The organism is Streptomyces sp. NPDC002536, from assembly GCF_053594995.1.
The window spans coordinates 1-56,925 of sequence record NZ_JBSFWU010000035.1 but is presented as its reverse complement, the minus strand read 5'-3'; the positions used below and the strand labels follow the sequence as shown (position 1 = coordinate 56,925).

50 protein-coding genes and 2 pseudogenes (1 of these 52 only partly in view) are annotated in these 56,925 nt (G+C 70.8%); 28 read left to right on the top strand and 24 right to left on the bottom strand.

The annotated features are described in order from the left end of the window. The 5 genes from ACWD4B_RS15715 to bldG form a co-directional block, all read right to left on the bottom strand. Positions 1-1,350, bottom strand: partial view of a DUF7059 domain-containing protein gene (locus ACWD4B_RS15715; protein WP_451421246.1) — the 5' portion only. Its footprint begins 180 nt before the window's first position; the window shows 1,350 of its 1,530 coding nt (coding positions 1-1,350); the start codon lies at positions 1,348-1,350; the stop codon falls past the left edge of the window. 108 nt (positions 1,351-1,458) lie between these two features. Next, entirely contained in the window at positions 1,459-2,034 is a 576-nt protein-coding gene (locus ACWD4B_RS15710; protein ID WP_451421245.1) for a small secreted protein, read from the bottom strand. 223 nt (positions 2,035-2,257) lie between these two features. Continuing rightward, entirely contained in the window at positions 2,258-4,660 is a 2,403-nt protein-coding gene (locus tag ACWD4B_RS15705; RefSeq protein WP_451421244.1) for a sodium-translocating pyrophosphatase, read from the bottom strand. Between the two features lie 328 nt (positions 4,661-4,988). Then, positions 4,989-5,462 carry an ATP-binding protein gene (locus ACWD4B_RS15700; protein ID WP_451421243.1) on the bottom strand — a complete coding sequence of 158 codons (474 nt, stop codon included), beginning with the start codon at positions 5,460-5,462 and terminating at the stop codon, positions 4,989-4,991. Between the two features lie 173 nt (positions 5,463-5,635). After that, positions 5,636-5,977, bottom strand: a complete 342-nt coding sequence (bldG, locus tag ACWD4B_RS15695) for an anti-sigma factor antagonist BldG (protein WP_030367299.1) — start codon at positions 5,975-5,977, stop codon at positions 5,636-5,638. 55 nt (positions 5,978-6,032) lie between these two features. On the opposite strand from bldG, the gene ACWD4B_RS15690 reads away from it, so the two are divergent. Then, entirely contained in the window at positions 6,033-8,534 is a 2,502-nt protein-coding gene (locus ACWD4B_RS15690) for a DEAD/DEAH box helicase (RefSeq protein ID WP_451421242.1), read from the top strand. Here the strand turns inward: ACWD4B_RS15690 and ACWD4B_RS15685 are convergent. The 3 genes and pseudogenes from ACWD4B_RS15685 to ACWD4B_RS15675 all read right to left on the bottom strand — a co-directional run. Next, positions 8,522-8,860, bottom strand: coding sequence for an Rv3654c family TadE-like protein (locus ACWD4B_RS15685; protein ID WP_451421241.1), 339 nt, complete (start codon positions 8,858-8,860; stop codon positions 8,522-8,524). The two genes, ACWD4B_RS15690 and ACWD4B_RS15685, sit on opposite strands and share 13 nt — an antisense overlap. Positions 8,861-8,867: 7 nt before the next feature. Further along, positions 8,868-9,212, bottom strand: coding sequence for a TadE family type IV pilus minor pilin (locus tag ACWD4B_RS15680; protein ID WP_451421240.1), 345 nt, complete (start codon positions 9,210-9,212; stop codon positions 8,868-8,870). Continuing rightward, positions 9,199-9,330, bottom strand: a pseudogene (locus tag ACWD4B_RS15675) (DUF4244 domain-containing protein); the annotation flags it as partial. The gene ACWD4B_RS15680 and the pseudogene ACWD4B_RS15675, both read right to left, overlap by 14 nt. A gap of 100 nt (positions 9,331-9,430) precedes the next feature. On the opposite strand from ACWD4B_RS15675, the gene ACWD4B_RS15670 reads away from it, so the two are divergent. Genes ACWD4B_RS15670 through ACWD4B_RS15655 form a run of 4 tightly spaced genes read left to right on the top strand, consistent with a single transcriptional unit; the run spans position 9,431 to position 15,331 of the window. Further along, positions 9,431-10,879: a site-specific integrase gene (locus tag ACWD4B_RS15670; RefSeq protein WP_451421239.1), complete on the top strand. Its 1,449-nt coding sequence runs from the start codon at positions 9,431-9,433 to the stop codon at positions 10,877-10,879. Beyond that, positions 10,873-12,618 (top strand): hypothetical protein, encoded by a 1,746-nt coding sequence (locus ACWD4B_RS15665; protein ID WP_451421238.1) that lies wholly within the window; start codon positions 10,873-10,875, stop codon positions 12,616-12,618. The genes ACWD4B_RS15670 and ACWD4B_RS15665 overlap by 7 nt, the downstream gene beginning before the upstream one ends. Further along, positions 12,615-14,831: a hypothetical protein gene (locus tag ACWD4B_RS15660; protein ID WP_451421237.1), complete on the top strand. Its 2,217-nt coding sequence runs from the start codon at positions 12,615-12,617 to the stop codon at positions 14,829-14,831. The genes ACWD4B_RS15665 and ACWD4B_RS15660 overlap by 4 nt, the downstream gene beginning before the upstream one ends. 2 nt (positions 14,832-14,833) lie before the next feature. After that, positions 14,834-15,331, top strand: a complete 498-nt coding sequence (locus tag ACWD4B_RS15655) for a hypothetical protein (RefSeq protein WP_451421236.1) — start codon at positions 14,834-14,836, stop codon at positions 15,329-15,331. 150 nt (positions 15,332-15,481) lie between these two features. On the opposite strand, the gene ACWD4B_RS15650 is transcribed toward ACWD4B_RS15655, so the two are convergent. Continuing rightward, positions 15,482-15,712, bottom strand: a complete 231-nt coding sequence (locus tag ACWD4B_RS15650) for a DUF397 domain-containing protein (RefSeq protein WP_451421235.1) — start codon at positions 15,710-15,712, stop codon at positions 15,482-15,484. Then, positions 15,709-16,572 carry a helix-turn-helix domain-containing protein gene (locus tag ACWD4B_RS15645; protein ID WP_451421234.1) on the bottom strand — a complete coding sequence of 288 codons (864 nt, stop codon included), beginning with the start codon at positions 16,570-16,572 and terminating at the stop codon, positions 15,709-15,711. The genes ACWD4B_RS15650 and ACWD4B_RS15645 overlap by 4 nt, the downstream gene beginning before the upstream one ends. A gap of 264 nt (positions 16,573-16,836) precedes the next feature. On the opposite strand from ACWD4B_RS15645, the gene ACWD4B_RS15640 reads away from it, so the two are divergent. The 11 genes from ACWD4B_RS15640 (at position 16,837) to ACWD4B_RS15590 (ending at position 27,154) form a co-directional block, all read left to right on the top strand. Then, on the top strand, positions 16,837-17,316 hold the full coding sequence (locus ACWD4B_RS15640) for an ATP-binding protein (protein ID WP_451421233.1): 480 nt from the start codon (positions 16,837-16,839) through the stop codon (positions 17,314-17,316). Positions 17,317-17,514: 198 nt separating this feature from the next. Next, entirely contained in the window at positions 17,515-18,831 is a 1,317-nt protein-coding gene (locus ACWD4B_RS15635) for a UDP-N-acetylglucosamine 1-carboxyvinyltransferase (RefSeq protein WP_451421250.1), read from the top strand. After that, a complete protein-coding gene (locus ACWD4B_RS15630) occupies positions 18,828-20,051 on the top strand; it encodes a bifunctional metallophosphatase/5'-nucleotidase (RefSeq protein WP_451421232.1) in 1,224 nt (407 codons plus the stop codon). The genes ACWD4B_RS15635 and ACWD4B_RS15630 overlap by 4 nt, the downstream gene beginning before the upstream one ends. Before the next feature lie 17 nt (positions 20,052-20,068). After that, complete coding sequence (dcd, locus tag ACWD4B_RS15625) at positions 20,069-20,608, top strand: dCTP deaminase (RefSeq protein WP_451421231.1); 540 nt, start codon at positions 20,069-20,071, stop codon at positions 20,606-20,608. Next, positions 20,605-21,141: a dCTP deaminase gene (locus tag ACWD4B_RS15620; RefSeq protein ID WP_451421230.1), complete on the top strand. Its 537-nt coding sequence runs from the start codon at positions 20,605-20,607 to the stop codon at positions 21,139-21,141. The genes dcd and ACWD4B_RS15620 overlap by 4 nt, the downstream gene beginning before the upstream one ends. After that, positions 21,138-22,247 carry a glycosyltransferase family 4 protein gene (locus ACWD4B_RS15615; RefSeq protein ID WP_451421229.1) on the top strand — a complete coding sequence of 370 codons (1,110 nt, stop codon included), beginning with the start codon at positions 21,138-21,140 and terminating at the stop codon, positions 22,245-22,247. The genes ACWD4B_RS15620 and ACWD4B_RS15615 overlap by 4 nt, the downstream gene beginning before the upstream one ends. Before the next feature lie 84 nt (positions 22,248-22,331). Next, entirely contained in the window at positions 22,332-23,375 is a 1,044-nt protein-coding gene (locus tag ACWD4B_RS15610; RefSeq protein ID WP_451421228.1) for a serine hydrolase domain-containing protein, read from the top strand. A 159-nt stretch (positions 23,376-23,534) separates the two neighbouring features. Next, positions 23,535-24,428: a hypothetical protein gene (locus ACWD4B_RS15605; RefSeq protein ID WP_451421227.1), complete on the top strand. Its 894-nt coding sequence runs from the start codon at positions 23,535-23,537 to the stop codon at positions 24,426-24,428. Positions 24,429-24,527: 99 nt separating this feature from the next. Further along, positions 24,528-24,716 carry a hypothetical protein gene (locus ACWD4B_RS15600; protein WP_451421226.1) on the top strand — a complete coding sequence of 63 codons (189 nt, stop codon included), beginning with the start codon at positions 24,528-24,530 and terminating at the stop codon, positions 24,714-24,716. Positions 24,717-24,987: 271 nt separating this feature from the next. Then, positions 24,988-25,938, top strand: coding sequence for a hypothetical protein (locus tag ACWD4B_RS15595; protein WP_451421225.1), 951 nt, complete (start codon positions 24,988-24,990; stop codon positions 25,936-25,938). A gap of 238 nt (positions 25,939-26,176) precedes the next feature. Further along, positions 26,177-27,154, top strand: coding sequence for a restriction endonuclease (locus tag ACWD4B_RS15590; protein WP_451421224.1), 978 nt, complete (start codon positions 26,177-26,179; stop codon positions 27,152-27,154). 402 nt (positions 27,155-27,556) lie between these two features. Here ACWD4B_RS15590 and ACWD4B_RS15585 read toward each other — a convergent pair whose 3' ends face one another. The 4 genes from ACWD4B_RS15585 to ssd all read right to left on the bottom strand — a co-directional run bounded on the left by ACWD4B_RS15585 (position 27,557) and on the right by ssd (position 31,567). Next, a complete protein-coding gene (locus ACWD4B_RS15585; protein WP_451421249.1) occupies positions 27,557-28,297 on the bottom strand; it encodes a type II secretion system F family protein in 741 nt (246 codons plus the stop codon). Between the two features lie 128 nt (positions 28,298-28,425). After that, positions 28,426-29,343 carry a type II secretion system F family protein gene (locus ACWD4B_RS15580; protein WP_451421223.1) on the bottom strand — a complete coding sequence of 306 codons (918 nt, stop codon included), beginning with the start codon at positions 29,341-29,343 and terminating at the stop codon, positions 28,426-28,428. After that, positions 29,340-30,497, bottom strand: coding sequence for a TadA family conjugal transfer-associated ATPase (locus tag ACWD4B_RS15575; protein ID WP_451421222.1), 1,158 nt, complete (start codon positions 30,495-30,497; stop codon positions 29,340-29,342). Before ACWD4B_RS15575 ends, ACWD4B_RS15580 begins: the two co-directional genes overlap by 4 nt. Next, the gene (gene ssd, locus ACWD4B_RS15570; RefSeq protein WP_451421221.1) at positions 30,494-31,567 is read right to left on the bottom strand and encodes a septum site-determining protein Ssd; all 1,074 of its coding nucleotides are present in this window, start codon (positions 31,565-31,567) and stop codon (positions 30,494-30,496) included. The genes ACWD4B_RS15575 and ssd overlap by 4 nt, the downstream gene beginning before the upstream one ends. 486 nt (positions 31,568-32,053) lie before the next feature. Here ssd and ACWD4B_RS15565 point away from each other — a divergent pair, with 486 nt between their 5' ends. Further along, positions 32,054-32,953, top strand: a complete 900-nt coding sequence (locus tag ACWD4B_RS15565; RefSeq protein WP_451421220.1) for an HAD family hydrolase — start codon at positions 32,054-32,056, stop codon at positions 32,951-32,953. Between the two features lie 279 nt (positions 32,954-33,232). Here ACWD4B_RS15565 and ACWD4B_RS15560 read toward each other — a convergent pair whose 3' ends face one another. Beyond that, positions 33,233-34,054, bottom strand: a complete 822-nt coding sequence (locus ACWD4B_RS15560) for an oxidoreductase (protein WP_451421219.1) — start codon at positions 34,052-34,054, stop codon at positions 33,233-33,235. Positions 34,055-34,155: 101 nt separating this feature from the next. Between ACWD4B_RS15560 and ACWD4B_RS15555 the strand changes: the two genes are divergently transcribed. Beyond that, on the top strand, positions 34,156-35,145 hold the full coding sequence (locus ACWD4B_RS15555; protein ID WP_451421218.1) for an ATP-binding protein: 990 nt from the start codon (positions 34,156-34,158) through the stop codon (positions 35,143-35,145). Here ACWD4B_RS15555 and ACWD4B_RS15550 read toward each other — a convergent pair. Beyond that, positions 35,126-36,475, bottom strand: coding sequence for a hypothetical protein (locus ACWD4B_RS15550; protein ID WP_451421217.1), 1,350 nt, complete (start codon positions 36,473-36,475; stop codon positions 35,126-35,128). The genes ACWD4B_RS15555 and ACWD4B_RS15550 overlap by 20 nt on opposite strands. Positions 36,476-36,779: 304 nt before the next feature. On the opposite strand from ACWD4B_RS15550, the gene ACWD4B_RS15545 reads away from it, so the two are divergent. From ACWD4B_RS15545 to ACWD4B_RS15520, 6 genes are all read left to right on the top strand, one after another. Further along, positions 36,780-38,975 carry a carbonic anhydrase gene (locus tag ACWD4B_RS15545; RefSeq protein ID WP_451421216.1) on the top strand — a complete coding sequence of 732 codons (2,196 nt, stop codon included), beginning with the start codon at positions 36,780-36,782 and terminating at the stop codon, positions 38,973-38,975. Between the two features lie 143 nt (positions 38,976-39,118). Next, positions 39,119-41,092, top strand: coding sequence for an acetate--CoA ligase (gene acs / locus ACWD4B_RS15540; RefSeq protein WP_451421215.1), 1,974 nt, complete (start codon positions 39,119-39,121; stop codon positions 41,090-41,092). Positions 41,093-41,327: 235 nt separating this feature from the next. Next, positions 41,328-42,725 carry a Na+/H+ antiporter NhaA gene (gene nhaA, locus ACWD4B_RS15535; RefSeq protein ID WP_451421214.1) on the top strand — a complete coding sequence of 466 codons (1,398 nt, stop codon included), beginning with the start codon at positions 41,328-41,330 and terminating at the stop codon, positions 42,723-42,725. Positions 42,726-42,841: 116 nt separating this feature from the next. Then, the gene (locus ACWD4B_RS15530; protein ID WP_336410605.1) at positions 42,842-43,300 is read left to right on the top strand and encodes a phage holin family protein; all 459 of its coding nucleotides are present in this window, start codon (positions 42,842-42,844) and stop codon (positions 43,298-43,300) included. Further along, the gene (locus tag ACWD4B_RS15525; RefSeq protein WP_451421213.1) at positions 43,297-44,295 is read left to right on the top strand and encodes an alpha/beta fold hydrolase; all 999 of its coding nucleotides are present in this window, start codon (positions 43,297-43,299) and stop codon (positions 44,293-44,295) included. The genes ACWD4B_RS15530 and ACWD4B_RS15525 overlap by 4 nt, the downstream gene beginning before the upstream one ends. Before the next feature lie 149 nt (positions 44,296-44,444). Continuing rightward, on the top strand, positions 44,445-44,645 hold the full coding sequence (locus ACWD4B_RS15520) for a hypothetical protein (RefSeq protein WP_336410603.1): 201 nt from the start codon (positions 44,445-44,447) through the stop codon (positions 44,643-44,645). Positions 44,646-44,732: 87 nt separating this feature from the next. Here ACWD4B_RS15520 and ACWD4B_RS15515 read toward each other — a convergent pair whose 3' ends face one another. The 3 genes from ACWD4B_RS15515 to nth form a co-directional block, all read right to left on the bottom strand. After that, on the bottom strand, positions 44,733-45,932 hold the full coding sequence (locus ACWD4B_RS15515; protein ID WP_451421212.1) for a MarP family serine protease: 1,200 nt from the start codon (positions 45,930-45,932) through the stop codon (positions 44,733-44,735). Between the two features lie 84 nt (positions 45,933-46,016). Next, positions 46,017-46,718, bottom strand: coding sequence for an NUDIX hydrolase (locus tag ACWD4B_RS15510; protein ID WP_451421248.1), 702 nt, complete (start codon positions 46,716-46,718; stop codon positions 46,017-46,019). 13 nt (positions 46,719-46,731) lie between these two features. Further along, positions 46,732-47,529, bottom strand: a complete 798-nt coding sequence (gene nth / locus ACWD4B_RS15505) for an endonuclease III (protein ID WP_451421211.1) — start codon at positions 47,527-47,529, stop codon at positions 46,732-46,734. Positions 47,530-47,815: 286 nt separating this feature from the next. Here nth and ACWD4B_RS15500 point away from each other — a divergent pair, with 286 nt between their 5' ends. Next, positions 47,816-48,490: a Crp/Fnr family transcriptional regulator gene (locus ACWD4B_RS15500; protein ID WP_004939715.1), complete on the top strand. Its 675-nt coding sequence runs from the start codon at positions 47,816-47,818 to the stop codon at positions 48,488-48,490. Positions 48,491-48,568: 78 nt separating this feature from the next. On the opposite strand, the gene ACWD4B_RS15495 is transcribed toward ACWD4B_RS15500, so the two are convergent. The 4 genes from ACWD4B_RS15495 to ACWD4B_RS15480 form a co-directional block, all read right to left on the bottom strand. Next, positions 48,569-49,405: an MBL fold metallo-hydrolase gene (locus ACWD4B_RS15495; protein WP_451421210.1), complete on the bottom strand. Its 837-nt coding sequence runs from the start codon at positions 49,403-49,405 to the stop codon at positions 48,569-48,571. Continuing rightward, positions 49,402-50,325 (bottom strand): NUDIX hydrolase, encoded by a 924-nt coding sequence (locus ACWD4B_RS15490; protein WP_451421209.1) that lies wholly within the window; start codon positions 50,323-50,325, stop codon positions 49,402-49,404. Before ACWD4B_RS15490 ends, ACWD4B_RS15495 begins: the two co-directional genes overlap by 4 nt. A 79-nt stretch (positions 50,326-50,404) precedes the next feature. Beyond that, positions 50,405-50,869 carry a RidA family protein gene (locus ACWD4B_RS15485; protein WP_451421208.1) on the bottom strand — a complete coding sequence of 155 codons (465 nt, stop codon included), beginning with the start codon at positions 50,867-50,869 and terminating at the stop codon, positions 50,405-50,407. Further along, positions 50,866-51,024, bottom strand: coding sequence for a DUF4177 domain-containing protein (locus tag ACWD4B_RS15480; RefSeq protein WP_336410597.1), 159 nt, complete (start codon positions 51,022-51,024; stop codon positions 50,866-50,868). Before ACWD4B_RS15480 ends, ACWD4B_RS15485 begins: the two co-directional genes overlap by 4 nt. A 72-nt stretch (positions 51,025-51,096) precedes the next feature. Here ACWD4B_RS15480 and ACWD4B_RS15475 point away from each other — a divergent pair, with 72 nt between their 5' ends. Together ACWD4B_RS15475 and ACWD4B_RS15470 are read left to right on the top strand one after the other, a co-directional pair. After that, positions 51,097-52,071, top strand: a complete 975-nt coding sequence (locus ACWD4B_RS15475) for an ArsA family ATPase (protein WP_451421207.1) — start codon at positions 51,097-51,099, stop codon at positions 52,069-52,071. Positions 52,072-52,165: 94 nt separating this feature from the next. Next, positions 52,166-53,590, top strand: a pseudogene (locus ACWD4B_RS15470) (ArsA family ATPase); the annotation flags it as partial. A gap of 227 nt (positions 53,591-53,817) precedes the next feature. Here ACWD4B_RS15470 and ACWD4B_RS15465 read toward each other — a convergent pair. Next, positions 53,818-54,153 carry a WhiB family transcriptional regulator gene (locus tag ACWD4B_RS15465; protein WP_336410594.1) on the bottom strand — a complete coding sequence of 112 codons (336 nt, stop codon included), beginning with the start codon at positions 54,151-54,153 and terminating at the stop codon, positions 53,818-53,820. 385 nt (positions 54,154-54,538) lie between these two features. Between ACWD4B_RS15465 and ACWD4B_RS15460 the strand changes: the two genes are divergently transcribed. Then, complete coding sequence (locus ACWD4B_RS15460) at positions 54,539-56,866, top strand: transglycosylase domain-containing protein (RefSeq protein ID WP_451421206.1); 2,328 nt, start codon at positions 54,539-54,541, stop codon at positions 56,864-56,866. Positions 56,867-56,925: the final 59 nt, after the last annotated feature.

Genomic DNA, 56,925 nt, shown 5'->3' with positions numbered 1-56,925 from the left:
GGTGGCCCGTCGCATACCGCGGTTCTGGCGGAGCACCACGTGCTCGGGGTCCTCCGCGCCCGGCAGCCCGACCTGCTCCTGCACGACCTCCGGGGCCAGCCGGAAGCGGGTGGCCAGCAGGGCCGCGTCGTCGTGCGAGCGCAGGAAGTCCTGCCGCTCGAAGTGCGCCCGCACGGTGTCGCCCAGGGGCTGCTCGACGGGGTGCGGCCACTCCTCGGCGATCACGGACGGCTGCTCGGCACCCGTTTTGCGCAACGTGATCCAGCCAAATCCGACGCCCTTGGTCTTCCGGGCCTCGAACTCCTCCAGCCAGGCGTCGTAGCGGGCCGCGTACTCCTGCGGCGCGGTGCGGTGGTCGCCGGCGTCCCGCAGCCACAGCTCGGCGTACTGCGCGACGTCCTGCACCTCGCGCTGGACGATCCACGCGTCGCAGCCGCGCGGCACCCAGGACGCCAGCCGCTCGCGCCAGTCCTCGCCCTCCACGTGCTGCCAGTTGGCGAGCAGCTGGCAGTAACCGCCGTCGTTGAGCCAGTCGGCGGCGTGCTGGACGAGGGTGCGGCACAGGTCGTCCCCGCCCATGCCGCCGTCACGGTAGGTGAGACGGGCGCCGGGGGAGATGACGAACGGCGGGTTGGAGACGATCAGGTCGAACGTCTCGCCGGCGACCGGCTCGAAGAGGGACCCCTGGCGCAGGTCCGCCTCGGGCGCGCCGGACAGCGCCAGCGTGAGCCGCGCGATGTGCAGGGCACGGGGGTTGAGGTCGGTGGCGGTGACCCGGGTGGCGTGCTGGGAGGCGTGCAGCGCCTGGATGCCGGAGCCCGTGCCGAGGTCCAGGGCGCTCGCGACGGGCGTGCGCACCGTGATGCCGGCGAGCGTGGTGGACGCGCCGCCGACCCCGAGGACGAGCTCGGAGCGCTCCACGCCCTCCGGACCCCCGGTGCCTCCGGCGATGCCGCCCGCACCGCCGACCGCGCAGCCGAGGTCGGAGACGATCCACCAGTCCTGCCCCTCGGGGCCGCCGTACGGGCGCACGTCCACCGTCGCCCGCACGAGGTCGCCGTCCTCGCGGACCAGCCAGCCGTCGGCGAGGCAGTCGTCCACGGGGAGGGCCGCGGCGGCCTGCCCGCGGACGACCGCGCGCTGCAGGAGGAAGAGCCGGACCAGCGTCTCCAGCGGGCCGTCCCCGCGGGTGGCGCGCAGGGCGGGGACGGTTTCACTGCGGGCCAGCGCGGCGTAGGCGGGGGCGCCCAGCAGGTCGAGGAGGCCGTCGGCGGTGAAGTCGGCGGCCAGCAGGGCGTCGCGCAGTCGGGCGGTGCGCGTGGTGTCGGCGGTGGGCAGGTGCGTACTCACGGACCCATTGTCGCGGGCACCACCGACAAAAGGCGAAACCCGGGCCGGGGTGGCGGCGGAACGCCCCAACCCCGGCCCGGGAAGCGCTACTTCCCTGTCGCCTCTCGGCTACTTCTTGCTCGCCGACGGCGAGACCGAGGTCTTCTGGCAGCCGGGCTGCTTGGCCATCGCCTTGCCGACGTCGCCGGACAGCAGGGTCTTGAGCGCATCGTCGCTCTTGCCGCTGAGCTTGAGGATGTCCCCGGCGATGTTCTTGAGGCCGTCCGAGAACTTGCTCTGGTCGCCGGTGTCCAGACCGTCTATGCGCTTCTTCAACCCGGCGTACGCACCGGAGAGGTCGTTGAGGGCCTTGACCGCGTTCTTCTGGTTGGTCTCGCCGTCCTTGACGGGCGGAGCGCCGGCGCTCTGCACGGCGTTGGCAAGCGCCTTGTACGCGTCCACGTTCGTCTGGAAGGCAGCCGAATCGGTCTGCTGCATCTTCTTCGGGTCGGTCTCGTTGGCGACCGAGCCGATGGCGGTGTTGGCGTCCTGAATCTTCTTCACCTGGGGCCCCATCTGGCCACAGGCGCTCTTCGCCCAGTCGTCGAGCTTCTTGCCGTTGCCGCCGTTGTCACTGCCGCAACCGGACAGCGCCAGCACGAGTGCCGCCCCGCCGGACAGTGCAGCCGCAAGCTTCTTGTTCACCGGATTGGTCCCTTCGATGGCTCTCGGCCCCGGAACTTACACGTCCCGCTGGAAGGGGCTCCGAGCCGAGGATGCGGTTGGCACCGTTTTGCTGCTATTTGCACCACGATGTTCGTGGTGTTCGCCGCACCGCAACCCCAGAGCGTGCAGACGGGCGGCCGGGGCGCCACAGAGGCGCTCCGCCCGCCCGTATCCGCTGACTCCTGTTGTTCCTGATCCGCCCTTAGGACACCACCGCCGGGTCCACGGGCGTCTTGGCCGGCTCGGCGTTCCCGTCGTCGCCCACGACCACACCGCGCCGCTTGGAGACATACACCGCGCCGACGATGACGACGATGGCCAGCACCGCGACACCGGCCCGCAGCCCCTTGCTGGCGTCGGCCCCGTAGGTGAACTTCACCACCGCGGGGGCGATGAGCAGCGCCACCAGGTTCATCACTTTCAGCAGCGGGTTGATCGCGGGGCCCGCGGTGTCCTTGAACGGGTCACCGACCGTGTCGCCGATGACCGTCGCGGCGTGGGCCTCGCTGCCCTTGCCGCCGTGATGGCCGTCCTCGACCAGCTTCTTGGCGTTGTCCCACGCGCCGCCGGAGTTGGCCAGGAAGACCGCCATCAGGGTGCCCGTGCCGATCGCTCCCGCCAGGTACGCGCCGAGCGCGCCGACCCCGAGCGAGAAGCCGACGGCGATGGGGGCCATGACGGCGAGCAGTCCGGGAGTGGCCAGTTCGCGCAGGGCGTCCTTGGTGCAGATGTCCACCACCCGCCCGTACTCCGGCTTCTCGCTGAAGTTCATGATCCCGGGGTGTTCGCGGAACTGCCGCCGCACCTCGTAGACCACCGAACCGGCCGACCGGGACACGGCGTTGATGGCGAGCCCGGAGAAGAGGAAGACGACGGCCGCGCCGAGCACGAGCCCGACGAGGTTGTTGGGCTGCGAGATGTCCAGGTTCAGCCCCAGCGCACTGGTGTCGGCCCCCACGTCGTCGACGGCCGTCGCGATCGCGTCGCGGTACGAGCCGAACAGCGCCGAAGCGGCCAGCACCGCCGTGGCGATGGCGATGCCCTTGGTGATCGCCTTGGTGGTGTTGCCGACGGCGTCGAGGTCGGTGAGCACCTGCGCGCCCGCGCCCTCGACGTCGCCGGACATCTCGGCGATGCCCTGCGCGTTGTCGGAGACCGGCCCGAAGGTGTCCATGGCGACGATGACGCCGACGGTCGTCAGCAGCCCCGTGCCGGCGAGCGCGACGGCGAACAGCGCCAGCATGACCGACGTGCCGCCCAGCAGGAACGCGCCGTACACGCTCAGCGCGATCAGCACGGCCGAGTAGACCGCCGACTCCAGACCGACGGAGACGCCGGCGAGGACGACCGTGGCGGGACCGGTCAGCGAGGTCCTGCCGATGTCCCGGACCGGACGCCGGCTGGTCTCGGTGAAGTAGCCGGTGAGCTGCTGGATGAGGGCCGCGAGCACGATGCCGATCGCCACCGCGACGAGCGCGAGCACCCGCGGGTCGCCGCTGTGGGTGCGGATGGACTCGTCACCCAGCCCCTCCAAGTCCGCGTAGCTGGACGGGAGATAGGAGTAGACGGCCACGGCGACGAGGGCCAGCGAGATGACGGCCGAGATGAAGAAGCCGCGGTTGATCGCGGTCATCCCGCTGCGGTCGGCACGCCGCGGGGCCACCGCGAAGATGCCGGCCATGGCCGTGAGGACACCGATGGCGGGGACGAGGAGAGGGAAGGCGAGACCGCTGTTGCCGAAGGCGGCCTTGCCGAGGATGAGCGCGGCGACCAGGGTCACGGCGTACGACTCGAAGAGGTCGGCCGCCATGCCCGCGCAGTCGCCCACGTTGTCGCCCACGTTGTCCGCGATGGTGGCGGCGTTGCGCGGGTCGTCCTCGGGGATACCCTGCTCGACCTTGCCGACGAGGTCGGCCCCGACATCCGCGGCCTTGGTGAAGATGCCACCGCCGACGCGCATGAACATGGCCAGCAGCGCCGCGCCGAAGCCGAAGCCCTCCAGCACCTTGGGGGCGTCGGCCGCGTACACCAACACCACGCAGGAGGCCCCCAGCAGGCCCAGGCCGACGGTGCACATCCCGACGACCCCGCCCGTACGGAACGCGATCTTCATGGCGCGGTGGGACACCACCGTGAGGTCCTGCGCGGGCTCGCCCTCGGCAGGCGTCGCCTCACGCGCGGCAGCGGCCACCCTGACATTGCTGCGCACCGCCAGCCACATGCCGATGTAGCCGGTGGCCGCGGAGAACAGCGCGCCGACCAGGAAGAAGGCCGAACGGCCCCAGCGCTGCGTCCAGTTGTCCGCCGGAAGCAGCATGAGCAGGAAGAACACGGCCACGGCGAAGACGCCGAGGGTGCGCAACTGCCGGGCGAGGTAGGCGTTGGCGCCCTCCTGCACCGCCGCGGCGATTCTCTTCATGCTGTCGGTGCCCTCGCCTGCGGCAAGCACCTGCCGCACCAGCACCACCGCCACCACCAGTGCCGCGAGCGCCACTGCGGCGATCACCATCACCAGGGTGCGGTTGCCGCGGGTCAGTTCGACCGCGAGGTTCTGAGCCAGATTCCGATGAAAGTCCACCTGTTCAGGGGTGAAGTGCCCCGCCATTCGTCCTCCTTGACGTTTGGCACATGGGCGCGCAGCCGGACCGCGACCGCGGAACAGCCGCCACGCTCAGGCGTCCTGAGCTCAAGATGCACGGATTGTAGGGAGCATGGCGAGATCAAAACAGAGCGCGGCAAACGGAATGAGCCTGTACAGGACCGCGCCCCGGGGCTGCATCGCAGGACGGGCCGAAGGACGGCGGGGAACCGGGGGAGGGCGAAAATCCGCTCCCCTCCACACCTGTTCTCCCCGGTCAACACCCGGGAAGCCCGAATACGGCGGGGGCAGGACGCAGAACTCCGGCGAAAAAACGAGGCGGGACTACGACAAGCTACGACAGCGCGGGCGCCGGAGTCGTCGGCCAGCTCATCCGGATATGGCCGCCCGTCTCGTCGGCCGTCACCTCGACGTCGTCCACCAGGCCGCTGATCACGGCGAGGCCCATGTCGTCCTCGCCCTCGGCACCGCTCTCCTCCGCGGCGTGGACCGCCGCCCCGGAGCCGGCACCCACGGAACCGGCCCGCGCGGCAGCCGTGGCCTCGACGGCCACCGCATGCGGCGCGTCGTCCGCGACCTCGATCGAGAACTTCTTCTCGTCCTCGATCAGCACCACCCGGACCGGGCTCGCGATCCCATGGCTGATGTGCAGCCCGACCGCGCGCGAGCACGCCTCGCCGACGGCGAGCCGCACCTCGTCCAGCACGGCCTCGTCGACCCCGGCCCGGCGTGCCACCGCGGCCGCCACGAGCCTGGCGGTCCGGACATGCTCGGGAAGGGCACTGAAGAGCAGTTCGACGGTGGCCATGCCATCCCCCTCGGTGGTACGTGCCCTCTTTCCTGCTCCGGGAACAGGGCTGACTCGCAGAGGGACCCGGACCTGCCGGCCCGGAACCCCCGGCGCAACTGGGTCGTCGGGCGGCCGCGGACGGCCGCCCCGGCCGCCGGCGGTCACCGGGCCGCCGGCAGACCGCAGGGTCGTCAGTCGGTCGCCTGCACCGCGTCCTCGACCGAGGTGTGGATCGGGAACACCTTGGTCAGGCCGGTGATACGGAAAATCTTGAGAATGCGCTCCTGGTTGCAGACCAGCCGCAGCGAGCCCTCGTGGGCACGCACCCGCTTCAGGCCGCCGACCAGGACGCCGAGCCCGGTGGAGTCGAGGAAGTCGACACCCTCCATGTCCACGACGAGGTGATAGCTGCCGTCGTTGACCAGCTCGACCAACTGCTCACGCAGCTTGGGCGCGGTGTACACATCAATCTCGCCACCGACCCGGACAACCGTACGGTCGCCTACGGTCTCGGTCGACAGGGACAGGTCCACGGATCCTCCAGCACCTTGCTATCGAGCGGTCGCCCCCCATGGATCGGCAGCCGCGATGGCATTCAATCACTTACCGGCAGGCGTGCACGACGCCTTGGCACCATTGTCCGTCACGCCGGTGACACACTCGGTGTCGATGGCCAACGATCAACTCCCGCCGGAGGCGGGCGTACATCCCGCTCCCCGGACGGTCCTGGACCGCCTCACCGCCGGGGCAGGCCGGGCTGCACGCATCACTCATACGGAGCACTTGCCCCCTCGTCCCGGACGTCATGCGCCCTGGCCCGAGAAGATCCGGCCGGAAGTGACCGAGGCCATCCGGGCCGCCGGAATCGAGCGTCCCTGGGCCCATCAGGCGCGCACGGCCGAGCACGCCCTGCGCGGCGAGTCGGTCGTCGTGGCCACCGGCACCGCCTCCGGCAAGTCCCTCGCCTACCTCGCGCCCGTCCTCAGCACCCTGCTGGACGGCTCGGAGGCCCCCAACGGCCGGGGCACCACCGCGCTCTACCTGGCCCCCACCAAGGCCCTCGCCGCCGACCAGCGCCGCGCCGTGCGCGAGCTCGCCGCACCCCTGGGCAAGGGCGTCCGGGCCGCCGTCTACGACGGGGACACCCCCGTCGAGGAGCGCGAGTGGGTGCGCCAGTACGCCAACTACGCGCTCACCAATCCGGACATGCTCCACCGCTCGATCCTGCCCTCCCACCCCAGGTGGGCCTCCTTCCTGCGCGCCCTGCGCTACGTCGTCGTCGACGAGTGCCACACCTACCGCGGCGTCTTCGGCTCGCACGTGGCCCAGGTGCTCCGCCGGCTGCGGCGCGTCTGCGCCCGCTACGGCTCCGACCCCGTCTTCCTGCTCGCCTCCGCCACCGCCTCCGACCCCGCCACGGCGGCGACCCGGCTCACCGGCATGCCGGTCACCGGAATCACCGAGGACGCCTCACCGCGCGGCGAGCTCGTCTTCGCCCTGTGGGAGCCCCCGCTCACCGAGCTCCACGGCGAACGGGGCGCCCCCGTCCGCCGCACCGCCACCGCCGAGACCGCCGACCTGCTGACCGACCTCGCCGTCCAGGGCGTCCGCACGGTCGCCTTCGTCCGCTCCCGGCGCGGCGCCGAGCTCGTCTCCCTGATCGCCCAGGAACGCCTGGCCGCCGTGGACCGCTCCCTCCCCTCCCGCGTCGCCGCCTACCGCGGCGGCTACCTCCCCGAGGAGCGCCGGGCCATCGAGCGCTCCCTGCACACCGGCGAGCTGCTGGGCCTCTCCGCCACCTCCGCCCTGGAACTGGGCGTCGACGTCGCCGGCCTCGACGCCGTGCTCCTCTGCGGCTACCCCGGCACCCGCGCCTCCCTGTGGCAGCAGGCCGGCCGCGCAGGCCGGACGGGCCGGGGCGCCCTCGCCGTCCTGGTCGCCCGGGACGACCCCCTGGACACCTACCTCGTCCACCACCCGGAGGCGCTCTTCCGGCAGCCCGTGGAATCCACCGTGCTGGACCCGGACAACCCCTACGTCCTGGCCCCGCACCTGTGCGCCGCGGCCGCCGAACTGCCGCTCACCGAGGCCGACCTGTCGCTCTTCGGCCCCGAGACCCACAACCTCCTCTCCCAGCTGGAAGCCCGCAAGCTGCTCCGCCGCCGCGCCGCCGCCTGGCACTGGACGCGCCGCGAACGCGCCGCCGACCTCACCGACATCCGGGGCGAGGGCGGCCGCCCCGTCCAGGTCGTGGAGGAGGGCACAGGACGGCTGCTGGGCACGGTGGATGCGTCGGCCGCCCACACCACCGTCCACGAGGGCGCCGTCCACCTCCACCAGGGCCGCACCTACCTCGTCCGCCACCTCGACCTGGAGGAGTCCGTCGCCCTGGTCGAGCAGGCCGATCCGCCCTACTCGACGACCGCCCGCGACACCACGGCCGTCTCCATCCTGGAGACCACCACCGAGATCCCCTGGGGGGACGCACGGCTGTGCTTCGGCTCCGTCGAAGTCACCAACCAGGTCGTCTCCTTCCTCCGCCGCAAACTCATCACCGGCGAGGTCCTCGGCGAGTCCAAACTGGACCTGCCGCCCCGCACCCTGCGCACCCGCGCCGTGTGGTGGACCGTGACCGAGGACCAGCTCGACGAGGCCCGTATCCACCCCGAGGCCCTCGGCGGGGCCCTGCACGCCGCGGAACACGCCTCCATCGGCATGCTCCCCCTCTTCGCCACCTGCGACCGCTGGGACATCGGCGGCGTCTCCGTCCCCCTCCACCCCGACACGCTCCTGCCGACCGTCTTCGTCTACGACGGCCACCCGGGCGGCGCCGGCTTCGCCGAACGCGCCTTCCGCACCGCCACGCGCTGGCTCACCGCCACCCGCGAGGCGATCGCCTCCTGCGAGTGCGACACCGGCTGCCCGTCCTGCATCCAGTCCCCCAAGTGCGGCAACGGCAACGACCCGTTGGACAAGCGAGCCGCCATCCGGCTGCTCACCCGCCTCCTCGCAGACGCACCGGCGGAGGACGGCGGCGAGGGCACCCCGCCTCCGTCGCCGCCCGCACCGGCACCGGATCAGCCGGTGTAGGCCGCCAGGCCCTCCGCTTCCGGCGGCCCCGCACGGGAGCGGACGCGCACCCTGTACGGCCCCGCCCGGGCCTCGGCCGCCACCTCGGCGATCTCGCCGACGACGGCGCACCGCACCACCGCCGCCTGCTGGGCGGCCGCGACCTTGCGGGCGAGACCGCAGGCCGCGTCCTGGCCGAGCAGGGCGTGGTCCGCCGCCGCCAGCGCGGCCAAGTCCGCTGCACCGCCTGCCCGGTGGCGGGCCACCACGGCCTGGCCCATCGCCAGCACCGCGGCGAAGACCATGCAGAACGCCGTCGCGGCGACCGCCACCCAGACCGAGGCCATGCCCCGGTCACCGAACCGTCTCCTCCGCAAGGGCCACCGCCTCCCCGCTCACCCGGACCGCCAGCGGACCGGGGCCGGCCGCCCGGGCCTCGACCCGGACCCGCACCAGATCACCCCGGCGCTCCACCCCGATGCGGGCCCCCGCCGGTGCGGCCGACCTGGCCGCCGCGACGGCCGCGGACGACGGATCGGACCGGGCCGCGGACCTGGCCCCCGCCCTGGCCGCATCCACACACTGGATCTGTGCGGCGGCAGCCATCAACCCCCAGAGCAGAGCCATGCCGAACAGCACCAGGGTCGGCAGCACCACGGCGGCCTCCGCCGTCACATAGCCGCCGTCAGAACGGCGCATGGAGCGCCTTGCCGATCAGCGACTGCAGGGCGGAGCTGACCGCCCCACTCGTCACCACCTTGTAGAGCACTGCCGCCAGCGCACACGCTGCCAGCGTTCCCACGGCGTACTCGGCCGTAATCCTTGCTTAGTTATCGAGTCTCATTCGGTCAGCCACCCTTCATCGAGTGGCCAAATATCTCTTGCACTTGATCGTGTCTCATACCTAGTGTTCGACCATGCACTTGATCTTCTTCTCCCGGACGGACTGGGAGACATGGGGCATGGCCCAGCGCCCGTTGATCCCCGAGGGCATGCCGATCCTGATCGACGACGACCTCTGCTTCGAAGACCACGGGAGGCCGCGGCCCGCCGCGACTGCGAACCTCTGGCTGCGCGAGCTGCCGGTCAGCGGGGCCCCGTCGCCTCGAACTTGGAAGGCGTACGCGCAGGCCCTGAAGAGCTGGTTCGAGTTCCTGGCTACCGCCGGGATCCATCCCTTCGGACCCAGGGACCAGCTCCGCTCGGCACTCAGCGGCTTCGCCGAGCACCGACTGTCAGGTCCGCTGGCGGACCGGTGGGACGAGAGCACCTGGAACCAGAACATCAACACGACCGCACGCTTCTATGAGTGGGCCGCAGCCGAAGGGCACTGCGACGTGGTCCCGTTCAACTACGCCATGGCCCGGAGGTACACCGAGGCCGGCGTACAGATGACGAAGCGGAACACCGCGACACTGCGGCGAGCGAAACGTCATGTGACGTTGAAGTACTTGGAGCCGGACTTCTCCGACATGTTCGTGAAGGGCCTGGCGGGCCTTCGGCCTGATGGCGACCCCGACGATTTCCGCGGACATCACCTCGGCAGAAATGCGGCCATGGGCAAGCTCGTCATATCCAGCGGCCCCCGCGCGCAGGAGTTCACTCACCTCCTGACGTATGAATTGCCTCCGGTCCCGGCGCGGCCCACTGAGGTTCCGATCCGTTTCCCGTTGTCGGCACAGATCACCAAGGGTAAGAAGCCCCGGGAGACATGGGCGAGCTATGAGGCCCTGACGGAGATCTGGCAGTACATCGAGCTTGACCGAGTGGCGCTGACGGAGGGCCGCACCTACAGGCCCGATCCCCGGCTCGGGGAACCGTTGCTCGTAACCGATCCTGACTGGGAGGGCGGTCGGGTCAATGGCCGCCGTGTGTCCTGGCGGCGGCTGACCCTCAACGAACGACTGCGCCTGGTGACACCGGAGGGCGGCCCCGCGATCGTCGCACTGCAATCGGATGGGACCCCGTTCACCGACTGGACGACGACGTTTCGCAGGACCTCGCAACGGATCCGTCGAGACTTCGAGCCCCGATTTCCGACTGTCACCTCCCATACGCTGCGGCACACAATGGCCATGCAAACGTTGGAAATGCTCGTCAAGGGCCACTATCAGCGAGCCGCTGCCCTGATCTCCGACACCGACGAAGACGCCGCACTCGCCCTGTACCTGACGAAAGCAGAACCTCTGCTCGTCCTGCGCGATTTGCTGGGACATTCGAGTGTGACCACGACGGAAATTTATGTGCAGCGCCTGGACGTACAGCGCATCTACAAGAGCCTGTACACCGAAGTCGGCCAGGAGAGCGGACTGGCTGCTCTCGAAGCAGCTGCCGAGTTCGATGGTGAGCAGGGTGCGGAATGGTAGCTCTCCTCGATCTCGACCCGTTGCAGGTCAGATTCTCATTCCCTGACGGGTCGAATTGGACGGCGGACCTCAGCAAGACGACGAACCCGAGACTTGCCGCCGAGCTCGCGTCCGGCCTCGTGCAACTGGTGCATCCGCTCGGCAACGTGACGCGGCGCAATACCGCCGTCCGATACGCCTCAACGCTGCGCCGGATGGTCGCCAGTCTGACCGAAGCCGGCTTTCAGGGCGGAGTTGCCGACCTACGCAAGAGCCACATGCTGCCGTACTGGCTGTCGGTTGCCGGCGAGAAGGTCATGATGTCCCGGATGCTGCTCAAGGGCTGCGGCGCCATCGTTGACGAGGAACTTCGGGCCTACGTCGATGGGAAGCCCGTCAAGCGGAGGCCGATCACCAAGCCGCTTGAGCCCTACAGCGAGTCCGAGTGGCGGGCCATCGAATCGGGCCTGCGCGCGCTTGTGCAGCAGATGCTCTCCGACCACCGGGAAGCCGTTGCTCTCGCCCAGCTCGGCCCCGAGGATGCTGCGCCACGCGCCCTGAGTCGTAGGACTCTGGCCTGGCTGATGTACGAACACGGGCCGATAACCCGCGTGAAAGCGGCAAGCGTGCTGGGGGCATCGCCGGACGTATTCCGTGGGTGGGGGGCGGAATTCGATGCCATTCGTGACGCGCTGTATCCCCCGGTCTTCGCTGTGCACGCCGTCCGGAGCCTGTTCGGCGTCTACTGCGGCGTGGTCCCGGACGGCATCCGGGACCTCGGCGTGGACGACTTCACCTGGGCCGGGGACCGGACGGTGCTGATGAACTACGTCAAGCGGCGCCGTGGTCCGGAGTCGGTAAGCCTGCCGTCTCGCGCCGTGCGCCTGCTGGACCGGTGGATGGAACTATCGGCCCAGCTACGGCGGTTCACACCGAAGGAGTCGGCAGACGCCTTGTGGGTCTTCCGTGACGTGAAGGGCCACGAAAGCCTGCCTGAAGGACAGCTCGCCGTCCTCTCACCCCTCGATGTGCCTGGCAGCGGCGTCCGGCCCCGGCGGCGTCTGGCCATGACGCTCGGCCTCCGGACCGATGCCGGTGAGCCGCTGCTGCTGCACGCGGGGCGAATACGCACGACCTACCACCACTCGCTCGCGCGCCGGGGATGGACCGGCCGGACGACCATCGACCCCAACCACACCGCCCGCGTTGAGGGCGACCACTACGTATCGGCGGTTACCCCGGCCCAGGCGGACGCGGTGGAGTCGATCATCGAAGACGCTCAGGCGGACGTTCTGCGTCGAGCGCGGCCACCAGTCCTGCTCACCGAGGAGGAAGCCGCCGAGTTCGTGGCACAGCAGCCGCAGGCCGCCGCCCGCCTGGGCCTTGATCACGGAGCGATGGCCGATCTGCTCAGCGGCGAGATGGACGTGTTCACCGCCTCGTGCGCGAACCAGCTGGCCGGACTGCACGGCCCGGCGGGCAAACCCTGCCCCGCCAGACCATGGGTGTGCCTGCTGTGTCCCCTGGCGGTCTTCCTGCCCCGTCACGCGCCGAACCTGCTGCGGCTGAAGGCGTACTTCGCACGCCAGTCCCGGCAGATGACCACCGAGCAGTTCCTCGCGGTCTTCGGCCCGTACGCCGATCGGCTCGACCACGACATCCTGCCCCGCTTCCCCGCCAGCGCCCTGGACCAGGCGGCCAGTGAGGTCGCCGATACCGACGCCGAACTGCCTCTGCGTCCCGAGGAAGGAACCCAGTGAACGCCCCCGCCCGCATCCTGCACACCGCCACAGGACCGATTCCCGCCTCGCTCGCCTCCCGGTCACCGTTCGCCGGCGTGGACGTGTGTGAGGCGGCGGGCTGGGACGTCCTGCCGGGTAGTGTCCGCCCCCGGTTCGACGAGGACCTCTGGGACATGACCGGCTTGGCCAAGGTTCCCAGGACCATGCGGACGAGCAGCAAACGGTGGGACTTCGGCGCCATCACCAACCCGCGGTGGAGACTGACGGCCAAGGAGTACATCTTCGCGCTGGCCGCCCCTCACCACGAGAAGGTCCTCTCCCTGCCCAACGCTCTCCGGGACCCGTTCAAGCCCCAGTCCTGCAACCTGATGGTCTTGGAAGCGAGCCGCTGGCTGAACTTCCTGACAGCTCAGGGCATCGAAAACCTGGCAGAGGTCATGCAGGAGCACTGCGACGCCTACAAAGAGGTCCGTTCGATGCGGACCCGCCACCCGTCGCAGAACACCACACCGCTCACGCCAGGGGCATTGGTGAATGTGATCCGACCGGTCCAGGCAATGGCCCGCTACGGCGAACTGTTCACCGCCGACGCGTACGCGCCCGGCTTCACCCCCTGGGCAGGGCGGACGGCCTCCGAGGTAGCGGCCAAACGCTGGACGGAGGGGAACACCACACCGCCGGTCCCCGACGAGGTGTTCCAGCCCGCTGTGGCCGCCGCGCTCTACATCGTGGAAACGCTCGGGCCCCTCGTGGCCGCTGAGCAAAAGCTCATGTTCGAAGAGCTCCAGAAGTACAGCAAGCCCGTGAGCCAGCTCAAACAGCTCTCGGCGCGTTCCCAGGCCCTCCTGCTGGAGGTCCTGGACTGGCACGTGCGGGAGAACGTGCCCTTCACCCGGCTCGAAGAAAACCACATCAAGAAGCGGATCGGCCGGGGGTGGGACCCGAAGGACCCGCTGCTGGAGGTCAACACCAGTCACGTCAGCCAGCGGGCCTCGTACGGCTTCCTGCTGTCCACTCGCCAGCTTGAGCAGATACGTCCCGAGTGGGAGGCGGCAGTGGCCCAGGTCGGGATCATGGAGGAACTCGGCCGCAGTGCCAGCCTCGTCCCACGTCACGATGACCCCCAAGTGCTCGTGCCGTGGACGCTGCCGATCTCACGGGCGACGCTCCGGCACCTGGTGTTCGTCGTGCTGGCGGCCTGCCGCCTGCTCGTCGCCGCGCTCAGCGGCATGCGGGCCAGCGAGCTGGACGAACTCACGCACGAGTCCACCCTGCCGCCCGCCACCGTGCCCGGCGGCACCACGAGATACCGTCTGGCAAGCCGCGTGATCAAGCAGCGAGAACTCGGCGGAGTCGCGGACGAGTGGGTGGTGCTGGAACCGGCCTACCGTGCGGTCCAGCTGGCCTCACAGCTGAACAAGGCGGCGGACGACGGACGTGTCTTCCCCGTGAGTGCGATCGACTACGCCTACCAGCGCTTCCGCGAATGGGTCAACGGGACCGAGGGTCAGCGGCTCGGACTGACGCCGATCCCGTCGGGCCCGGTCAACGGCCGGATGCTCCGCCGCACGGTCTCTCTCGCGCTGGCCCACCGGCCCGGTGGCCTGCTCGCCGCCAAGATCCATCTCAAGCACCTCTCGGTCGTGACCACCGAGGGCTATGCGGCCCGGCCCGGTGGCTCCCAGGCCGCCCTTTTGGCCGAGGCGACCAAGGCCGAGAAGGAACACCACCTCCAGCTCACAGCCGACGCCTACGAGGACTACCGGGCGGGCCGGCTGCCCTCTGGACCGGGTGCCCGCGACCTGATCGCCGCCTTCGAGCACATCGACGCCGAGCTCAAAGACCACGCCCCCGGCGCCGCATCCGTGCTGGACTCGGAACGGCGCCTGGAGAACCTGCTGCGCAAGCAGGCCCAGCACCTCCACGTCCAGGCCGCGAACTACTGCTGGTTCCGGGACCCCTCCAAGGCCCTGTGCCTGAAGCTGGCAGGTACTCCCGCAGCGAAGAAGCCGCTGGCCGGGATGTGCGATGCCGCGCGCTGCCCGCAGGCTACCCACCACCCCTGTCATCTGCCGGTATGGAAGAGTCAGGCCGAAGTAACCCGCTCGTTCCTGGGCAACCCCCGGTTTCCCAAGGGTGAGAAAGCCCGTCTCAAGCCGGAGCTGGAGCGCGCTCAGCGAGTGGTGGACGGGATCACGGCGGCCGCCGGTATGACGCAAGGAGAAGGCTGACAATGCCGCGGATCAGCGAAGACACGCGGGCCCGCAACAAGCAGGCGATCCGTGCCGCGATGGACCGGCTGCTGCGGGGCGAACTGCCGCCCGGCGGCAAGTGCGACCTGAAGACGCTGGCCGCCGAAGCGGGGGTGACCCGCACCGGCTTCTACCCGAAGAAGAACCGGGACGGCACCGAGCGGCCCGGCCCGTACCAGCACTTGGCCGAGGAGTTCGAGCGGCGGCTGCGGGCCCTCCAGGACGCCGGCGAGATCGTCGACCCTCGGGCCGCGCAGATCGAGCGGCTGAAGGCGGAGAACGCCGAGCTGAAGAAGCGCGTCGCCGACCGGGACGAGGAACTGGCGAAGCTGATCGCCTTCCGGACGCAGGCGATCTCCCGGCTGGCCGCCCAGCACGACGAGATCGAGCGTCTGCGTAAGCAGGCCGCCGGGGGCGGCAACGTCCGCCAGCTTCCGTCGCCCCGACGCGGCTCGGCGCCGTACGGGTCGTGCAGCTGACGTTGCCGCCAGCCGATCCTGCTGTGCCGGGGCTTGTCTGCGGTTGCCGATCGGTCCGGCGGGGCAGAGTTGATTCCTGATGACCGGTCCGAGCGACTGTGTCTCGTTCGGACCGGCCCTTCTTCACCGCCGCCGGCAGACCTGTGCCGGTCAGATGCGGGTGGCTCCTTCCTCGGCTGCACCGCCGAGGAAGGAGGCCCACGCGTCGGGCCGGAACCGCAAGGCGGGACCGCTGCTGTCCTTGGAGTCCCGGACGGCGACGATGCCACCGGCCTCGGCGACTTCGACGCACGCTCCGTTGCCGGAGCTGTGACTGCTCTTGCGCCAGCAGGCGCCGCTCAGGTCAACCTCGTGAGCCGACTGCCTGTCGTTCGTGCTCATGTCTTCTGCATCTCCCTTGCGATGTTCTCCAGAATGGCGGGGGTCTCCTGCGGATCAGGCCCCGCGGCTCGTACGAGGTCGAAGGTCTGGATGAACTTGCGGACATCACGTTCCTTCTCCAGGTACACGTTTCCGGCGATCGAATCGACGTAGACCACGGTCGGCGCCTTCGTGCCGAACTCCAGCAGCGCGAACGTCCCGGCCATGGCCGCGTGGGCGCCCTTGGCGGTCGGCATCACCTGGATCGTCACGTTCGGCAGGGCGGCGGCATGGATGAGGTGCATGATCTGGGCCGCCATCACCTCCTTCCCGCCGACCGGCCGCCGCAGGGCGGCTTCCTCGACGACCACCCACAGCTCCAGCGGATCGGGCTTGCGGATCAGCAGATCCTGCCGCTGCATGCGGAAGCGGACCAGCCGCTCGACCTCCTCGGGCTCGCCCGGCCGCACCGCCGCGATCACGGCTCTCGCGTAGTCCTCGGTCTGCAGCAGCCCGTGGACGAATATCGGCTCGTAGGCGCGCAGGGCGACCGCGTCGGACTCCAGCCCGGCGTACGTGGCCATGCCGGACGGCAGGACTTCCTCGTAGTGGGCCCACCAGCCCTGCTGCTGGGCATCCTTGTGGATCTGCATCACGGCCTCCACCTGAGCGGGGTCCTCGACGCCGAACCAGGCGAGGAGGTCGCGCACGTCCCGGGCCTTGATCGGGGCCTGTCCGGTCTCCACTCTGCTGATCTTCGACATCGAGCACTCCAGATGTGCCGCGACGTCCTCGATCCTCTTGCCCGCGCTCTCGCGCAGCCTCCGCAGCTCGGCTCCGAGCTGACGCTTGCGTACGGTTGGTCCGCTGGCCGTGGCCATCACCCCTCCTTGACGCGCCCCCGCGTGCGGCAGGTTGCCGTACGCAAGTGTGCCCCAGCACTGCCAACTCCTACCGCCGGACGGGCGTTTGACGCCAGGCAGTGTTCACGAGGGCAGGCATATGCCCACTTGTTCCACGCACTTGCGTGAGAGAAGTGCACGGGGCCATTCTGAGGGCGCTTCACGATCCGTAGCCCGGCTGTCGCTGATCGTCGGTGGCTGGCGTGCGCGCGGATTCCGCCTCGGACGGAAGGAGCCCCGGTCATGCACGCGGTGCCAGGCCAACGGCGCGAACGACCGAAGGACGAAGCCGACGGCGCCCCGGCGGCGGTGATAGACCGCTCGCTGCACTTCTCCGTCCCGACCCTCCCGGGTGCCGTGCCGGCCGCCCGCCGCGAAGTCGCCGCCCAGCTCGGTCTGTGGGGACTGCGGCCCGAGGCCGCCGTGGTGGAGACCGCTGTGCTCGCCGTCAGCGAGCTGGTCACCAACACCGTCCGGCATGCCGCCGAAGTCTCCTCCCGGGCGGACGTCCACCTCGGCATGGACCGACGGCACCTGATGGTCGCGGTCCACGACCGCGATCCGCGGATGCCCCGTCGGCCGGAGACTCCGCACCTCGACGGCAGCGGGGGCTGGGGCCTGCGTCTGGTCGAGGCCCTGGCCACGGGGGCGGGCGGCAGAACCAGCATCCCCCGTGATCCGGACGGGGGCGGCAAGACCGTCACGGTCCTGCTGCCGCTGTAGTGCACGTCGGCGGGCGGCGGCATGTTCCCGCAGAGGCGTCGCCGCCCGCCGAGCCGCACCCTGCCCTGCCCAGGGGTGCGGCAGGCGCCGTTGTCTCCTCCCCGAGACGGCGCCGTCGGCGGGCCCGGCCCCCAGGGGCCGGGCCCGCCCCAGGACATCCCGGCATTCCCTCTCGGCCATGGAGGCTCGGTGACCGCACTGCCCGCAACCGTCCCTGCCGCACTCGTCCCCCACGCGCTGACGGTCCGGCCCGGCGGCCCGCTGACCGGCGTCGTCGCGGTGGACGGATCGAAGAACGCCTGCCTGCCCCTGCTGGCCGCCGCCGCGGCCACCGGACGCCACGTCAAGCTCAGCAACGTGCCCGCGAGCGCGGACGTCCAGCAGATGCTGGCCCTGCTCCAGCAGACCGGCTTCCGCGTCTCCTATCCGGTCGGCGAACCCGGCAGCCTGATCCTGTGGCCCGGCACCTTCGGCCCGGATGCCCCGGACCTGGCCGACGCCGCCCGCATCCGGGCCTCCTACTACCTGGTGCCCGCCCTCCTGGCCGTGCACGGCTCCGCGCGGCTGCCGTGGCCCGGGGGCTGCCGGGTCGGTGACCGGGGCATGGACGAGCACTTGCGGGTGTACGAGGCCTTCGGCGACACCGTGCAGCGCGACGATCAGCACTACACCGTCGCCGCGTCCAGCCGGAGGCTCGGCACGGTCAAACTCGACCTCCCTTTCCGCTCACGCGGGGCGAGCATCGCCGCCGTGCTCCGGGCTGTCGTCGCCGAATGCCGCCTGATCCTGGGCAACCCGAACCTCTCCCCTGAGACGACCACCCTCCTGGCCTCCCTCCAGGAAGCGGGCTGGGACGCTCACGCCAGCGAGGAGAAGATCACCCTCGGCCCGCCGACGGACAGCACGGGCGGCAGCCTTAACTGGTGGGTACCCGGTGACAAGATCGAGGCGGGCACCCTGGCCTGTGCCATCGCGGCCACCGGCGGTACCGGGCGGATCGAGGGCCTGCGCGGTCCGGACGTCCGGCTGCTGGCCGACTTACTCACCCGGGCCGGCATCCCGGTCGCCGTCGCCCCCGACGCCATCGGCGTGCACCCCGCCACCCAGCTGACCGGCCGCCCGCTGCGGGCGATCGCCTCCCTCGCCCCGAACGGCCTGGACGCCGACTTCGAACCCGCACTGATGGCCCTCGCGCTGGGCCTGCCGGGCACCCACTTGTTCGGCGACTCCATCAACCCCGGCCGCCACGGCAACCTCCTGCCGCAGTTCGCCCGGCTCGGCGCCCACATCGACGAGCTGTCCCCGACCCAGTGCCGCCTGACCGGCCCGCAGCGGCTGACCGGCGCCATGGTGGAGGCCGCCGACATCCGCACCGGCTCCGCGCTGCTGATCGCCGCCCTCACCGCCCGGGGCGTCACCACGCTGACCAACCTGGACCAACTGCGACGGGGGCACGCGGACCTGCCCGGCAAGCTCCGCGCGCTGGGCGCCGGCATCGCCGAGGTCGCCCCATGACGTCCGTACGCGTGCTGGAGCGAATCGTGGCCACGACCGACTTCCACTCCGCCTTCGATCGGGCCGACGGCATGCTCGCCCGCCTCCACCAGGCCCGGCCCACGTCGTTGATCGCGGACTGCGGCGACTTCTTCGAGGGCAGCGGCTACTACCGGCTCGCGGGCGGTGCCATCGAACGGGCCGTGCTCGCCGGGCTCTACGACGTGCTCGCCCCCGGCAACCACGGCTGGCCCCACCATTTCGAGCCCGGCCTCCGCCCGCTGACGGTCTGCGCGAACGCCGTCGATGACGCCAGCGGGCAGCCGCTCTTCCGCCGCCTGCGGACCTTCCGCATCGGCGGTCGGCGCGTGGCCGTCACCGCCGTCATCGGCCCGGACGCCTTCCTGGACATCCCCGCCCACCAGCGCCAGGGGCAGCGGGTCACCGATCCGGTGCGTGCTCTACGGGAGCTGATGCTGGCTCATCACCACGAGGCCGACGCCTGGATGCTGCTGTCGCACTCCGGCTTCGAGCAGGACCTGGCCCTGGCCGCCGAGTGCCCGTTCCTGGACATCATCTTCGCCGGGCACTGCCACAGCGACCACTACGCGCCCGAGCCGGTCGGCGACACCCTCGTCGTCAAGGGCGGCGAGCTCGGCGCCGGATACGCGCTGGCCGAACCGGTCGGCGCCGGCTGGGCCGCCCACACCTGCACCTTCCCCACCGGCACGGGCACCGTCCCACACGATCTGGTCCCCGTCGCCCGGCAGATCAGCGCCGTGCGCGAGAAGCTGACCGCCCCGCTGGGGCTCACCGCCGATGCCCACCGCGGAACGGTGCCCGACCGGCACCAGATCCTGGCCGAGGTCGCTCTGCGGCTCCGGAGCGGGCTGGGGGCCGACGCGGTGATCCTCAACGACACCGTGCTGCGGCCCCGGCAACTGGGCATGGTGCTGACCTTCGGGGATCTGCTGGCCATCGAGCCGTTCGCCAACCAGCTCGCCTATGCGCGTATCCCCGGCGCCTACCTCCACGATCCCGGCGGCTTGACCGCCTACCTGACCGCGAGGGTCGGCCCGCTCGTCACCGCACCGGACCCGCTGCCGACCGGGCTTCGCACCGTGCTGACCACGGACTTCCTGGCGGGCAACTTCCTCGGCGACCACACCCGCCGGGCCGGGATGTCCCTGGGCCAGGCCGTCCGCCACGTCCTGACGGGTTCCCCCTCCACCTTCCAGTGAGCGAAAGGCCCCTTGCCGTGATCCTGACCGGACCCGAGATCACCGCTGCCGCCTTGGACGGGCGGCTGCGGATCGACCCCTTCGACGCGGACCAGGTCAACCCGAACAGCTACAACGTCCGCCTCGGCACCACCCTGGCCACCTACACCGCACCCGTCATCGACGCCCACCGCCCCAACCCCACCACGACGATCACCATCGGAGGCGACGGCTACGTTCTTGAGCCCGGCGAGCTCTACCTCGGCCACACCTTCGAGCAGATCGGCTCCGACCTGTTCGTGCCGCTGCTGTTCGGCCGCTCCAGCGTCGGCCGGCTCGGCCTGTTCGTCGAGATCACCGCCCCGATCGGCGACATCGGCTTCCACGGCCAGTGGACCTTGATGCTCACCCCCGTCCGCCCTTTGCGCGTGTACGCGGGGATGGAGATCGGACAGGTCATGTTCTTCGTGGCCACCGGAGCCGTGGACCTCTACGCGGGCAAGTACCAGGGCTCCCTCGGCCCCCAGCCCTCCCGGGCCTGGCAGGACCTGATCCCGGCCCAGGCGGCGGCCTCATGATCCTCACCGGACCCGCCATCGCCGCGGCCGTCGCCGCGCGCGAGATCAGCATCGACCCCTTCGAGGCGGACCGGCTCTCCCCGAACGCGTACGACTGGCGCCTGGGCGAGACCTTACGGATCTGCGACGGCGACCTCGACGCCGCCCGCCCCACCGCCTTCACCGAAGCCACCATCCCGGCCGCCGGGACCGTGCTCGAGCCCGGAGTGCTCTACCTCGGGATGACGTACGAGCGGACCGGCTCGGAGACGTACGCGCAGATGCTCAACGGCGACCGCACCACCGGCTCGCTGGGCATCTGGGTGCACGTCTCCGCGCCACTGGGCCACGTCGGACACGCCATCCGCTGGACCCTGGAGATCCGCGCCGCCAAACCGGTGCGGGTCTACCCGAAGATGACCTTCGGCAAGCTCATCTTCCTCGCCACCGCGGGCGACCGCGCCAGCTACCAGCGGCCCGAGTCGAAGTACGCGGCCACCGAGGGCATCGACATCTCCCGCCTCTACACCGAGCTCGCCGGAGGCCCTCGATGACCACCGCCCCCGGCCCGCTGGTGGCCACCGTCCTCGACCTGCCCGCTGGCAGCCCCGGCGGCAGCGTCGAGCTTTTCCTCGACCTCTACACCGGCCCCGCCCCGCTGGTCCCGGCCCGGCCCTTCATGCTGGCCCCTCTCGGCCGCCGCCCCCGGCGGCCCACCGGGCTCGGCCTGCTGCCGGTCGTCGGCAAGTGCCTGGACGGCCCGGCCTTCCATCGCTACGTCGCCGCCCTCGAGCGGGCCCTGACCGAGGCCATCGACCCGGACGAGGTCGGCGTCCTGCACCTCCAGCACCTGGCCTTCGGCGCCACCCCCGCGCTGATCCGGGCCCTGCCCGAGCATCCGCGGATCGCGCTGGTGCACGGCACCGATCTGCTGTTCGCCGAAGCTCACCGCGACCAGCACCAGGTCCTGACCGACACCGTCCGGCTCGCCGACGCCATCGTCGTGCCGACACCGGCCATGGCCGACCGGCTCCTGCGGACCGCTCCCGCCGCCGACCGCACGAAGGTCACCCACATCCCCTGGGGCGTCCCTGACCGGCTCATCCACCGTCCGCCACGCAGATCGCCCCGGGCGTCCGGCGGCCCGTTCCGGCTGCTGTTCGCCGGGCGGCTCACCCCGGAGAAGGGGGCGGAGAACCTGCTGTGGGCTCTCGCGGCCGTCACCGGCGTCGAGCTGAGCATCGCCGCCCCGCAGGATCAGTTCCATACCCTCGCCCGCGTCATACGGCGGTCCGGGGTCAAGGTCCGCTACCTCGGCTGGCTCCGCCGACCGCAGCTGTGGCGGGCCTTCGCCGACCACGACCTGCTCGTCATGCCGTCCACCATCCTCGAAGCCATGGGTCTGGTCGCCCTTGAGGCCCAAGCCTGCGGCCTGCCCGTGCTCTACCAGCCCGTCCCCGGCCTGGCCGAGACGCTCGCCGTCTCCGGCACCAGCACCGACTTCACCCGCCCCGCAGCTCTCGCCCGCGACGTCGACCAGCTCCGCACCACCCCGGGGCTGCTGGCGGCCCTGCGGCAGGCCGGGCGGGCCAACGCGGCCCGCTACCCGCTCAGCGCCACCGCCAAGGCCCTGTCCGAACTCGGCCACCGGATCAGCTGACGCCTCCCGCCACGTTCCCCCGCCGGGCCTGGCCACGTCACTACGCTGACGAGCCGGGCCCGCACCACGACATCGGAGATGTTCATGGAAGACCGCACCGACCGGATCAAGCAGCTCGTGGCGGACGGCGTCCGCGACCAGGTCTACCCCGGTGCGGTGTGGGCCATCGGCGACGCCGCAGGCATGAAGGCCGGAGGCACCGCCGGCGCCCTCGATCCCGCCGAGCCGGACGTCCCCATGCGGCCGGACACGGTCTTCGACGTCGCCAGCCTCACCAAGATCCTCGCCGTCTGGTCCACCATCGGCGCCCTCTGGGAAGACGGCGCCCTCCCCCTCGACGAGCCCCTTGAAGGCTTCTGGACCGAAGTCGCCGGCCACCCGCTCGGCCAGGCCACCGCTCGGCAGTTGCTGACCCACACCGCCGGTGTTCCGCTGCGGGCCCAGCTGAAGAACCTCTACGGCACCGACCCCGCCGCCATCCGCGCGGGCGTCCTGCACGAGGCCCTGCACCGGCCGCCCGGCGAAGCCGTCGAGTACACCGACCGGGCCGCCCTCATCCTCGGCTACCTCGCCGAACACCTCTCCGGCCAGAGGCTCGACCAGCTCGCCCACACCCGCATCTGGCAGCCGCTCGGCATGGCCAACACCCGCTTCGGACCGCTCCCGGCCGACCCGGCCACCCGCTGTGCCCCCACCGAGCTCGACGAAGACACCGGCCGCCATCTCAAGGGCACCGCCCACGACTTCTCCGCCCGCCTCCTCGGCGGCGTCTGCGGCATCGCCGGAACGTTCTCCGTCCTCGACGACCTCGCCCGCTTCCTGCGGTACATGCTCGACCCCGCCACCGCCCCCGCGGCACCCGGGTTCGGGCCGAACTGGGTCGAGGAGTCCCTGACCGTCCAGACAGGAGCCCTGGAGCCCGTACGCGGCCTCTTCTGGCATCCCGCCCCCGGCACTGACCCCGCGGACCGCACCTACGTCCACTACGGCTTCACCGGCACCGGCATGTGGATCTCCCCCAAGCAGGGGGCCTGGGCCGTGCTGCTGACGAACAAGCTCTACTACACCCGCGATCGTCAGCCCCTCACGGACATCCGCAACGCGTACCGCCGCCTGGTCTTTGGCTGACGTCTCCGAAGGCTCCACTCGCCACCATGAAGCGCGTGGCGCTGAGCACAGCTTCTCGGCTGGTGTCTCCGTAACGCGTTGCCGTAACGCGGGACGTCTTCAACACCGAACGATATGTTCGGCTTGACGGACGATTCGTTCTGGTGCACCCTTCTGATCATGACTTCAGCGACCCAGAACAGCGACGGCAGCTCGGCGGCTGCGCGGAAGCGGGTCGACGCTGCACGTCAGACACGTCCGGCGGAGCTCGTCGCAGAAGCCCACAAACTGTACGAACTGGCGGACGCCCTCCTGCAACAAGCCGTCGTTGCGGAGCGAGCCCTGAACACGTCCTGGGAAGCCATCGGACAAGAGCTCGGCGTCACGAAATCCACCGCTCACAGCCGGTACTCATCGGCGATCACCACCGCCGCCCGCCGTCGGGAAGGCCGCTCCCCGAAGGAGCCCAAGGAAGTACGAGCGCTCGAAGTGCTGGAAGACTCTTGGGACCGGGTGGCGACCCTGGCCCGGAAACACACGGCCCGGCGGACAATCCACGCTCTCGCCACCGACGAGATCACCAGCACAGAACTCGTTGCGCATCTGCGCGAATTGGCCAACACGCCTCTCACGAACACCGAGGCGAGCGTGACACTGACGGCGGCAGACATGCAGCGGATCAAGGAAGCGGCTGCGTCCGTCGGCGACCGGAGGGAACTGGAAGCCCAGTTCTGGGACAAGGTGTCGTATGGCCCGTCCCTCGACGTGAAGTCGTCCGTGCAGAACGAGGCGGCACGTCCACTCACCGGTCGACTCGCGGCAACTCAGGCCGAACCGTCGCCCCCGTCAGGGGTAATCGCCCGACTTGAAGAGCGCATCGCTCACCTGGAAGGCGAGATGGCCGCCGTCACTCAACTGCTCGCAGGGGAAAACGACAGCCGCAGCCCGCGTGGCCCGTACTACGTCTCTCCCACGAAATTGAAGCACTACGAGGACCGGGAGACACGGAGACGGGCTCGGGAGATTCCTGTCGTCCGTCGGCGCGTCGAGAACCAGCCTCCCGAGCTGGAGTAGCGCCGCACACGCTTCCGCCGACCCCTGAGCGCAACCTCTCACAGCAACACCGGGGGCCGGCGGATGATCACACACCCGATTCACATCAGGAGGGCAACCATGTCCAGTATGCAGGCCCGTGCCACCCAGGGCGACGGGCCGGACCGGCCGCGCATCATCCTGCTGGCGCTGGCCACCGGATACGTGGCCGGCTACGGAGCGGCCTACGGCATCAGCAGCACGCCCACCGCCCTCGGGGAAGCCATGATCGCCACCGTCACCTGGCTGTTCTACCAGCAGAACAAGTAACCGCACCCCGCTCGGCACACCTGGGTGGCTCCAACCTCGTCGGAGCCACCCAGGCCCGCGCCGACCGCGCGGGAGATGATCGCGGCCTCCGCCGTCACCTGCTCCCCGGAGGAAACCGCTGCCCTCGCTGAGGTTCGTAGCGATGGGGAACCTGCAAGGCCGATAGGGGTCAGTTGGCCGCAGCGAGCGGGAACTTGAGGGATCACAGCTGACTACGCGCGGGCGGCAAAAACACGGGCAAGGACCGAGTTGGCTGCCCTATGGTCCGTGCATGGAGTCGCCAGTTACGTTCGAGCGTCTGTTACTCGGGGCGCAGCACTTCGCGCACCTCGCTATGGATGCGCACGCGCGGGAGCAGATGGAACTCTTCCTCCTTGAGGCCGGCGTCAGCGTCGAGCGCCTGGCAAAGGCGGTGCTCGTGCGTGTCCACCCGACGCTCCTCGTCGAGATGTCGGGCAGAGACGATGTCCTGCTTCATCTTGCCGGGGCCACCGAGATGCCCAGCAAACTACGCACTATCGGGGCAAAACCTGCAATCGCACGGTTACGGACGATGAAGGTGCTGCCGCCGTCCGGGGCTGATCTGGACACCCTCATCGAGCTACGCAACGGTGTCGCTCATCTCATGACCAGCGATCCGGAAGACTACCTGGGCCCCTTCGTTGAGACGATCTGCAGGCTGCTCGATCACCTAGGTCAGGGCCGGGAGGAGTTTTGGGGGCCCTGGTCCGGCGTCGTGCGTGTGACCTTGGACGACAGAATCGACCAGGTGCAGAAGGCTGTACACCTGCGCGTGGAGCAAGCCGGGCTCAGAGCCCAAGCACGCTTCGCGGACATGCCCGAAGGGACGGTTGAGAATCTCGCCAAGCTGGTCGCGCAAAGGGGCCTGATCGTCGTGGAGGTGGGGCCGACGGAGGTCCTCTTTCAGGGCCTGACACGCTGCCCGGCCTGTGACACCGAGGCTGCGGCGATGTTCTTGAAGGCATCCAGTGAATCGATGCTGTTCGAGATGGACCTCGGGGTCGAAGGGCTTCTCTGCGGGATATGCGGACTGCATCTGGCCAGTGGAGAAGAGGCCGCGGTAGCTGGTCTACCCACGACTGTGCGTTACGAGGTCGAGGACCTCGCCAAGCTGGCCATGGACGTCCCCCGCCGCTTTCTCGGGCCTCGCACTCTGGACCTCTATCTGAAGGCGGTGCTCGCGAGACCAGACAGTTTCTGACCCTCAGAGGGTCGGGGAGCCCTCCATGCTCAGTCGATGGCACCGCATCGCCGCCCTCACCTCATCTGGCAGCGCCCATGGAAACGTCGCAGCTGAGCACTTTCCTTCAGATGAGGCTCTCGGCACGTCTCAGGAAACGTCCCGGCACAGCGTTTTCCTTTAACGAGGCTTCAAGCAAGCCCGTGACCTGCAAGGATGCCGAGCACCGATTGTCAGTGGCCCTGTGTACCCTCCCGCGGTGATCATCGACCGAAATGCCGCCGTCGTACCACCACGATTCGCCGACAAGACGCTCCGACAAGTCATGGGCGAGCTGATCGGCCGTGCCGACGACGGCGACCTGCTGGCCAGCTTCCTGTGGGTGCGCGAAGGAGAGATCGCGCTGGAGATCCACAAGTACCTGGAAGAGCTCCGCGATAGAACCCAGCGCGAGCTGGAGCACGCCGAGAAGCGCAGCGAGATCGACGACTACAGCAGCATGCCACTCGACGACTACTACGCCGATATCGCTTCGGACACGGCGAGAAGTATGAGGGCACACCTCAAGGACGCACTCCTCTACTGCGAGCACTCCGAAAGAATTTGGCGCAAGATGGGCGAGGACTTCGGCAGGTCCAAGGACATACGCAAGCGCTATACCCCTGGCGTCGAGAGCGCACCGTCACCGCTTGAGAAGCTGATGAAGTTCTTCGACGCGCACATGGACGCACACGCGCGCGTGGACGGCACGTTGGCCGACGACCGTAACCGGACACACGCCCTTGCTCTGCAGGAATCGCAGATGCAGGCATTCCGGCACAGCGATGAAGCCTTCACCCTGGACGAGTTCCGCACGATGTACCACACCGACTTCGAGCTCACCATCGCCGCCCTGGTCAAGCGAGACGGATACACGATCGTGCAGTCCCGCGGAGGAGCCGGCGACCTGGGCGCCGACGTCATCGCGATCGATCCTCACGGAACGCGGATCGTCGTCCAGTGCAAGCACACACGCGGCCGCCGCACCATCGGCTCCCCCGACCTTCAGCGGCTCAACGGCACCGCCCGGCAGGTCCACCAGGCCGACGTCGTCATCGCCGTCACCAACGGCACCTACTCCGCGCCCGCACGGTGGTTCGCCCGCTCCCAGAACATCACCCTCATAGACAGGAGCACTCTGGAAGACTGGGCCACATGGGGACTCCCGTTGCCCGACGTTCTCAAGCGCACCTACTGAGAACGCCAGGCACGTGACCCTCATCACCTGGCAGTCCGCTGAAAGGGACACAGTGGAGCACACACGCTCGACATCTACTGAGAGACGAGCCCCCGCGTAAAGCGACACGGTCTGTGTGGGACACGGCAAGTGCAACGACACCGGCCGTGGTCATGCCTGCCTCGGCCGCCGTCTTCATCCGTGCCCAACGCCGTGACCACCACGACATCACCATGACTGTGTCCTCCTCGATTTCCGCCCTGCTCGGGCGTGTTGTCGTTCCGACGTGTTGCTGCACTGTCCTGTGCGTGTTGCGTGCTGCTTATGGTGTGTTGAGTTGCTTGCAGCTGATCTGCCCTGTGTACTCCGGGCCGTTGCCTCCAGCCGCCCGCTCTGTCCCCGCCCGATCCCTCGACGCCCGCGTCAACTCCCCTTCATGAGCCCGCCGGCCAGCCCGTACACCACGGGCACCACGCCGACCGAGAGGAAGGCGGGCAGAAAGCACAGCCCCAGCGGTGCCGTGGCCAGGACGCCCGCCCGGCGGGCGCGTATGCCGGCCTCGCGGGTCCGGGCTGCACGCAACTGGGCCGCCAGTCGTGACATCGGCTCCACGGCGGGCACGCCCGTCGCCTGGGCGCGCTCCATGCAACGCGCCAGCCCTCCGGCACCGGGAAGGCTCCCCAGGCGCCCCCAGGCCACCTCCGGGTCCCCACCCAGCCGCACCTCCGCAGCCGTCCGGGCGAGCCGTTCGCCCACCGGGCCGCCCAGGGACGCCCCGACGGCCTCCGCAGCCTCGCGAGGCCCTGCACCGGCGGCGAGGCAGGCGGCCAAGAGATCGGCTGCGAGGGGAAGTTGCTGCGCAACCTCCTCTGCCGACGCCTCATGCCCCGCAGACCACCGGGCGCGCCTCCGCCACCGCCACACGCCGTATGACACAGCGACGCCCGTCACGCATCCGGCAACACCTCCGAGGAGGATGAGCACGACAACTCCCGCACCCGCTGCGAGAAGCCCGTCACCCGTCGCCGCCTGCTGCGCATGACTCCGCATGCGGGCAACGGCACTTGCCCTGGGGCCGGATCCCCACAACGACGCCACCCGGCGGCGCACTGCACGTCTGCCGCGGATCCCGTTCACCAGCGCGCCGGCCGCGACTGCGGCCATGCCCAACAGAATCGCAACTGCCGCGCACAGGAGCAGGGCGGCAAGCGGGGCCACCAGCCCCAGCCTGCGGACGACTTCACCGATCACGTCTTCACCGGTCGCACCTTCGCCGATCACGCCTTTGCCGATCACGCGCGACCGCCTCCCCCGGACTCCCCGGCGGCGGACCGGACAATGCGCCCCGTCCACACGAGCCCCGCCCACTCCAGCAGTCCCCCGAGCACCAGGCAGCCGAGCCCGGCCGGGGTGTGCAACAGCACCCGCAGCGGGGCCGCCCCCAGCGCAGTCCCCATGAGAAGGGCGAGCACCGGGAGGACGGCGAGCATCACCGCGGTCGATCTCGTCCCCGCCAACTGGGCCTGGAGTTCCTCCCTCTGGTCCCGTTCGGCAGCGAGGGCCGCAGCCACCCGCTCCAGCCCGGAGGCGAGCCCCGCTCCCCCGTCGACCGCGACCCGCCAGCAGGCGGCCACACCGTTCAGCCCCTGCGTCCCCGGACCGCTCCCGGCCTTTCGCAGGGCCGCCGGGACGTCCCCGCCGAACCTCGCGGCCGCGGGCACCCCTGCCCAACCCGGCCCGAGATCCTCATGACCGGCTTCCGCCACGGCCTCGCCGGGCTGTCTTCCGGCCCGCAGATCGCCCGCGACGGTCCCGCACAGATCGATCACGGCGGCTTCCCGCGCCTCCCGTTCACGCTGCCGGGCACGAGCAGCGAGCCACCGCCGCACCAGGGGCACCGCCAACACCCCGGCCGGCAGAGGCAGTACGGAATGCCCCAGCAGGGCCACCAGGCAGCCGAGCGGCAGGCACACCCACTCGCGCCGCTCCTGCCACGCCCGGCGCAGGCGCCTTTCTCCTTCGCGAAACCACACACGAAGCCACAGCCGCGGGGCGGGCCCTTGCACTCCGGCCGTTCCGGCGCCTGCGAAGAGGAGCCTGGCGCGGCGCACTTCCCGGCCCGGCCGCGACAGCGCTCCGGCGGCCACTGCCGCGCAGATCAGCGCCGCGCACCAGGACACGACCTGCGGCGACACCCCGGCGGCGGTCATGGCGCACCCCCGCCGCGCTCGCACAGCTCCGCCAGCCTGGCCCATCCCGGCGCCCGTTCGAACTCATCAGCGCCCCATACGGCTGCGGGGACGGTCGTCACGAAGCCGTTCCGATCCCGGTCGAGAACGTGCACCTCTGCGACCCTCCTGCGCCCGCGGCGGTCGCGCGCCAGGTGGATCACCACCGACAGCGCAGCCGCCAACTGGCTGTGCAGCGCCGCCCGGTCGAGTCCCGCCGTCGATCCCAGCGCTTCCAGCCGGGCGGGCACGTCGGAGGCAGCGTTGGCGTGCACCGTTCCGCATCCCCCTTCGTGGCCGGTGTTGAGTGCGGCAAGGAGGTCCAGCACCTCGGCTCCGCGCACCTCTCCGACGACCAGGCGGTCCGGGCGCATCCGCAGCGCCTGGCGCACCAGGTCCCGCAAGGTGACCTGTCCGGTGCCCTCCTGGTTCGCCGGGCGGCTCTCCAGACGAACCACGTGAGGGTGATCCGGGCGCAGTTCGGCCGAGTCCTCGGTGAGCACGATGCGTTCGTCCGGTGCGACCAGCCCGAGCAGGGTGGACAGCAGCGTGGTCTTCCCGCTGCCCGTGCCCCCGCTGATCACGAACGACAGCCGGGCGGCCAACACGGCCCGCAGCAACCGCTGTCCGCCGGGCGGAACCGTCCCCGCGGCCACCAGCTCGTCCAGGGAGAAGGCGCGGGGCCGTACGACGCGCAGCGACAGGCAAGTCGATCCGACGGCCACCGGCGGCAGCACCGCGTGGAGCCGGGTGCCGTCGGGCAGGCGGGCGTCCACCCAGGGTCGGGCGTCGTCCAGGCGGCGCCCGGCGATGGCGGCGAGCCGCTGCGCGAGTCTGCGCACCGCTGCCGCGTCGGGGAAGGCCACCCCGGTCCGTTCCAGGCCTGCTCCGCGGTCCACCCACACCCGGTCGGGTGCGGTGACCAGCACATCGGTCACGTCGGGTGCGGCGAGGAGGGGTTCCAGCGGTCCGGCACCGGTCAGCTCGGAGCGCAACCGGTCGGCGGCACCGAGCACTTCGGCGTCGCCGAGCAGCCGCCCCTCACGTCGCAGGGCTTCCGCGACCCGGGCGGGGGTGGGCTCCAGCCCGCTCTCCGCCAGCCGCAGCCGTACGGCGTCCAGCAGGGCGCCCTTCATACCGGCACACCTCCGTCACCGATCTGCACCGCGTCCCAGAACCGCGCGCAGAAGCGGGCCAGCGGGCCGCGCGTGCCGCCGCCTGGAGGCCTGCCGGAGACCAGGGCCTGTGACAGGCCGGGCTCGGGCGGCAGTTCACCGGCCAGGCGGAGGCCGAGCAGGCGCGCGATCTCGTCCCCGTCGAGTCCGGAGCCGAACGGGCCGCGTGCCACGGCCCGGAGGTCGTCCAGCACCATGCCCACCGTCGCCGCCACGCTCCGGGCCGCGGCGACGGCACGCAGCTCCGCGGGCACCACGAGCAGCCCCACGTCGAGCTGTTCGAGGGCTGCGAGGGCGGTGTCGTCCAATCGGCGCGGCAGATCGACGACCACCGCCCCACCGCGCCGCCGGGCCGCGGCGAGCACGGCCCGCATCGCGTCGGGCGGGACCGCCGTGCAGTCGCCCCTGTCCCAGCTCAGCACCCGCAAGGTGTGCATCTCGGGCAGTGCCTCCTCCAGCGCCTGGCCCGCCACCCTGCCCCGCGAGTCGGCGAAGGCGGGCCAGCGGAGACCCTCCGCCCCCTCCCCTCCGAGCAGCACGTCGAGCCCGCCGCCCAGCGGATCGCCGTCGATCAGCATGGTGCGCAGCCCCGCGCGGGCAGCGGCGAGGGCCAAGGCGCAGGACAGAGTGCTGGCCCCGGCGCCTCCTCTGCCGCCGATGACCCCCACCGTGAACGCGGCGCGTCCCACGCCCTCCACGGCATCGGCGATCCTGTCGACGAGCCATCTCTCGCCGTCGGGCAGCAGCAGCACCTCGCAGGCGCCGATCCCGACGGCCCGCTGCCAGACGCCCGGATCGTCCATGTCCTTGCCGACGAGCACCACCGCGTCCCTCCGGCCGACGGCGCCGAGCCGACCGACGCAGTCGTCGCCGACCAGGACGAGCGGCGCGGAATCCCAACTCGCCCTGCGCGCGGGCGTTCCATGGGCGACCTCGGGAACGGCCCCGGCAGCGGCACACAGCCGCAGCAGGTCGTCGAGCAGTCCTTCGTCCTCCGTGACGATCAGCGGCCCGTTCTGTCTGCCGGGCATGGAAGCGTGCCAATCGGATGTACGGGATCCGGTCACGGTGCCCTCCCCTCTCACTACGCGCTCTCGCATCCGCGGGCATCGCGGAAGTCGCGGGGAATCACCGTGCAGCGAACCGGGAAATCGTGTGGATCTTGGTCAAAAACTGTGGACAACTCAGCGGATGTGAATATCCCGCTCACCTATACCGGTGACTTCCGGAGAGCGGTGGGTTGATTACGCTGCGTCACGAGCATGAGGGGGCAAGACCGCTGCCGGACGCGGCCGCACGAGGGGAGGAAGGCCCGATGGGGATGGACGAAACACATCCGGACATGCGACGACCCCCGCCGGGGGGGAGAGCGGGGGTCGTCCCCACGGCCGACTCGGGGGGGGAGGAGCCGGACCGGGTTAGACACGGTCGCGAACGATCCGTGACTTCCATGGTGTACCCGAGAGCCTTCTCAGGCAAACCCACACGCCTCAGCTTACGCCGAATGGAGGGCCCCTATGCTCGGCGGAGTGGAAAACCAGTCCTTGCCCCGGACGGCCGCCTTCTTTGATCTGGACAAGACGGTCATTGCGAAGTCGAGCACGCTCACCTTCGGCAAGTCCTTCTACCAAGGCGGCTTGATCAACAGGCGCGCCGTGCTGCGCACCGCGTATGCACAGTTCGTCTTCCTGGCCGGCGGCGCCGACCACGATCAGATGGAACGCATGCGCCAGTATCTCTCCGGACTCTGCCGCGGCTGGAATGTCCAGCAGGTCCGCGAGATCGTCGCGGAAACCCTGCACGAGCTCATCGACCCGATCATTTACGACGAGGCCGCCTCGCTCATCGAGGAGCACCACGCGGCCGGGCGCGACGTCGTGATCGTCAGCACCTCGGGCGCGGAGGTCGTCGAGCCGATCGGCGAGCTGCTGGGCGCCGACCGGGTCGTCGCCACCCGCATGGTCGTGGAGGACGGCGCCTTCACCGGGGAGGTCGAGTACTACGCCTATGGGCCCACCAAAGCCGAGGCCGTCAGGGAGCTCGCGGAGTCGGAGGGCTACGACTTGGCGCGCTGCTACGCCTACAGCGACTCGGTGACGGACATTCCCATGCTGGAGTCGGTGGGCCATCCGCACGCCGTCAATCCCGACCGGGCCCTGCGCCGTGAGGCCATCACCCGCGACTGGCCCGTCCTCACCTTCAACCGCCCCGTGCGGCTCAGACAACGCGTGGCCTCCCTGGCCATGCCCTCACGCCCGGCGCTGGTCATGGCCGCGGCGGTCGGCGCGGCCGCCGCCACCGCAGGCCTGGTCTGGCTGGCGGGCCGCCGCCGCAACTACGCGCCCGCATTGCCCGCCTTTGATGGCAAAAGCAAAGAACTGCGGCTTGGACTTCCGCTTCTCCGACGACAGGAGTAGAAAGGATTTGACGGCCCGCGAGACCAGGGACATCCGGGAGGACGCCCTTCACGCACCAAGGCCCCACGGACCGCGCATGAACGTCGGGCACCCACGCGACGCCGACCCGTCGATTACGGGCCAGCCGCACCAGGTGACGGGCGAAGTCCCCGACCTGATGGGCAAATTTCGTGCACGCATGGTAACCCGGTGGACATGCCAGCGGCGGTACCAATGCAGGACCGGTACCGCCGCAACCCTGTGCAGAGGCGCACCACGGCACGCCCCCTCGGAAGCCCGTCAGGCAGCGCCTCGTTGCAGTGCTTCGCAGACGGCCGTGCTCTCGCGCACTCCCAGCTCCACCGCCCGTCCGCAGTGGGCGATCCAGGCGGCCACGCCCTCGGGCGTTCCGGACGCATAGCCGTCGAGCGCCGCCACATAGGCCTCGCGCCCCAGCTCCGCATGGCCCACCTCGGCCGGGCAGATCGCCTTGGGGTCCAGACCGCTGCCGATCAGCACGATGCGCTCCGCCGTCCTGGCGACCAGGCCGTTGTACGACCCGAAGGGCCGCAGGGCCAGCAACTCGCCGTGCACCACGGCCGCCGTGACCAGCGCCGGCGCCTCGCTGCCCGCGACCAGCAGGCCGGCCAGCCCCTCGAGCCGGCCCGACACCTCGTCCGCCTCCGGCAACGCCAGGCCGATCAACGGCTCGTCGACGGGCTCCCCGGCGAGCCGGGGCCGCCCCACCCGCGCGTCCGGGGCGTCACCGCCCGCGGCCACGAGATGCAGCCGGGCCAGCACGCGCAGCGGCGACTGCCGCCACACGCTGAGCAGTTGGCCCGCCTCGGCGGTCAGGCGCAACGCGGCACCCACCGTGCGCGGTTCGCCCTCACCGCCGAAGTCGGAGCGGCGGCGCACCTCTTCGAGTGCCCAGTCCGCACCGGACAGGGCCGCGGAGCCGCGCGCAGCGCGCAGCGCCGCCTCGGAGGTGATCTCATTGCTTCGGCGGCGCATCACGCGATGCCCGTACACCCGGTCCACCGCCCTGCGCACGGAGTCCACGGAGTCGGCAACGCCGGGCAGCGAGGCCAGGGCGGCGAGCGGATCGGCTGTCGTACTCATGGGCAAAACCCTACGCACTTCGGGCTCACACCCCTCGAACGAGTGGTCTTCTTCACTCACGACTCTCACGCCACGCATTCCCGCACCTACGCTTGGTGAACATGAAGATCGCTTTCGTAGGGAAGGGCGGCAGCGGGAAGACCACGCTGTCCTCGCTCTTCATCCGCCACCTCGCCGCCGCCCACGCCCCCGTCGTCGCCGTGGACGCGGACATCAACCAGCACCTGGGCGCGGCACTCGGACTCGACGAGGCGGATGCCGCCGCGCTGCCCGCGATGGGCGCGCAGCTGCCCTTGATCAAGGCCTGGCTGCGGGGCACGAATCCGCGGATCGCCGTCGACACCATGATCAAGACAACCCCTCCCGGCGAGGGCTCGCGGCTGGTGCGCATCGGCGAGGACAACCCGGTGTACGAGGCGTGCGCCCGCCCCGTACGGCTGGACGAGGGCGCCCCGGTCCGGCTGATGGCGACCGGACCGTTCACGGAGTCCGACCTCGGTGTCGCCTGCTACCACTCCAAGGTCGGCGCGGTCGAGCTCTACCTGAACCACCTCGTCGACGGCGCCGGCGAGTACGTCGTCGTCGACATGACAGCGGGCAGCGACTCCTTCGCCTCGGGAATGTTCACCCGCTTCGACATCACCTTCCTGATCGCCGAGCCCACGCGCAAGGGAGTCTCCGTCTACCGCCAGTACAAGGAGTACGCACGGGACTTCGGCGTCTGCCTGAAGGTCGTGGGCAACAAGGTGCAGGGCAGCGACGACCTGGACTTCCTGCGCGAGGAGGTCGGGGACGACCTGCTCGCCACGGTCGGCCACTCCGACTGGGTCCGGGCCATGGAGAAGGGACGTCCGCCGCGCTTCGGCCTGCTCGAAGAGGCCAACCGGCAGGCCCTGGACACGCTGCGCGCGGCGGCCGACGCCACGTACGAGCAGCGCGACTGGCAGCGCTACACGCGCCAGATGGTGCACTTCCACCTGAAGAACGCGCAGAGTTGGGGCAATGCGAAGACGGGCACCGACCTGGCGGCCCAGGTCGATCCGTCCTTCGTGCTGGACGAGCGACTCCTGGCTACTCCGCAGCCCGCCTGACGTCCGCCTTCCGCGTCCCCCTCTCCTTCCTCTCTTCCCTCGTCTTCCCGTCGGAGTCGTCCTCCTTGTCGGCGTCCTTCCCGGACGCCTTGCGGGCGGAGGCGTGCGAAGCGGCGGGCCGGCCGCCGAGGAACCGCCCCCACCCCTTCTTCGGCGCCTCGCCCACGTCCAAGGTGCGTAGCTTCGCCAGCACTCCGGGGTCCTGGACGTCGAGCCAGTCGGCGAGTTGCTTGAACGACACGCACCGCACGCCCTTCTTCCCGCAGACCGTCTTGATGACGCTCTCGACGGCGTGCATGTACGTTCCGCCGTTCCAGGATTCGAAGTGGTCGCCCACGAAGAACGGGGCACGGTTGCCGCGGTAGGCACGGTGGAATCCGGCGAGGAGACCGTCGCGCATCTGGTCGCCCCATTCGTCGCGCAGGGAGGGGTCGCCCTTGGTGATTCCGGACTGGTTGGCAAGGAAGTTGTAGTCCATCGACAGCGTCTCGAAGTACTGGCCGGGCACCGGGATGTCCTGGAGCGGGAAGTCCCAGATGCCACCGGTCCTGCGGGGCCAGACCTGCCGGCCGCCGATGGAGCTGGCGTCGTAGCGGAAACCCATGGCCCTGGCCGCGGGGATGAGGTGGCGCTGGCCCTCCAGGCAGGGGGCGCGGCCGCCGACGAGTTCCTTGCTGTAGTCGAACGGCAGGGGCGGCTCGCCCCGCAGGCCGGCGTTCGTCTTCCACCTCTTGACGAAGGACTCGGCCTGCCGGATCTCGCTCATCCACTCCTCGGTGGTCCAGGTGCCGACCCCGCCGTCGGAGCCGCAGAAGTGACCGTTGAAGTGCGTGCCGATCTCGTTGCCCTCCAGCCAGGCGCCGCGGAGCTGCGCGACGGTTGCCCTGACGCCCTTGACGTCGTTGAAGCCGATGTCGGACGCACCGGCGGCGTGCCGGGGCGGGTCGTACAACTCCCTTTTGCCGGAAGGGAGGAGGTAGACGCCGCTGAGGAAGTACGTCATGGTCGCGTGGTACTTCCTGCCGACGGCGCGGAAGTGGGAGAACAGCTTCTGGCCGTCCTCGCCGGATCCGTCCCACGAGAAGACGACGAACTGCGGCGGCTTTTCCCCGGCTCCGAGGCGGCGGGGCTTCGGCTGCCGGGGCTGGGGGCCGGTCTCGGCAGTGGAGCCGTCACCGATGAGCCGGGACGGGCGTTCGACCGCATTCGGCACGGCCGCCCCCTCGTCCGGCCCCGCATCGCCGCGCGTCGTCCCGGAGCAGCCGGACGCGCCGGTCGTCAGTGCCAGAGCGGCGAGGCCGCCCAGCGCGAATCTCCATGCAGCCGCCATCGGCGCACCTCACCTTCGGCCGGACCGGCCGATCCGGCGCTCGGACCGTCACGCGGCGCCAACGTCGCACGAACCGAAGGGAGAGAAAAGTATGACAAGCCGAAGAACATACGGATTCACACGTTAGAGGGAAGGCCGTCCACCTTGCTCCACTCGCTCTTCCGTCGGACCTTTACTCTCCATTACGATTCATTTACTGAGAGTTGAGAAATCTCTGCCGAAGCAGCCGCTCCCGCCGCTGCCCGCCGTGACCACGGCCGTGCCCCAGCACGGCCGCGCCGCCCCGACGAAGACGGGAACGACCATGCACACTCAGCCGATTCCGGCACCCCTGCCCCCGCCCGAATCCTCCCGGGACCGCCGGCCCGAGCCCGCCGGCCGGGCCAGGCGCCCCGCATCCTCCTGGCGCCGGGACCTGCGCACCTCGGTGACCGTCTCCCTGGTGACGCTCCCCCTCTCCCTGGGCATCGCGCTCGCCTCGGGCGCACCGCTGCAGGCAGGCCTCGTGGCGGTGGCCGCGGGGACCGCGGTCTCCGCCGTGCTCGGCGGGACGCCGCCCCTGGCGGGCGGCGCCGCCACCGGGCTCGTGGTGGTGACGGCCGAGCTGGTCCAGCGCTACGGCTGGCGGGTCACCTGCGCGATCACGGCGCTGGCCGGTCTGGTCCAACTCGCCCTCGGCGCAGCGAGGGTGGGCCGTCTGGTGCTGGCGGCCGGTCCGGCGGTGGTGCACGGTCTGCTCGCCGGAGTCGGTACGGCCATCGCGTTCGGGCAAGCACCCGTCCTCCTGGGCGGCAGCCCGGGCGGCCCGTTCCCGGAGAGTCTCGGCGCGCTTCCGCAGCAGTTGGCGCACCCCCGGCCGGAGGCGCTGCTGATCGGCGCCCTCACCGCGGCCGTCGCGGTCTGCTGGGGCCGGATCCCGGAGCGGACCGGGCGGTGGCTGCGCAGGATCCCCGCCCCCTTCGCGGCCCTGGCCGCGGCGACTGCGGCCGGCGCCGCCACCACCATGCCCCGAGTCTCCTTCTCCCCGTGGGAGTTGCAGGCACCAACAGCCCTTCCCGGCGGTCCGGTCCTGGGAGTCTTCGCAGCCGTCCTGACGGTCGCACTCGTCGCCGGCATGGAGTCCCTGCCCGCCGTGATGGACATGCGCCGCATCCGGGCCGAACATCCCGTCGGGCAAGGGCAGGAGCAGGCGGACGGAACCGCCGACGGGCCGGACCGCGAAATGGCAGGTCAAGGCCTTGCCACTTTGGTGTCCGGACTGCTGGGCGGGCTGCCCGTTGTCCACGGCACACGGCCAGCACCGGGCGAGGGCGCGGCCGGGCCGGCCAGCAGCAACAGCAATCCCCAGGAGCCGCACGGCGCTTGGGTCCCGGTGTGCGCGGGCGCGCTGGTTCTGGCGGTTGCGCTGCACCTGGTTCCGCTGGCTGCCCTCTCCTCCCTGGTGCTGGTGGCCGGTGTGCGGATGGTCGTGTCGGCTCACCGCGGGCTGATGCCGCACGGGCAGCGGGAGTTGGCCGTGTACGGGGCCACATTCGGTTCCGTCACGATGCTCGGTGTACTCCAGGGGCTCGCGGTGGGGCTGGGGGTCACGGTGCTCTTCTCGCTGGGCCGGATCTCACGGCTCGTCCGCATCAAGGCGTACGAGGCCGTCCGTGCCGGCTCCGGGCGCACATCAAGTGCCGCGGCCACCGGTACCGCCGCCTCCGGCGCGCCCGTCGACTCCCACGTCTGCCACCCGTGGACGCCGTGGCGCAACCACTACTGCACCCGCCCCCGCACCACGGCCGGACCGCCTGAGCCGGTCAGCGGACGGCAACTCCTGGGAGGGGTCAGCGCTTTCCAGCGGAACACCGCGCCACGGGTCCGCGACGAGCTGGCGCGCCTCGCCCGCGAGGGGCAGTGCCCCGGGCACCTCTTCCTCACCTGCGCCGACTCCCGGCTGGTGACCAGCATGATCACCTCGAGCGGTCCCGGCGATCTGTTCACGGTGCGCAACGTGGGAAACCTGATGCCGCCGCCGGGCAACGACGGCACCTGCGACTCGGTCGGAGCGGCCGTGGAGTACGCCGTCGACGTGCTCCGGGTCGGCACCATCACCGTGTGCGGGCACTCCGGTTGCGGGGCGATGCAGGCCTTGCTCAACTCCGCTGCCTCTCCCGGTCCGCAGCCGGGGTCCGCGGCGGAGACCTCGCTCGGCCGATGGCTGCGGCACGGGCGGCCGAGTCTGGCCCGTATGCAGCGGATCGGCCGGCTCGGACGCGGGGAGGTCGCACTGGACGACCGGCCCGTCGCCGACGACGCCGAGCGGCTCGCCCTCGTCAACGTGATGCAGCAGCTCGACCACCTGATGGAGCATGCCTGCGTTGCCCGGCGCGCAGCCGAGGGTTCGCTCCATCTGCAGGGCATGTACTTCGATGTCGCCCGCGCCCAGGCCTATGTGCTGGATCAGCGGTCCCACACGTTCAGCGCCGTCCGGCCGGAGGTCCTCGATGCCGTATGACCCCTCTGACCTCGGCTTCCCCACAGCTGGACGCCCGGATAGAGGTCTAAACCAGTTTTTGCCAACACCCCTTGTCAGGGCGTGCCCCGGGCTGATGAGCTATGGGCCGGGACGCAACGGGCACCCTGGGAAAGGGAGATGTCGTGAGCAACGAAAGCCTGGCCAACCTTCTGAAGGAGGAGCGCCGCTTTGCACCGCCTGCCGGTCTGGCCGCAGAGGCCAATGTCACCGCCCAGGCGTACGAGCAGGCGAAGGCGGACCGGCTGGGCTTCTGGGCCGAGCAGGCCCGGCGTCTGAGCTGGGAGACCGAGCCGACGGAGACCCTGGACTGGTCGAACCCGCCGTTCGCGAAGTGGTTCGCCGACGGCAGGCTCAACGTCGCGTACAACTGCGTCGACCGGCACGTGGAGAACGGTCTGGGCGAGCGGGTGGCCCTGCACTTCGAGGGCGAGCCGGGCGACACCCGTGCGATCACCTATGCCGAGCTGCAGCGCGAGGTCTCCAAGGCCGCCAACGCCCTGACCGAGCTGGGCGTCCGGGCGGGCGACCGGGTCGCGATCTACCTGCCGATGATCCCGGAGGCGGTCGTCTCGATGCTGGCCTGTGCCCGCATCGGCGCCCCGCACTCCCTGGTCTTCGGCGGTTTCTCCGCCGACGCGCTGGCGACCCGCATCGTCGATGCCGATGCCCGCGTCGTCATCACCGCCGACGGCGGATACCGGCGCGGCAAGGCCTCCCTGCTGAAGCCCGCCGTCGACGAGGCCCTGACCCGGCCGGGCACGGAGAACGTCCGCAGCGTGCTCGTCGTCCGTCGCACCGGCCAGGAGGACCTCGCCTGGACCAAGGGCCGCGACGTCTGGTGGCACGACCTGGTCGAGCGCCAGTCCGACCAGCACACGCCCGAGGCCTTCGATGCCGAGCACCCGCTGTTCATCCTCTACACCTCGGGGACCACGGGTAAGCCGAAGGGGATCCTGCACACCTCCGGCGGCTACCTCACCCAGATTTCGTACACGCACCACGCCGTCTTCGACCTCAAGCCGGAGTCCGACGTCTTCTGGTGCACGGCCGACGTCGGCTGGGTGACGGGCCACTCGTACATCGTCTACGGGCCGCTGAGCAACGGCGCGACGGAGGTGCTCTACGAGGGCACTCCGGACACCCCGCACCAGGGCCGCTGGTGGGAAATCGTCCAGAAGTACGGCGTCACCGTCCTCTACACCGCGCCGACCGCCATCCGCGCCGCCATGAAGTGGGGCGACGACATCCCGGCGAAGTTCGACCTGTCCAGCCTGCGCATCCTGGGCTCGGTGGGCGAGCCCATCAACCCCGAGGCCTGGGTCTGGTACCGCAAGCACATCGGTGCCGACCGGACGCCCGTCGTGGACACCTGGTGGCAGACCGAGACCGGCGGCATCATGATCAGCCCGCTGCCGGGGGTCACCGAGACCAAGCCCGGCTCCGCGCAGGTGCCGCTGCCCGGCATCGCGGCCACCGTCGTGGACGACGAGGCCCGCGAGGTGCCCGACGGCCACGGCGGCTACCTCGTGCTCACCGAGCCGTGGCCCTCGATGCTGCGCACCATCTGGGGCGACGACCAGCGGTACCGCGACACCTACTGGTCGCGCTTCGAAGGGCGTTACTTCGCGGGCGACGGCGCCAAGAAGGACGACGACGGCGACATCTGGCTGCTCGGCCGCGTCGACGACGTGATGCTGGTCTCCGGCCACAACATCTCCACCACCGAGGTCGAGTCGGCGCTCGTCTCGCACCCCAAGGTCGCCGAGGCGGCGGTCGTCGGCGCCACCGACCCGCAGACCACCCAGGCGATCTGCGCCTTCGTCATCCTGCGCAGCGGCGCCGCCGCCGAGGACGAGCAGGGCCTGACCGAGGAGCTGCGGGCGCACGTCGCCAAGCAGCTGGGCCCGATCGCCAAGCCCAAGCGGATCCTTCCGGTGGCCGAGCTGCCCAAGACCCGCTCCGGCAAGATCATGCGCCGGCTGCTGCGCGACGTGGCCGAAAACCGCACCCTCGGCGATGTCACCACGCTGACCGACTCCTCGGTCATGGACCTCATCCAGGCCAAGCTCCCCTCGGCCTCCAGCAGCGAGGAGTGACGAGCGGACCGACGTAAGGACTGACTGCTCAGAGGCGCTGTAGCGACCCTGTACCGGCCCACCGGTCAGGAAAGGCACCCGGCATCCTGCCGGGTGCCTTTCGCTCTTTCGGGTTAGGGTAAGTACTGGTCGCGTAAAAATCGCGACAAGAATCAGGGGCGCGCCGGGAAGTCTGGTCGGCACACAGCACACGTGTACCCACGTGTTTCAGTCGACCCCCAGGAGGTCCACCGCCGTGGCCGCCCCCAAGAACCGCCGTTCCGTCTTCCTCGGCAGGCTGCCCCTGCCCGAACGGAACTACCTGGCGGAAGCCCTGCGTACCGAGACCGTCGGCGGCGTGCTGCTGCTGGCGGCGGCCGTCGCCGCGCTGATCTGGGCGAACACCCCACTGCGGGAGAGCTACGAGGCGGTCCGCTCCTTCCATCTGGGCCCCGGCTCCCTCGGGCTGAACCTCTCCGTCCAGCACTGGGCGGCCGACGGCCTGCTGGCGGTCTTCTTCTTCGTCGCCGGCATCGAGCTCAAGCGCGAGCTGGTCGCCGGTGAGCTGCGCGATCCCAAGGCCGCCCTGCTGCCCGTGGTCGCCGCGATCTGCGGCATGGCGATGCCGGCGATCGTCTACTTCACGGTCGCGAAGAGCGGCGGCGGTTCCCTGGGCGGCTGGGCCGTGCCCACCGCCACCGACATCGCCTTCGCCCTCGCCGTGCTGGCGGTCATCGGCACGTCCCTGCCCTCGGCGCTGCGCGCGTTCCTGCTGACGCTCGCAGTCGTCGACGACCTGTTCGCCATCCTGATCATCGCGATCTTCTTCACCCAGAAGATCAACTTTGCGGCTCTGGGCTTCGCCGTGCTGGGGCTGGCCGTCTTCTGGCTGCTGCTGCGCAAGGGGGTGCGCGGCTGGTACATCTACGTCCCGCTGGCGGTGACCAACTGGGCTCTGATGTACAACAGCGGCGTGCACGCGACCATCGCGGGCGTCGCCATGGGCCTGATGCTGCGCTGCACCCGGCACGACGACGAGCAGCACTCCCCCGGCGAGCACATCGAGCACCTCGTGCGCCCCCTGTCGGCAGGCCTGGCCGTGCCGCTGTTCGCGCTCTTCTCGGCAGGCGTGACGCTGTCCGGCGGCGCGCTGTCGGACGTCTTCCGGCGGCCCGAGACGCTCGGCGTCGTCCTCGGTCTGGTGCTCGGCAAGGCGATCGGCGTCTTCGGCGGCACCTGGACGGCGGCACGGTTCACCAGGGCGGAGCTCAATCCGGACCTCAAGTGGCCGGACGTGTTCGCCGTCGCCACGCTGGCCGGCATCGGCTTCACGGTGTCCCTGCTGATCGGCGAGCTCGCCTTCGCCGGGGACGCGGTGCTGACCGCCGAGGTCAAGGCGGCCGTGCTGGTCGGGTCGCTGATAGCGGCGGTCCTCGCGGCCACCCTGCTCAAGCTGCGCGACAACAAGTACAGGAGGCTCTGCGCCGACGAGGACCGGGACGAGGATCTCGACGGCATCCCGGACATCTACGAGCAGGGCAACCCCGATTACCACCTGCGCATGGCCGCGCTCCTCGAGGCGAAGGCCGCCGAGCACCGCAGGCTGGCGCAAGTCGCCGCCGGGCGCCCCGCCGGGGAGGATGGTCCGGCATGATCTGAGAGTCTTTACCTCTGCGGAACCTGCGAAAACCGGCCCGCCGCACGCGCGGTGGGTAGGTACTCGCCGGATCTCCGCGGAGGACGAAGCTGATGACGATGAGGGAGCAGCCGATGAGCGCAGCCGACGACGGCGCGAACCGCAGCCTCGGCCAGCTGGTGGCGACGGCCACCACCGAGCTGTCCGCGCTGGTGCACGACGAGATCGCGCTGGCCAAGGCCGAGCTGCGGGAGGACGCCCGGCGGCTGGGCATCGGCGGCGGTGCGGTCGCCGCCGCGGGGGCGCTGGCGCTGTTCTCCCTGCCGGTGCTCAGCTTCGCGGCGGCGTACGGGATCCACAACCTCGGCCTGGGGCTCGCCTGGTCCTTCCTGATCACCGGCGGAGCGTTCCTGCTGATCGCCGCCGTGCTCGTGCTGCTGGCCGTGGCCAAGTTCAAGAAGATCTCCAAGCCGGAGAAGAGCATCGCCTCGGCGCGTGAGACGGCGGCGGTGCTGGGCACGGTCAAGCCGCACCCGCGTTCTCCGGCCGACACCGGCCAGACGGACGCATCTGTGACACGCTCGTCCGTATGACGGTGCCCGACTCTCCCGCAGCGCCCGCGTCCCCCGGCCCCGACAGGCCCGCCGTGCCGGGTCCCCCATCGGCCGCTTCGGCCTCCCCCGCCTCGGTCGTCCGTCCCGACGGCCCGTGGACCCACCGGGAGGTCGCGGCGAACGGGGCGCGGTTCCACATCGCCGAGATGGGCGAGGGGCCACTGGTGCTGCTGTTGCACGGCTTCCCGCAGTTCTGGTGGACCTGGCGCCACCAGATGCCCGCCCTCGCGGAGGCGGGCTTCCGCGCGGTCGCCATGGACCTGCGCGGCGTGGGCGGCAGCGACCGTACGCCCCGGGGCTACGACCCGGCGAACCTGGCCCTCGACATCACCGGGGTGATCCGCTCCCTCGGCGAACCCGACGCCGCGCTCGTCGGCCACGACCTGGGCGGCTACCTGGCGTGGACCGCGGCCGTGATGCGGCCCAAGCTGGTGCGCCGGCTCGCGGTGTCCTCGATGCCGCACCCGCGCCGCTGGCGCTCCGCGATGCTCACCGACGTCCGGCAGAGCGCGGCGGGCTCCTACGTGTGGGGGTTCCAGCGGCCGTGGCTGCCGGAGCGTCAGCTGGTCGCGGACGACGCCGCCTTGGTCGGTCGGCTCGTACGGGACTGGTCGGGTCCGCGGCTGCCGGACGACGCGGTGGTCGAGGTCTACCGGCGGGCCATGTCGATCCCCTCTACGGCGCACTGCTCGATCGAGCCGTACCGCTGGATGGTGCGATCGATGGCACGCCCGGACGGCATCCAGTTCAACCGCCGGATGAAGCGGCCGGTGCGGGTGCCCACCCTGCACCTGCACGGATCCCTCGATCCGGTGATGCGCACCCGCAGCGCGGCGGGCTCCGGGGAGTACGTGGAGGCACCGTACCGCTGGCGGCTCTTCGACGGGCTGGGCCACTTCCCGCATGAGGAGGATCCGGCGGCGTTCTCGTCGGAGCTGGTGAGCTGGCTCAAGGACCCGGAACCCGACCGTTAGGGGCAACCCGGCCCGGCCGGGGGTCCGGGGGTCGTCCCCCGGGAATGACAGAGCCCGGCCCGGGTCCGGCGGCCACTTGCCCGGCGCATAGGCCAATTGCCGGACCCGCAGGCGATTACGGACCTCCGGGCCCGGGCAGAGCATTCGGTATGGGCTGGACGCACGACTACCGTGACGTGACGCAGGAGCGCAGCACCAAGGGCGATGCCGCGCTGGCTGTGACGGAGGCACCCGAGAGGGGCGGTCATCGGCCGGAGGCCGGGCACGATCCCCGCATCGGCATCCCTCGCATCATCCACCGCCGCGCCCGCTGGGTCTCGGCGCGGCTGCGCCATCCGCGCAGCCGCTGAGCGCGCAGCCGCCGTACAGGCCACGGTTCCGGGCGGAGCCCGCACCGCCGGGGCGATCGCAGGGCCCCGGACGCAGTCCGAGCCGCGTCAGAGGGCGCAGCCCTGCGTGTCCGCCCTGCCCGTCGCCGTACGGCCGTTCACGGCATCCTCGCGCACCTCGTCCGCGGTGAGGGCGTAGCCGGTGTCGGCGTCGTCGAGGGACTTGGCGAAGACCACTCCGTAGACCTTGCCCTCCGGGGTGAGCAGCGGGCCGCCGGAGTTGCCCTGCCGCACGGTGGCGTAGAGCGAGTAGACGTCGCGGCGGACGTTGCCGCGGTGGTAGATGTCCGGACCGTTGGCCTGGACTCGGCTGCGGATGCGGGCCGAGCGCACGTCGTAGGCGCCGTTCTCGGGGAAGCCGGCCACGATGGCGCTCTTGCCGCTCTCCGCGTCGGAGCCGGCGAAGTGCAGGACGGGCGCGTCGAGTGACGGTACGTCGAGGACGGCGATGTCGCGCTTCCAGTCGTAGAGCACGACGCGTGCCTCGTGCAGCTTGCCCTGGCCGCCGATCTGCACGGTGGGCTCGTCCACGCCGCCGACGACATGGGCGTTGGTCATCACCCGGCCCGGCGCGAAGACGAAGCCGCTGCCCTCCAGGACCTTGCCGCAGCCGGGTGCGTTGCCGACGACCTTGACGATGCTGCGCTGGGCCTCGGCGGCGACGGGGCTGCCCGCGAGCGCCGGGTCGGGTGCGGGCACCGAGGTGATGGGCTCGGTGGAGAACGGTGCGAAGACCTGCGGGAAACCGTTCTGCGCGAGGACGGTGCTGAAGTCCGCGAACCAGGTGTTGGCCTGCTGCGGAACGACGCGCGCGACGCCAAGCAGCACCTTGGAGCTGCGGACCTCCTTGCCCAGCGTGGGCAAGGACGTCCCGGCGAGGGCGGAGCCGATCAGCCAGGCGACCAGCAGCATGGCGACGACGTTGACGAGCGCGCCGCCCGTGGCGTCCAGGGCCCGGGCCGGGGACCAGGTGATGTGACGGCGCAGCTTGTTGCCGAGGTGGGTGGTGGCGGCCTGGCCCACGGAGGCGCAGACGATGACGATGGCCACGGCCGCGACGGCCGCGACGCCGCCCGGAGGGGAACCGCCGGTGGCGCTGTCCCAGATCACGGGCAGGGCGTAGACCGCGGCCAGCCCGCCGCCGAGGAAACCGATCACCGAGAGCACGCCGACGACGAACCCCTGGCGGTAGCCGACGACCGCGAACCACACGGCGGCGAGCAGCAGCACGATGTCCAGCACGTTCACCGAAGAATGCCTCGCTCGGAGATGGTCGGCCGGGTCGCCGGCTTCGGGGGGTGGGGTGGCGCGGAGGTCACCGTCTCATGCCCGTCAGCCACGCCAGTCCACCGGTACCTGCCGCTCGCGGTTCCAGGGGCGCTCCCAGCCCGCGTAGTGCAACAGCCGGTCGATCACGCCTGCGGTGAAGCCCCAGACGACGGCGTCGCCGACGCTGAAGACCGGGCCCTGGTGGCCGCTGGGGTGGACGGCCGTCGCCCGGTTGCGCGGGTCGGTCAGCTCGGCGACCGGGACGGTGAAGACCCGGGCCGTCTCCCGCGGATCGGCCGGCCCGACCGCGCTGGGCTCGCGCCACCAGCCGAGGACCGGCGTGACGACGAAGTCGCTGACGGGGATGTAGAGCCGGGGCAGCACGCCGAAGACCTGGACTCCGGAGGGGTCGAGGCCGGTCTCCTCCTGCGCCTCGCGCAGCGCGGCCCGCACCGGACCGCCGTCGGCCGGGTCGCCGTCCTCCGGGTCGAGGGCGCCGCCGGGGAAGGAGGGCTGGCCGGCGTGCGAGCGCAGGGTCCCGGCGCGCTCCAGGAGCAGCAGCTCCGGGCCCTGTTCACCCTCGCCGAAGAGCACCAGCACGGCGGACTGGCGGCCGCCCTCCTGCGGCGGCAGGAAGCGGCTGAGCTGCTGCGGCCGGATCGTCTCGGAGACCTGCACGAGAGGATCCAGCCATTCCGGGAGCCCCTCGGTGCTCACTTCGGCTCCCTCGGTCCGGCCGGCCCCTCCGCCGCAGGCGCTCGTCATGCGTTTCGCCATGTCACTCGGCTCCCAGCGGGGGTGCGGGCGGGCCGGGGAAGCCCGGCGGGGGCTTGAGCCGCTGGCCCGGGCCGCCGCCCATCTCGTACTTGAGCAGCTTCCTGGCCTTCTCCGGGTCCGTCTCGCCCTCTCCGTACGCCGGGCAGAGCGGGGCGATCGGACAGGCGCCGCAGGCGGGCTTCCGGGCGTGGCACACGCGCCGGCCGTGGAAGATGACCCGGTGCGAGAGCATCGTCCACTCGCTCTTCGGGAAGAGGGCGCCGACCTCCGCCTCGACCTTGTCGGGGTCCTCCTGCTCCGTCCACTTCCAGCGCCGGACGAGCCGCCCGAAGTGCGTGTCCACGGTGATGCCCGGGACGCCGAAGGCGTTCCCCAGCACCACGTTGGCGGTCTTGCGGCCGACGCCGGGGAGGGTCACCAGATCCTCCAGGCGGCCCGGCACCTCGCCGCCGAAGCGGTCGCGCAGGGCGGTGGAGAGCCCTATGAGGGACTTGGTCTTGGCGCGGAAGAAGCCCGTCGGCCGGATCAGCTGTTCCAGCGTCTCGGGGTCGGCGGCCGCCATGTCCTCCGGCGTGGGGTAGGCGGCGAAGAGCGCGGGGGTGGTCTGGTTGACGCGCAGGTCGGTGGTCTGGGCGGAGAGGACCGTGGCGACCAGGAGCTGGAAGGGGTTCTCGAAGTCCAGCTCGGGATGGGCGTACGGATAGACCTCGGCGAGCTCGCGGTTGATCCGGCGCGCGCGGCGGACCAGCGCCGTCCGCGACTCGGGTCCGGCAGCGGGCCTCCGTTTACCCCCTGTCACACCTTTTGCCGCTTTCGCCGGGGCGCGTTCGCCCACAGCAGAATTACCGGCCGAGGTCACCCTCCCGGCCCCCTTGCCCTGTGCTCTCACCGGCGTATTGGACACCCGGCCAGACTAAAGCCCAGCACCGACATCCGCCCCGGCCGCAGGAAAACCACAGCCCAATCGGACCCCTGCCGTAGGGCTTCGTGCGACGATGCGCCACACTTGTGTTTGATCACACAGTTTTACCGACGGGCATCATGGGGACCACGGTCCCCTGTGCATGTCGACAAGGAGAGAACTCGTGGACGACGTTCTGCGGCGCGCCCCGCTCTTCGCGGCGCTCGATGACGAGCAGGCCGCTGAGCTGCGCGCCTCCATGGGCGAGGTCACCCTCGCGAGGGGCGACGCCCTGTTCCACGAAGGCGACCCGGGTGACCGCCTCTACGTGGTGACCGAGGGCAAGGTGAAGCTCCACCGCACCTCCCCCGACGGCCGCGAGAACATGCTGGCGGTCCTGGGCCCCGGCGAGCTCATCGGTGAGCTGTCCCTCTTCGACCCGGGTCCGCGCACCGCCACCGCCACCGCGCTGACCGAGGTCAAGCTGCTCGGCCTGGGCCACGGCGACCTGCAGCCCTGGCTCAACGCCCGCCCCGAGGTGGCCACGGCCCTGCTGCGCGCCGTCGCCCGCCGCCTGCGCCGCACCAACGACTCGATGTCGGACCTCGTCTTCTCCGACGTCCCCGGCCGCGTCGCCAAGGCCCTGCTCGACCTGTCGCGCCGCTTCGGCGTGCAGTCCGAGGAAGGCATCCACGTGGTGCACGACCTCACCCAGGAGGAGCTCGCGCAGCTCGTCGGCGCCTCCCGGGAGACCGTCAACAAGGCCCTCGCGGACTTCGCGGGCCGCGGCTGGCTCCGCCTGGAGGCCCGTGCCGTGATCCTGCTGGACGTGGAGCGGCTCGCCAAGCGCTCGCGCTGACCCGGCGACAGCCGGACCCGGACGCACAGGGCCCCGTCCCGCACGCCACGGCGTGCGAGGCGGGGCTTTGTCATGCCGTCATTCGCCGATCAGGCCGTGCTCGGCCAGGTAGTCCAGCTGCGCCCGCACCGACAGCTCGGCCGCGGGCCACAGCGCACGGTCGACGTCCGCGTACACGTGCGCCACGACCTCGGCGGCCGTGCGGTGGCCGTTCTCGACCGCCGTCTCGACCTGGGCCAGGCGCTTGGCCCGGTGGACCAGGTAGTACTCGACGACACCCTGGGCGTCGTCCAGCACCGGGCCGTGGCCGGGCAGCACGGTGGTCACGTCCTCGTCGACCGCGAGCGAACGCAGCCTGCGCAGCGCGTCGAGGTAGTCGCCCAGCCGCCCGTCGGGGTGCGCGACGATCGTGGTGCCGCGGCCGAGCACCGTGTCGCCCGTGAAGACCGCCCCGTCGGCGGGCAGATGGAAGCACAGCGAGTCCGCCGTGTGCCCCGGTGTGGACAGCACGTGCAGCTCCAGGCCACCGGTCGTGACGACGTCGCCGATGCCGAGCCCCTCACCGCCCAGCCGCAGCGCCGGGTCCAGCGCCCGGACGGCCGTCCCCGTCAGTTCGGCGAACCGTGCGGCGCCGCCCGAGTGGTCGGCGTGGCCGTGGGTGAGCAGGGTCAGGGCGATGCGCTTGCCCGCCGACTCGGCGGTGGAGACGACCGCTTGGAGGTGCGTCTCGTCCAGCGGGCCCGGGTCGATGACGACGGCGAGGTCGGAGCCGGGTTCGGAGACGATCCAGGTGTTGGTGCCGTCGAGCGTCATGACGGACGGGTTGGGCGCGAGCACGCACACCGCGCGCTCGGTCGCGGGGCCCCCGATGGCCCCCGGGCGCGGCCGTCCGGGAAGGTCGGTTGCATACGTCATGCGTCGGCTCCTGAGGGTCCGGGAGGGGGTCCCCCGGCGGCGCGGTCGGGGGGCTGCTCGATGTGCCGGGTGAACTCGTCGTGCCCCGGCCAGCTCAGCACGATCTCGCCGCCGTGCTCGCCCGTGAGGCGCACACGGGCGAGCACGGGGGTGAGATCCCGCCCGGGCGCCGCCGCCAGGACCTCCGGGACGCTCGCGTAGGGCTGCAGGGCGCGCAGGGTGGAGATGGTCGGCGGCATCATCAGCAGCTCGCCGCGGTCGTAGCCGGCGGCGGCGTCGGCAGGGGTGGTCCACACCGTGCGGTCGGCCTCCGTGGAGGCGTTGCGGGTGCGCTGGCCCTCGGGGAGCGCGGCCACGAAGAACCAGGTGTCGTAGCGGCGGGGCTCGAACTCCGGCGTGATCCAGCGCGCCCAGGCACCGAGGAGGTCGCTGCGCAGCAGCAGGCCGCGCCGTTCGAGGAAGTCGGCGAACGACAGGTCCCGGCTGACGAGCGCGGCCCGGTCGGCCTCCCAGTCCTCGCCCGTGGTGTCCGCGACGACCGACTCCGGGGCGGGGCCTGCCAGCAGGACGCCTGCCTCCTCGAACGTCTCGCGGACCGCGGCGCAGACGATGGCCTGGGCCTCGGCCGGGCCGGTGCCCAGCCGCCGTGCCCAGTCGGCCGGCGACGGGCCCGCCCAGGGAACGTCCCGCTCGTCACGCGGGTCCACGGAGCCGCCCGGATACGCGTACGCGCCTCCGGCGAAGGCCATGGAGGCGCGTCTGCGCAGCATGTGGACGACCGGGCGGCCGTCCGCTCCTGCACGCAGCAGCAGGACGGTCGCGGCGCGGCGCGGGGCCGCAGGACGGAGCTCACCGCGCGCGAGCGCTCTGATCCGGTCCGGCCACTCCGGCGGGTACCACTGGCCGTTCGAAGTCGACATGGCCGGATGCTATGCGCTCACGCTCGGATGTTCGAGAGGACAAGCCCTCGCAGGGCTCTCGCGGCGAACGGCAGGACCGTCAGTCCTGCACCTCCACCACGATCTCGACCTCGACCGGCGCGTCCAGCGGGAGGACGGCCACGCCCACGGCCGAGCGCGCGTGCACGCCCTTCTCGCCCAGGACCTCGCCCAGCAGCTCGCTCGCGCCGTTCAGCACGCCCGGCTGGCCGGTGAAGTCCGGCGCGGACGCGACGAAGCCGACGACCTTGACCACCCGGACGACCTTGTCCAGATCGCCGATGACGGACTTCACGGCCGCCAGGGCGTTCAGCGCGCAGACGCCCGCGAGCTCCTTGGCCTGCTCGGGGCTCACCTCGGCACCGACCTTGCCGGTCACCGGGATCGAGCCCTTGACCATGGGCAGCTGACCGGCGGTGTAGACGTACGCACCCGACCGCACGGCCGGCTGGTAGGCCGCGAGCGGCGGCACGACGTCCGGAAGCGTCAGACCGAGCTCGGCGAGCCTGTCCTCGACGGCGCTCATGTCCTCGGCCGCTTCAGGTAGGCCACCAGCTGCTCGGGGTTGTTCGGCCCGGGCACGACCTGGACGAGCTCCCAGCCGTCCTCGCCCCAGGTGTCCAGAATCTGCTTGGTCGCGTGCACCAGCAGCGGCACAGTCGCGTATTCCCACTTGGTCATGCGCCCGACTGTAATGCCTGCCACCGACAGCCTCGTGCGTAGCCCGCGCGGCACTTGGTTAGGCTCCGATCCATGACCAGGCTCCATGTCGTCAGCGGCAAGGGCGGTACCGGCAAGACCACGGTCGCCGCAGCCCTCGCGCTTGCCCTCGCCGCCGAGGGAAAACGCACACTGCTGGTCGAAGTCGAAGGCCGGCAGGGGATCGCGCAGCTCTTCGAGACGGAGGCGCTGCCCTATGAGGAGCGGAAGATCGCCGTGGCACCGGGCGGCGGCGAGGTGTACGCGCTCGCCATCGACGCCGAACGGGCCCTGCTCGACTACCTCCAGATGTTCTACAAACTCGGCAGCGCCGGGCGGGCGCTGAAGAAACTCGGTGCGATCGACTTCGCCACGACGATCGCACCCGGCCTGCGGGACGTCCTGCTGACCGGCAAGGCGTGCGAGGCGGTCCGCAGGAAGGACCGTTCCGGCAGCTTCGTCTACGACCACGTCGTGATGGACGCACCGCCCACCGGGCGGGTCACCCGCTTTCTCAACGTGAACGACGAAGTGGCGGGCCTGGCCCGGATCGGGCCGATCCACAATCAGGCACAGGCCGTCATGCGCGTCCTCAAGTCGCCCGAGACGGCAGTGCACTTGGTGACGCTGCTGGAGGAGATGCCGGTCCAGGAGACGGTGGACGGCATAGCCGAGCTGCGCGCGGCGAACCTTCCGGTGGGCGGGGTCGTCGTCAACATGGTCCGGCCGGGCATCCTGGACGAGGCGGCCGTCGAGGCCGCCGCCAACGGCCGCCGGACGGCCGTGGCGGGCGCCCTGGCGCACGCGCTGGAGCGCACGGGCTCCGGCAGTGCGGCGGAGCCCCCGGTCGGTCCGCTGCTGGCCCAGGCCCGCGAGCACACCGAGCGGCTCGCACTGGAGCAGCAGGGCCGCGCGGAGATAGCCAAGCTGGACCTGCCCGCCTACGAACTCGAACTGCTCGGCGACGGCGTGGACCTGGCGGGCCTGTACCGCATGGCACGCGAACTGCGGAAGCAAGGATTCCTGTGAGCGACGCGTGCACGGCCGCCGGGCCGCAGGTGCAGACGATAGCCGCACCTCTGCGCCGTGCAGGCGGAGAAGCGAACGAAACCAAGGAGGTCCGGTGAGCCTGGACGACACGACGGTGCTCGACATCGACCCCGTCCTGGACAACCCCCGGACCCGCATCGTCGTGTGCTGCGGCTCCGGCGGCGTCGGCAAGACCACCACGGCGGCGGCACTGGGACTGCGGGCCGCCGAGCGCGGCCGGAAGGCCGTCGTCCTCACCATCGACCCGGCCCGCAGGCTCGCCCAGTCGATGGGCATCGAGGAACTCGACAACGTGCCGCGCCGGGTGCCCGGCATCGACACGTCGGCGGGCGGCGAACTGCACGCCATGATGCTGGACATGAAGCGGACCTTCGACGAGATCGTCGAGGCGCACGCCGACCCGGAGCGCGCCCGGGCGATCCTGGAGAACCCCTTCTACCAGTCCCTGTCCGCCGGTTTCGCCGGCACGCAGGAGTACATGGCCATGGAGAAGCTCGGCCAGCTCCGCTCGCGGGACGAGTGGGACCTGATCGTCGTGGACACCCCGCCCAGCCGCTCGGCGCTGGACTTCCTGGACGCCCCCGGGCGGCTGGGGTCGTTCCTGGACGGCAAGCTGATCAAGGTGCTGATGGCGCCGGCGAAGATCGGCGGCCGGGCCGGGATGAAGTTCCTCGGCGTCGGTATGTCGATGATGAGCGGCCCCCTGAACAAACTGATGGGTGCCCAACTCCTGCGCGACGTACAGACCTTCGTCGCTGCGATGGACACCATGTTCGGCGGCTTCCGTACCCGCGCTGATGCCACCTACCGACTGCTCCAGGCGCCCGGCACCGCCTTCCTGGTCGTCGCCGCGCCCGAGCGGGACGCGCTGCGGGAGGCCGCCTACTTCGTCGAGCGGCTGGCCGCGGAGCGCATGCCGCTGGCCGGACTCGTGCTGAACAGGGTGCACGGCAGCGGAGCGGCGGAGCTCTCGGCGGAGCGCGCCCTGGCCGCGGCCGAGGTGCTGGCGGACGCCTCCGGCGAGGACTGCGGTCCCGGGGGGAACGGGCGAACCGCGCGGAGCGCGGCCCCCGTTGGGATCACGCGACCATCGGAATACCCAGAAAATCTTGACGGCTCCGGCATTGTGGATCGTGGCAGCGGGAAAGCTGGCTCACGTACCGCTGACGACCCTGGCACCCTCGCTCCCACCGACACGTCCTCTCCCGAGAGCGGCTTCCCCCAGCCCGTGTCACCAGGAGCGTCTTCCGTATCGCCGCCTTCACCGGCGCCGGACGCCCCGGCAGGCGCCGTGGACGGCTCCGCTGCACGGATCGCCGCCGGGCTGCTGCGGCTGCACGCCGAACGCATGCAGGTGCTCGCCCGCGAGCGCCGTACGCGGGACCGTTTCACCGCCCTCCACCCGGAGGTGCCGGTGGCGGAAGTGGCCGCGCTGCCCGGCGATGTGCACGACCTCGTGGGGCTGCGGTCGATCGGCGAGCGGCTGGCCGCGCAGCCCGTGGACCACGGCATGCACGGCACGACGGAGAGCGTGACGGAGGGAGCCGTCGCGCAGGAAACCGAGGAGGCCGAGGACACCGGGAACGCCGAGGACGGCAGACGGGCCGACACCTCCGGGGCCGTGAACGCCACGGTCGGCACGGCCGACGGCAGCGAAGAGGCCGGCACGCCGTAGCGGGTACGCGCGCCGGGCGGGCGCCGTGCTGCTGCAGGGCAGCGGGGCGGCTAGCCCACGGCGGCGTACTCGTCGTACTCCTCGTCCCCGAGGGGCAGGATGCCGGCGCCGCGCTCGTACTCCGTGCGGGCCGTCTCCAGGAGCCTGCGCCAGGAGGTGACGGTCGGTCGGCGTCGCAGCAGGGCCCGGCGCTCGCGCTCGGTCATCCCGCCCCACACCCCGAACTCGACGCGGTTGTCCAACGCGTCGGCCAGGCACTCCGTGCGCACCGGGCAGCCGGTGCAGACCGCCTTGGCCCTGTTCTGCGCTGCGCCCTGAACGAATAGTTCATCCGGATCGGTCGTGCGGCAGGCGGCCTGCGCACTCCAGTCGGTTACCCAGCTCATGCTGGCGCCGTCCTCTCCCGAATCGAGGCTCCCCCACGGCGGCAGCGGCATATTCACCGTTGCCAGTTGAGGACGTTACGGAAGGCGGACAGGGGGCAACACCCCCTTCGGGCCCAATCTTGAATGGCCCGAACGGACTATGCGTACGCGGCAGATCACCCAACGGAGTGAGCTGACGACATCAGCGACTTTCCCCTGCATACGGGGGTGTTTCGCCCGCCTCGGAGCGGGCAACCACCGACACAGGCGGCAATACGGACACACCTCATCACCCACAAGAGTGAGGGCGAGGGTGATGCTGGAGCGCATCGCAGTGACTGGCGTGAAACAGCGTAGGCGAACACATGGGCGTCTGTCCGCCGAATGAGAACGTAGGCTTCCCTCCATGGCTATGAAGCGCTCCGGCGGGGGTCGTCCAGTGACCCGGCAGGCCGCGAAGTTCCTCGGTGTCAGCGTCCTTTCAGGAGTCGTGCTGGCAGGTCTGGCCCTTCCGGGCATCGGCGCGTTCGGCCTGGTGGCCAAGGGCTCGATGGAGGGCTTCGACGAGATCCCGGCCGACCTCAAGACACCGCCCCTCAGCCAGCGCACCACCATCCTCGACGCCCAGGGCGGCGAGATCGCGAAGGTCTACTCCCGCGACCGCACGGTGGTCCCGCTGGACCAGATCTCCCCGTACATGCGCAAGGCGATCGTGGCGATCGAGGACTCGCGCTACTACGAGCACGGAGCGATCGACCCCAAGGGCGTGCTCCGCGCGATAAACAGGAACGCCCAGTCGGGCGGCGTCTCGGAGGGTGCGTCCACCCTCACCCAGCAGTACGTCAAGAACGTCTTCATCGAGGAGGCCGGCGACGACCCCGACAAGGTCGCCGTGGCCACTCAGCAGACCATCGGCCGCAAGATCAAGGAGCTCAAGTACGCGATCCAGGTGGAGAAGGAGCTCGGCAAGGACCGGATCCTCGACAACTACCTGAACATCACCTTCTTCGGGCAGCAGGCCTACGGCGTCGAGGCCGCCTCCCAGCGCTACTTCAGCAAGCACGCCAAGGACCTCGACCTCGGCGAGTCCGCGCTGCTGGCCGGCCTCGTCCAGTCGCCGAGCCGCTACAACCCCGTCCTCGCCCCGAAGGAGGCCACCAAGCGCCGGAACACCGTGCTCCAGCGCATGGCCGAGCTCAAGGACATCACCCCCGCCCAGGCGGCGGCGGAGCAGGCCAAGCCGATCCGGCTGACCGTCAGCAGGCCCAAGAGCGGCTGCATCACGGCGGTCGACGGCGCGGGGTTCTTCTGCGACTACGTCCGCAGCGTCTTCCTCCAGGACCCCGTCTTCGGCAAGACGAAGGAGGCCCGGGCCAAGCGCTGGAACGAGGGCGGCATGACGATCCGCACCACCCTCGACCCGCAGACCCAGAAGTCCGTCCAGAAGTCGATCACCGATCACGTCTACCAGACCGACCCGGTGGCCACCGCCGTCTCGATCGTCCAGCCCGGCACCGGCAAGGTGCTCGGCATGGGCCAGTCGCGGCCGTACGGCTTCGGCGAGAACCAGACGCAGATCAACTTCTCCGCCGACCACGCCATGGGCGGCTCCAGTTACGGCTTCCAGACCGGTTCGACCTTCAAGCCGATCGTCGCGGCGGCAGCCCTGGAGCAGGGCACCTCGCCGTACCAGACGTACCCCTCGCCGTACCAGATGCCCTACCCGGACTCGGTGGAGAAGTGCAAGGGCACCTGGGAGAACTCCGAGGGCGCGATGGTCAGCAACGAGAACCGCAGCGAGTCCGGCCCGTACGGAATGCGGGAGGCGACCGCCAAGTCGGTCAACACCTACTTCATCCAGCTGATCGGTGACGTCGGCATCTGCCCGGTGACCAAGATGGCGGCCAAGATGGGCGTGAAGCCCGCCGACGGCAGCAAGATGGAGCAGGTGCCGTCGATCGCACTCGGCACCGAGGGCATGTCCCCGCTCACCATGGCCTCCGCCTATGCGACCTTCGCCAACCATGGCACGTACTGCTCCCCCGTCGTCGTCGAGTCCGCCACCGGCCCCGACGGCAAGGCCCTCCGGGTGCCCAAGTCGCAGTGCTCGCGGGCGATGTCCGAGCAGACGGCCGACACGGTCAACTCCCTGCTGAAGGGCGTGGTCGAGGACGGTACCGGCAAGGAGGCCGGGCTGGACGGCCGGGACAGCGCGGGCAAGACGGGCACGACGGACGAGCGCCGCGCCGCCTGGTTCGTGGGCTACACCCCGAACATGGCCGGTGCCGTGTGGGTCGGCGGGGCCGGCGCGAAGGGCGTCGACATGGAGAACATCACCATCGGCGGCGTCTACCACGACAAGGTCTACGGCGCGGACACGCCCGGTCCGATCTGGCGGGACGCCATGAACGGCGCACTGGACGGCCGCGACGCACCGACCTTCTCTCCTTCTGCCGCCGACGACAGCAGCACGGGCACCGGTGCCGGCACCGGTGACGACCGGACCGGCGCGGGTCAGGGCACGCGCAAGCCGGGGACGGGCAAGCCCGGGACCGAGAAGCCGGGCGGCGGGTCCCACAAGCCGGGGCACAACAAGCCGGACAGCCCGAAGCCCGACCCGCTGCCCGGTCTCTCCCTCCCGCCGGGCGTGATCGGCGGGACCGGCAACGAGCAGCAGCAGGGGCAGCCCGGTCAGCAGCCGGGGTCGAACTCCGCAACCGGCTGGGCACGGTGACCGGTCTGCGACTGCCGGCGACGGTGGTCTTCGACTACCCGACGGCAGACGTGCTGGTC

Coding starts and splice junctions, on each gene's coding strand:
- ACWD4B_RS15705 (WP_451421244.1), bottom strand. CDS start 4,660: ATGGCGGGGCACTTCACCCCTGAACAGGTGGACTTTCATCGGAATCTG.
- ACWD4B_RS15700 (WP_451421243.1), bottom strand. CDS start 5,462: ATGGCCACCGTCGAACTGCTCTTCAGTGCCCTTCCCGAGCATGTCCGG.
- ACWD4B_RS15690 (WP_451421242.1), top strand. CDS start 6,033: ATGGCATTCAATCACTTACCGGCAGGCGTGCACGACGCCTTGGCACCA.
- ACWD4B_RS15685 (WP_451421241.1), bottom strand. CDS start 8,860: ATGGCCTCGGTCTGGGTGGCGGTCGCCGCGACGGCGTTCTGCATGGTC.
- ACWD4B_RS15680 (WP_451421240.1), bottom strand. CDS start 9,212: ATGCGCCGTTCTGACGGCGGCTATGTGACGGCGGAGGCCGCCGTGGTG.
- ACWD4B_RS15670 (WP_451421239.1), top strand. CDS start 9,431: ATGCACTTGATCTTCTTCTCCCGGACGGACTGGGAGACATGGGGCATG.
- ACWD4B_RS15665 (WP_451421238.1), top strand. CDS start 10,873: ATGGTAGCTCTCCTCGATCTCGACCCGTTGCAGGTCAGATTCTCATTC.
- ACWD4B_RS15655 (WP_451421236.1), top strand. CDS start 14,834: ATGCCGCGGATCAGCGAAGACACGCGGGCCCGCAACAAGCAGGCGATC.
- ACWD4B_RS15650 (WP_451421235.1), bottom strand. CDS start 15,712: ATGAGCACGAACGACAGGCAGTCGGCTCACGAGGTTGACCTGAGCGGC.
- ACWD4B_RS15645 (WP_451421234.1), bottom strand. CDS start 16,572: ATGGCCACGGCCAGCGGACCAACCGTACGCAAGCGTCAGCTCGGAGCC.
- ACWD4B_RS15640 (WP_451421233.1), top strand. CDS start 16,837: ATGCACGCGGTGCCAGGCCAACGGCGCGAACGACCGAAGGACGAAGCC.
- ACWD4B_RS15630 (WP_451421232.1), top strand. CDS start 18,828: ATGACGTCCGTACGCGTGCTGGAGCGAATCGTGGCCACGACCGACTTC.
- ACWD4B_RS15620 (WP_451421230.1), top strand. CDS start 20,605: ATGATCCTCACCGGACCCGCCATCGCCGCGGCCGTCGCCGCGCGCGAG.
- ACWD4B_RS15615 (WP_451421229.1), top strand. CDS start 21,138: ATGACCACCGCCCCCGGCCCGCTGGTGGCCACCGTCCTCGACCTGCCC.
- ACWD4B_RS15610 (WP_451421228.1), top strand. CDS start 22,332: ATGGAAGACCGCACCGACCGGATCAAGCAGCTCGTGGCGGACGGCGTC.
- ACWD4B_RS15605 (WP_451421227.1), top strand. CDS start 23,535: ATGACTTCAGCGACCCAGAACAGCGACGGCAGCTCGGCGGCTGCGCGG.
- ACWD4B_RS15600 (WP_451421226.1), top strand. CDS start 24,528: ATGTCCAGTATGCAGGCCCGTGCCACCCAGGGCGACGGGCCGGACCGG.
- ACWD4B_RS15595 (WP_451421225.1), top strand. CDS start 24,988: ATGGAGTCGCCAGTTACGTTCGAGCGTCTGTTACTCGGGGCGCAGCAC.
- ACWD4B_RS15585 (WP_451421249.1), bottom strand. CDS start 28,297: ATGGCCGCAGTCGCGGCCGGCGCGCTGGTGAACGGGATCCGCGGCAGA.
- ACWD4B_RS15580 (WP_451421223.1), bottom strand. CDS start 29,343: ATGACCGCCGCCGGGGTGTCGCCGCAGGTCGTGTCCTGGTGCGCGGCG.
- ACWD4B_RS15575 (WP_451421222.1), bottom strand. CDS start 30,497: ATGAAGGGCGCCCTGCTGGACGCCGTACGGCTGCGGCTGGCGGAGAGC.
- ssd (WP_451421221.1), bottom strand. CDS start 31,567: ATGCCCGGCAGACAGAACGGGCCGCTGATCGTCACGGAGGACGAAGGA.
- ACWD4B_RS15565 (WP_451421220.1), top strand. CDS start 32,054: ATGCTCGGCGGAGTGGAAAACCAGTCCTTGCCCCGGACGGCCGCCTTC.
- ACWD4B_RS15560 (WP_451421219.1), bottom strand. CDS start 34,054: ATGAGTACGACAGCCGATCCGCTCGCCGCCCTGGCCTCGCTGCCCGGC.
- ACWD4B_RS15555 (WP_451421218.1), top strand. CDS start 34,156: ATGAAGATCGCTTTCGTAGGGAAGGGCGGCAGCGGGAAGACCACGCTG.
- ACWD4B_RS15550 (WP_451421217.1), bottom strand. CDS start 36,475: ATGGCGGCTGCATGGAGATTCGCGCTGGGCGGCCTCGCCGCTCTGGCA.
- ACWD4B_RS15545 (WP_451421216.1), top strand. CDS start 36,780: ATGCACACTCAGCCGATTCCGGCACCCCTGCCCCCGCCCGAATCCTCC.
- ACWD4B_RS15530 (WP_336410605.1), top strand. CDS start 42,842: ATGAGCGCAGCCGACGACGGCGCGAACCGCAGCCTCGGCCAGCTGGTG.
- ACWD4B_RS15525 (WP_451421213.1), top strand. CDS start 43,297: ATGACGGTGCCCGACTCTCCCGCAGCGCCCGCGTCCCCCGGCCCCGAC.
- ACWD4B_RS15520 (WP_336410603.1), top strand. CDS start 44,445: ATGGGCTGGACGCACGACTACCGTGACGTGACGCAGGAGCGCAGCACC.
- ACWD4B_RS15510 (WP_451421248.1), bottom strand. CDS start 46,718: ATGACGAGCGCCTGCGGCGGAGGGGCCGGCCGGACCGAGGGAGCCGAA.
- ACWD4B_RS15495 (WP_451421210.1), bottom strand. CDS start 49,405: ATGACGTATGCAACCGACCTTCCCGGACGGCCGCGCCCGGGGGCCATC.
- ACWD4B_RS15490 (WP_451421209.1), bottom strand. CDS start 50,325: ATGTCGACTTCGAACGGCCAGTGGTACCCGCCGGAGTGGCCGGACCGG.
- ACWD4B_RS15485 (WP_451421208.1), bottom strand. CDS start 50,869: ATGAGCGCCGTCGAGGACAGGCTCGCCGAGCTCGGTCTGACGCTTCCG.
- ACWD4B_RS15480 (WP_336410597.1), bottom strand. CDS start 51,024: ATGACCAAGTGGGAATACGCGACTGTGCCGCTGCTGGTGCACGCGACC.
- ACWD4B_RS15475 (WP_451421207.1), top strand. CDS start 51,097: ATGACCAGGCTCCATGTCGTCAGCGGCAAGGGCGGTACCGGCAAGACC.
- ACWD4B_RS15465 (WP_336410594.1), bottom strand. CDS start 54,153: ATGAGCTGGGTAACCGACTGGAGTGCGCAGGCCGCCTGCCGCACGACC.
- ACWD4B_RS15460 (WP_451421206.1), top strand. CDS start 54,539: ATGGCTATGAAGCGCTCCGGCGGGGGTCGTCCAGTGACCCGGCAGGCC.